Genomic DNA, 54,164 nt, shown 5'->3' on the forward strand with positions numbered 1-54,164 from the left:
CGGGCTTGCCGGAGAACCGCTGTCGCAGCTCCGGGTTCTGCGTCGCGACGCCCACCGGGCAGGTGTCGAGGTGGCAGACGCGCATCATGATGCAGCCCTCGACGATCAGCGGAGCCGTCGCGAAGCCGAACTCCTCGGCTCCGAGCAGCGCACCGATGACGACGTCGCGACCGGTCTTCATCTGGCCGTCGACCTGCACGACCACGCGGTCGCGCATGCCGTTGAGCATCAGCGTCTGCTGGGTCTCGGCCAGGCCGAGCTCCCAGGGCGTGCCCGCGTGCTTGAGCGAGTTCACCGGGCTCGCGCCGGTGCCGCCGTCGTGACCCGAGACGAGGATCACGTCGGCGAGGGCCTTCGCGGTGCCGGCGGCGACCGCTCCGATGCCCGACTGGCTGACCAGCTTCGCGTGGATGCGCGCCGACGGGTTCGCCCGCTTGAGGTCGAAGATCAGCTGCTTGAGGTCCTCGATCGAGTAGATGTCGTGGTGCGGCGGCGGCGAGATCAGGCCGACGCCGGCGGTCGCGTGCCGGGTGCGCGCGATCCACGGGTACACCTTCGTCGGCGGCAGCTGACCGCCCTCGCCGGGCTTGGCGCCCTGGGCGAGCTTGATCTGGATGTCGTCGGCGTGGGTGAGGTACATGCTCGTGACGCCGAAGCGGCCCGAGGCGACCTGCTTGATCGCGGAGCGGCGCTCCGGGTCGAGCAGCCGCTCGGTGTCCTCGCCGCCCTCGCCGGTGTTCGACTTGGCGCCGAGGCGGTTCATCGCGATGGCGAGCGTCTCGTGCGCCTCCGGCGAGATGGAGCCGTAGCTCATCGCGCCCGTCGAGAAGCGCTTCACGATCGCCTCGACCGGCTCGACCTCGTCGATCGGGATCGGCGTGCGCCCCGCGGTGTCGAGCTTGAACATGCCGCGGAGGGTCATCAGCGAGCTCGCCTGGTCGTCGACCATCTTCGTGTACTCGCGGAAGACGTCGTAGCGGCGGTTGCGCGTCGAGTGCTGCAGGCGGAACACCGTGTCCGGGTTGAACAGGTGCGGGGCGCCGTCGCGGCGCCACTGGTACTCGCCGCCGACCGCCAGGCGCTCATGCGCGACGATCGCGCCGTCCTCGGGATAGGCGGCGCGGTGACGCGCGGCGTTCTCCTCGGCGACGACGTCGATGCCGATGCCGCCGAGCTTCGAGACGGTGCCGGTGAAGTACTGGTCGACGAACGCCTGGCTGAGGCCGACGGCCTCGAAGGTCTGCGCCCCGGCGTAGCTCGACACGGTGGAGATGCCCATCTTGGACATGATCTTCAGCACGCCCTTGCCGAGCGCCTTGATCACGTTCTTCACGGCCTTCTCCGGCGAGACGTCCGACAGCATGCCGCTGCGGACGAGGTCCTCGCAGGTCTCCATCGCCAGGTACGGGTTGACCGCGGAGGCGCCGTAGCCGATGAGCGTCGCCACGTGGTGCACCTCGCGGACGTCGCCCGCCTCGACCACGAGCCCCACTCGCATCCGGTTCTCGGTGCGGATGAGGTGGTGGTGCACGGCGGCGAGCATCAGCAGCGAGGGGATCGGCGCGAGGTCCTTGGTGGAGTCGCGGTCCGAGAGCACCAGGAACTGCGCTCCCGCTGCGATGGCCTCGTCGGCCTCGTCGCACATCTCGTCGATGCGGTCCTGCATCGCGCGGGGTCCCGCGTCGACGCGGTACAGGCCGCGGATCGTCGTGGTGATGTGGCTCAGCGGGCGCGGCGCGATGTGCTGGATCTTCGCGAGCTCGTCGTTGTCGATGACCGGGAAGTCGAGGACGACCTGGCGCGCGTGCTCGGCACCGGCGGTCAGCAGGTTGCGCTCGGGGCCGAGGCCCAGGCGGAGCGAGGTCACGACCTCCTCGCGGATCGAGTCCAGCGGCGGGTTCGTCACCTGCGCGAAGGCCTGCGTGAAGTAGTCGAAGAGCAGGCGGGGGCGCTTGGACAGGACGGCCACGGGGGTGTCCGAGCCCATCGCTCCGAGCGGCTCCGCACCGGCACGCGCCATCGGCAGCAGGAGGAGGCGGACCTCCTCCTCGGTGTAGCCGAAGGTGCGCTGGCGGCGGTTGACCGAGGCGGGCGTGTGCACGATGTGCTCGCGCTCGGGGAGGTCCTTGAGGTTGATGCGGCCCTTCTCGAGCCACTCCTCGAACGGACCGGAGGCGGCGAGCTGCCCCTTGATCTCCTCGTCCTCGACGATGCGGCCCTGCTCGGTGTCGACCAGGAACATGCGGCCGGGCTGCAGGCGTCCCTTGCGGACCACCTTCGCGGGGTCGATGTCGAGCACGCCGATCTCGCTGGCGAGCACCACGAGCCCGTCGTCGGTCACGACGTAGCGGCCGGGGCGGAGCCCGTTGCGGTCGAGAGTGGCCCCGACGAGCTCGCCGTCGGTGAAGACGATCGCGGCCGGGCCGTCCCACGGCTCCATGAGCATCGAGTGGTACTCGTAGAACGCGCGGCGCTTCGGGTCGAGCGCGCCGTCCTGGTTCTCCCAGGCCTCCGGCACCATCATCATGACCGCGTGCGGGAGCGACCGGCCGGCCAGGTTGAGCAGCTCGACGGTCTCGTCGAACGAGGCGGAGTCGCTGCGGCCGGGCGAGACGATCGGGAACAGCGGGGCCAGGTCGCCCAGCTCGCGGCTCTTCAGCTGCGACTGGCGTGCGCGCATCCAGTTGCGGTTGCCCTGCACCGTGTTGATCTCGCCGTTGTGCGCGATCATCCGGAACGGCTGAGCGAGCGGCCACGACGGGAAGGTGTTGGTGGAGTACCGGGAGTGCACCAGCGCGAGCTTCGACGCGAAGCGCTCGTCGGACAGGTCCGGGTAGAACGGCTCCAGCTGGAGCGTCGTCACCATGCCCTTGTAGACGAGCGTGCGGCTCGAGAGCGACATGAAGTAGACCTCGAGCTCGCGCTCGACGCGCTTGCGCAGGCGGAAGGTCAGGCGGTCGAGGCGCACGGAGGAGAGGGGCGTGCCGCTCTCGTCGGTCAGCTCGCTCCGGATGAACAGCTGCTCGATCGCCGGCATGGCGGCCCGGGCGAGCGTGCCGATCTCGTCGGGCTGCACGGGCACGGACCGCCAGCCGACCACGGCGAGGTTCTCCTCGCGGGCGATGTCGGCGATCGTCGACTTGACCCGCTCGCGCTCGAACACGTCCACCGGAAGGAAGGCGTTGCCCACCGCGTACTGGCCCAGCGGCGGGAGCTCGAAGGGAGCGACCGCGCGGAGGAACTCGTCCGGGATCTGCGTGATGATCCCCGCGCCGTCGCCCGTTCCCGCGTCGGAGCCGACGGCGCCGCGGTGCTCGAGGTTGCGCAGCGCGTTCAGCGCGGCGTCGATGATGTCGTGGCCGGCGGTGCCGCGCATGGTGGCGACCATCGCGAGACCGCACGCGTCCTTCTCGGCGGCCGGGTCGTACATCCCCTGCGCCGGCGGCATGCCCAGGAAGGGCACGGCGCGGGCCGGGGTCGAGGGCTGGGCGGAGGCCATGGGAACCGTCCTCACGGGGGTGATGGCTGATCGGGACGTCGCTGGCCCGCGGTGGTGGAGGAGGAGCGGCTCCCCGATCGGGAGGGCCGCAGGGTTCTGCCGTGGCGCGAGCGTCGCGCGCCGCCGGCGGTGCCTGCACGACGACCCGCCCGCGGCAGCGCTCGTGGCTGCGCCGCGATGGGGCGGTCGTGGAGGTGTCGGGCACCCGGGAGGCGGTCGCGGAGGCTCCGCGACCTCCGTCAGGTGCGGGAGACCGTCGGCTTCTCGGCGTCGGTGCCGGAAGCAGGGGTGGTGGTGTCGTCGGAGTCGGACTCGACGTCCTCGAATTCTACCGCAGCCGGGGCGGGCGTCCACTCGCGACCCGGCCGGTAGGCCGAGGGCTCGGCGCCCGGGTGCTCGCGCTTCTGGATCACCACGAGGACCAGGCCGATGACCACGGCGATGAGCGCGGCCCAGACGTTGGTGCGGATGCCCCAGAAGAACTCGCTCGGGTCGATCCGGATGGACTCGAACCAGACGCGGCCGATCCCGTACCAGATCAGGTAGGCGGCGAAGACGGTGCCCCACTGCAGCTTGAGACGGCGCTCGAGCAGGAGGATGACCGCGATGCCGACGACGTTCCAGAGGATCTCGTAGAGGAAGGTCGGGTGGAAGAGCGTGCCCGCCGGGAGGCCGACGGGGAAGGCCGGGTTGGTGGTCTCGATCTCGAGGCCCCAGGGCAGGGTCGTGGGCAGGCCGAAGAGCTCGTGGTTGAACCAGTTGCCCAGACGCCCGAGCGCCTGCGCGGCGAGCATGCCGGGGGCGAGGGCGTCGGCGAAGGTCCAGAACCGCACTCCTGTCCAGCGGCAGCCGATGAACGCGCCGACCGCGCCTCCGATCAGCCCGCCGAAGATGGCGTTGCCGCCGTTCCAGATGCGGACGACCTCCCACGGGTCGGCGCCGTCGTAGAAGTAGTCGCCGGGGTGGGTGAGCACGTGGTAGGCGCGGGCGCCGACGATGCCGAGCGGCACGGCCCAGATGATGATGTCGAGCACGACCCACGGCTCCGCGCCGCGGCGCTTGAGCCGCTGGTTCGTCATGATCGTCGCCACGATGATCCCCGCGAGGATGCAGAGCGCGTAGGTGTGGATCGCGAGCGTGAAGGTGCCGATCGTGAGGTCGTACTGACTCCACGCGTCGGGGGGGCTCGGAATGCTCAGCGGTACGGACACCGGTACTCGACCTTTCGAAGGAGGGGGTCCCCCGGGCACGGCTCGGCCGCGCCCCGGAGGGCATCCCGATTGTAGCGGGAGGGTGTCAGCGCGCGGAGCGCAGGCGGGTGCCCTCGGCGAGGCCGCGGGAGGTCTCGGCGACCGCGTCGACCCCGCCGGACGCCAGCGCCCGCACCAGGGCGGATCCGACGATGGCGCCGTCCGCGTAGGCGAGGATCTCGGCGACCTGCTCGCCGGTCGAGATGCCCAGGCCGACGCACGCGCTCTCGGAGCCGGCGGCGCGGAGGCGGTGGACCAGGGTGCGGGCCGCGGAGTCGACGTCGGTGCGCGCGCCGGTGATGCCCATCGTCGAGACCGCGTAGACGAATCCACGGCTCGAGTCGACGGCCTGGCGCAGGCGCGTGTCCGTCGAGGACGGCGCCGCGAGGAACACGCGGTCGAGTCCGAGCCGCTCGGAGACGGCGAGCCACTCGGCGCCCTCGTCCGGGATCAGGTCGGGCGTGATGAGGCCGGACCCGCCGGCCTCGGCCAGATCAGTGGCGAAGCGCTCGACCCCGTACTGCAGGACGGGGTTGTAGTAGGTCATCACCAGGACCGGCACGTCGACGCGCGCCCGGATCTCGCGGACGGCCTCGAAGCCGTGGCGGAGGCGGAAGCCGCCCGCGATGGCGGCCTGGGTCGCCTCCTGGATGACGGGTCCGTCCATCACCGGATCGGAGTAGGGCAGACCGAGCTCGATCGCGTCGACGCCGTTCTCGGCCATGGCCACGGCGGCGTCGATGCTGGTCGGCAGGTCGGGGAACCCGACGGGGAGGTAGCCGATCAGGGCGCCCGCCGCCTCCTCGTTCCGGCGCCGGACGGTCTCGGCGACGCTCGGTCCGCGGCCGCTCACGACTGCACCGCGCCCTGGTCCATGAGGCCGAAGTAGTGCGCAGCGGTCGTCATGTCCTTGTCGCCGCGGCCCGAGAGGTTGACCAGGATGGTGGCCTCGGGGCCGAGCTCGCGCCCGAGCTCCAGCGTGCCGGCCAGCGCGTGCGCGGACTCGATCGCGGGGATGATCCCCTCGGTACGGCTGAGCAGCATGAGCGCGTCCATCGCGGCCGAGTCGGTGACCGCGCGGTAGTCGGCGCGGCCGATGCTCGAGAGCCACGCGTGCTCCGGTCCGATGCCCGGGTAGTCGAGGCCGGCCGAGATCGAGTGCGACTCGACGGTCTGGCCGTCCTCGTCCTGGAGGAGGAAGCTGCGGGCGCCGTGCAGGACGCCGGGGCGGCCCTTGCTGATGGTCGCCGCGTGGCGGGGGGTCTCGATCCCGTCGCCGCCGGCCTCGAAGCCGACGAGGCGGACGTCGGGGTCGTCGAGGAAGGCGTGGAAGATCCCCATCGCGTTGGAGCCGCCGCCGACGCAGGCGGTGACCGCGGTGGGCAGCGAGCCGGTGAGCTCGAGGACCTGCTCGCGCGCCTCCTCGCCGATGATCTTCTGGAAGTCGCGGACGAGAGCCGGGAACGGGTGCGGGCCCGCGACGGTGCCGAAGATGTAGTTCGTGGTGCCCACGTTCGTCACCCAGTCGCGCATCGCGTCGTTGATCGCGTCCTTGAGGGTGCGCGAGCCGGTCGTCACGGGGATCACCTCGGCGCCGAGCAGGCGCATGCGGGCGACGTTGAGGGCCTGGCGCTCGGTGTCGACCTCGCCCATGTAGACCACGCAGTCGAGGCCGAACAGGGCGGCGGCCGTGGCGGTCGCGACGCCGTGCTGGCCCGCTCCCGTCTCGGCGATGACGCGGGTCTTGCCGATCCGCTTGGTGAGCAGCGCCTGGCCCAGCACGTTGTTGATCTTGTGCGAGCCGGTGTGGTTGAGGTCCTCGCGCTTGAGGATGATCCGCGCACCGCCGGCGTGCTCGGCGAACCGCGGCACCTCGGTGATGATCGACGGACGGCCGGTGTAGCTGCGGTGCAGCTCCATCAGCTCGGCCGCGAACGCGGGGTCGACCTTCGTGCGCTCGTACTCGGCGCTCAGCTCGTCGAGGGCCTCGACGAGGGACTCGGGGACGTAGCGTCCGCCGAACTCGCCGAAGTAGGGGCCGAGTTCATCCCGGAGTGCCATGTGGGTACCGCCTATCGGAGTGGTCAGTGCGCCAGGAAGCCGGCGAGGGTGGAGACGGGGTCGCCGCCGGTGACGAGAGCCTCGCCCACGAGGACGACGTCGGCTCCGCAGCCGCGGTAGTGCGCGACGTCGTCGGCGGTGAGGACGGCCGACTCGGCCACCTTCACCGCGTCGTCGGGGAAGCGCTCGGAGAGGCGGCCGAAGAGGTCGCGGTCGAGCTGGAAGGTGGAGAGGTCGCGGGCGTTCACGCCGATGAGCCGCGCGCCGAGGTCGGCAGCCCGCTCGAGCTCGTCGGCCGAGTGCGTCTCGACGAGCGGGGTCATCCCCAGCTCGAGGACGAGGGCGTGCAGCTCGGCGAGCAGGGGCTGCTCGAGCGCGGCGACGATGAGGAGGACCAGGTCGGCTCCGGCCGCGCGGGCCTCGAGGACCTGGTACGGCTCGGCGACGAAGTCCTTGCGCAGGACGGGGATCGACACGCGCTCGCGGACCGCCTCGAGGTCCGCGAGGGACCCCTTGAAGCGGCGCTCCTCGGTGAGGACGCTGATCGCGCTCGCTCCCCCGAGCTCGTACTGTCCGGCCAGCTCGGCGGGGACGGGGATGTCGGCGAGGGCTCCGCGCGACGGGCTGGCGCGCTTCACCTCGGCGATGATCCTGACGCGCTCGGCGGGGGCCAGAGCGGCCAGGGCGTCGAGGGCGGGCGCCTGGGCGAGCGCGCGGCGCTCGACGGCTTCGAGCGGGGCGCTCTCGCGGCGCCGGGCCGCGTCGGCCAGGGCGCCGGCGGTGAGGTCGGCGAGCACCTAGGCGCGCGCCTTCGGGTTCGCCTTCGCGCCGTTGACGCCGTAGCCCGCCTTGGCCATGCCCATGCCCACGAGCAGACCCACCACGACCAGGCCGGCCGAGAGCCAGACCACCAGGGGCACGTCGAACCAGAACGCGATCGTGCCGATCGTGAATCCGACCAGCATGATGACGACGGCCGTCCACGCTGCGGGCGAGTGGCCGTGGTTGTCGTCGTCGTGCTCGGTGCTCATGGGTCTCCTCCTGGGGGTGCATCGGGACCAGAGCAGTCTAGCGTGAGGCGCCTGAGCGCCCGGCCCCGGACTCGCCTGCGCAGCCGCCTGCAGGAGGCGGGGATGCCGGACCGCCGGACACGACCCCGGCCGGTGTCAGCGGCCCGAGGTGGGGTCGTCGCCGCGCGAGAGCTCGTCCCACGAGACGACCGGGTCGATGTCGCCGTCGTCCGTCTGCACGGTCGACGCGCCGTGGCCGTAGCCGTCGGCGGGCTCGAAGCGGGACGCGCGCTTCCGCGCCGCTCCCGGCCAGCGGCGCGAGGTCGCGAGGACGCCGATCCCGAGCAACGCGGTGAGCACGCCGCAGACCAGGGCGACGACGGGCCAGGCCGTCGCGGAGGACGAGGCCACGAGCGCGGCGACGGACTGCTCCCCCGCGATGGCGGTCGCCTCCGTGACCAGCGAGGCGCCGGCGCGCACGGGGTCGCCCAGTGCCGTCGCGGCCGCGAGCACCACCGAGGCGCCGAGGACGGCCTGGAGCACACCGAGCACGATCCGGAAGACGGGGCCGGCGATGGCGAGGGCCGCGGCGAGAGCGAGGCCCGCGAGCGCCAGGGCGGAGAGCGCGGGCGCGGCGACGGTCCCGGCCACGTCGATCCGCTGGCCCTCCCCCTCCATCGCGGCCAGGGTCAGCGTGGACCAGGTCTGGGTGGAGGCGGTCAGCTCGAGCGCGGCGAGCAGCACGACCCCGAGGATCGCCGTGTACTTCAGCCGCCGTCCGCTCATGCTCACTCCGCCGGGACGAGGCCGGTGAACGGCACGAGGGGGTCGACGTCGAAGCAGGCGTGCTCGCCCGTGTGGCAGGCTGCGCCGATCTGCTCGACCTGGACCAGCAGGGTGTCGGCGTCGCAGTCGAGGGCGGCACCCCGCACGTACTGCGCGTGCCCGGACGTGTCGCCCTTGCGCCAGTACTCCTGGCGCGAGCGCGACCAGAAGGTGACGCGGCCCTCGGTGAGGGTGCGCCGGAGAGCCTCGCGGTCCATCCAGCCCATCATGAGCACCTCGCGGGTGTCGTGCTGCTGGATGATCGCGGGCAGGAGCCCGGTCGGATCGAAGGCGGCGCGGTCCAGGACGGCGTCGAGCTCTGCGGGGGTCATCGGATCTCGATCCCGGAGGCGGCGAGCGCGCGCTTGACGTCGCCGATCGTCAGCTCGCGGTTGTGGAAGACGGAGGCGGCGAGCACGGCGTCGGCTCCCGCGTCGACGGCCGGAGCGAAGTGCTCGACGGCGCCGGCGCCTCCGGAGGCGATGACCGGCACGGAGCTCAGCTCGCGCATCGCGGCGATCAGCTCGAGGTCGAAGCCCTGCTTGGTGCCGTCGGCGTCGATGGAGTTGACCAGCAGCTCCCCGGCGCCGCGCTCGACGGCCTCGGCCGCCCAGGCCAGGGCGTCGAGCTCGGTCTCGCGGCGTCCGCCGTGAGTGGTGACGACGAAGCCGGACGCCGTGGCGTCGCTCCGCTTGACGTCGAGCGAGAGCACGAGCACCTGCGCGCCGAAGACGTCGGCGATCTCGCCGAGGAGCTCGGGCCGGGCGATCGCGGCGGAGTTGACGCCCACCTTGTCGGCGCCGTGCGCGAGCAGTCGCGAGACGTCCTCGGCGCTGCGCACGCCTCCGCCGACCGTGAGCGGGATGAAGACCTGCTCGGCGGTCGCCCGCACCACGTCGTAGGTGGTCGAGCGGTCGTCGACCGTGGCGGTGACGTCGAGGAAGGTCAGCTCGTCGGCGCCCTGCTCGAAGTAGAGGCGGGCGAGCTCGACGGGGTCGCCCGCATCGCGCAGGTTCTGGAAGTTGACGCCCTTCACGACGCGGCCGGCGGCGACGTCGAGGCAGGGGATGACGCGGACGGCGAGACTCATCGGCTCCCCCTCTACAGGCGCGCGGCGTGGATGGAGGTGACCAGGATCGCGCGGGCGCCCAGGTCGTACAGGCGGTCCATCACCTGGTTCATGTCCGAGCGCGGCACCATCACGCGGACGGCCACCCACTCGGCGTCGTGCAGCGGCGAGACCGTCGGGGACTCGAAGCCCGGGGCGATCGCCGTGGCGCTCTCCAGGAGCGCGACGGGGCAGTCGTAGTCGAGCAGCACGTACTCGCGGGCGACCAGCACGCCCTGCAGGCGGCGCAGCAGCACCGGGATGCCCTCGGGCTCCCCTGCGGCGGAGACCAGGACTGCGGTCGAGTCCAGGATGACCGGGCCGAAGATCTCGAGGCCGGCCTTGCGGAGCGTGGTGCCGGTCTCGACGACATCGGCGATGACGTCGGCGACGCCGAGCTGGATCGCGGACTCGACCGCGCCGTCGAGGCGGATCAGCGTCACCTCGACGCCGTGCTCCCGGAGGAAGCGGCCCACGAGGCCCGGGTAGCTGGTCGCCACGCGGAGGCCGTCGATCTGCGCGAGCTCGTCGTAGCGGCCGGCGGGCCCGGCGAAGCGGAAGGTGGAGTTCGCGAAGCCGAGGCTCGCGATCTCGCGCGCCTCGGAGCCGGAGTCGATCAGGAGGTCGCGGCCGGTGACCCCGACGTCGAGAGCGCCGGAGCCGACGTAGGTGGCGATGTCGCGCGGGCGCAGGTAGAAGAACTCCACCCCGTTGCGCTCGTCGACGACGTGCAGCTCCTTCGGGTCGCGGCGGCCGGTGTAGCCGGCCTCCGCGAGCATCTGACCGGCGGTCTCCGAGAGGGAGCCCTTGTTGGGGACGGCGACGCGCAGGAGCGCCGGGGCGGGGGTGGTGGTCACGGGACGTCCTTCATGACTCGACGGCTGTTCAGGGGGCGGCACTGCTCCTCGGGGAGCGTGCGGGCGCGACGGCGCGGAGCGGAGGCGCACCCCGGCGAGCGGGGCGGGGCTCACAGATGCCGGTAGACGTCGGCCGTCGTCAGTCCCTTGGCGAGCATGAGCACCTGGAGGTGGTAGAGCAGCTGCGAGATCTCCTCGGCGGTGCGCTCGTCGCCCTCGTACTCGGCGGCCATCCACACCTCGGCGGCCTCCTCGACGATCTTCTTGCCGATGAAGTGCACGCCGGCGTCGAGCTCGCGGACGGTACCCGAACCCTCGGGACGGGCGGCGGCCTTCTCGCCCAGCTCAGCGAAGAGGTCGTCGAAAGTTTTCACCGGGGAAGTCTATACGGCGGCGGGGCGCGGGCCGCCTCAGTGCCGGTGCAGGTGAGCGGTCGCCGTCTCGCGCAGCGACGCGATCGCGGCCTCCGGGTCGTCCGCGCCGAAGACCGCGGAGCCCGCGACGAAGGTGTCGGCTCCCGCCTCCGCTGCGATCTCGATCGTGCCGGGTGCGATCCCGCCGTCGACCTGGAGCCAGACGTCGAGCCCGGTGCGGTCCACCACGTTCCGGAGCGTGCGCAGCTTGGGCATCGTCTCCTCCATGAAGGACTGGCCCCCGAAGCCGGGCTCGACCGTCATCACGAGGACCTGGTCGAACTCGGGCAGGAGGTCGAGGTAGTCGTCCACCATCGTGCCCGGCTTGAGCGCGATCCCCGCCCGCGAGCCGATCTCGCGCAGGCGCCGCGCGAGGGCCACGGCGTCGCGCGCGGCCTCGGCGTGGAAGGTCACGGAGTAGGCGCCGGTCTCGGCGTAGTCGGGGGCCCACCGGTCGGGGTCGTCGATCATCAGGTGCAGGTCGAGCGGCCGGGGCGAGACGTCCTGGAGGCGCTGGACCATGGTCAGCCCGAAAGTGAGGTTCGGCACGAAGTGGTTGTCCATCACGTCGACGTGCACGAGGTCGGCTCCGGCGATGCGCTGCAGCTCGGCCTCGAAGTTCACGAAGTCGGCGGAGAGGATGCTGGGGTTGATCCGTGCGGGCATGCCTCCAGCCTAGATCGGAGCGTCCTCCGCGTCCGCCCGGCCGAGCGCGTTCCCGCTCCGGAGGGTTCAGGCGTCTCCGGACGCCGCCTCGAGGGGCCGGCGGCGGAGGAGCTGCACGAACATGGCGTCGGTGCCGTGCCGGTGCGGCCAGAGCTGCACGTGGAGGGGGCCGTCCGGCAGCGGGAGCGGGTCCGCCGTCACCGCGCGCAGCACGGCCGGCGTGTCGACGAGCTCGAGCTCGTGCCGCTCCTGCGCGAGGGCGAGCACGCGCCGGGTCTCGCCGAGGTGCGGCGAGCAGGTCACGTAGGCCAGCAGACCGTCGGGAGCGAGAGCCCTCACCGCGGAGTCGAGCAGCTCGCCCTGGAGTGCGGCCAGCGGCTCCACGTCGGCCGCGGACTTGCGCCAGCGCGCCTCCGGCCGCCGCCGCAGCGCACCGAGACCGGTGCACGGCGCGTCGAGGAGGATGCGGTCGAACGATCCCGGCTGCTCGTCGCCCAGGTCGCGCCCGTCGCCGGTGCGCACCTCGACCGACGGGTCGACGGCGGCCAGCGCCTGCCGCACCAGGCCCGCGCGGCCCGGGACCACCTCGTTGGCGAGCAGCGCCGCCCCTCCTGCGCGCGCCTCCGCCGCGAGCAGCGCCGCCTTGCCGCCGGGTCCCGCGCACAGGTCGAGCCAGCGCTCGCCCGGGCGGACCGGCCGTGCCCGGGAGAGCGCCAGAGCGGCGAGCTGGGAGCCCTCGTCCTGCACGCGCACGCGGCCCTCGTGCACCGCGGGGAACGCCTCCGGGTCGCCGCCGGTGCTGGTCATGCCGACCGGCGAGAACCGGTCGGGTTCGGCGTCGGCGATCTCGCCGGGAGACGCCAGGCCCGGCAGAGCCACCAGGTTCACGCGCGGAGCCGCGTTGTCGGCGGCGAGCAGCGCGTCGAGCTCGTCGGCCGCCCCCTCCGCCGCCAGCGCCCGTCGCAGGGCGCGCACGATCCACACGGGGTGGGAGCTCAGCGCGGCGATCCGGTCGTCCCCGGAGACCGCGGCCGCGGAGACCCGCTCGCGCCACTCGCCGGCGCTCGAGCGCGAGACCGCGCGCAGCACGGCGTTGGCGAAGGCCACTGCTCCCCGCGAGGAGCCGGCCGCGACGAGCGCGACGCTCTCGTTCACCGCGGCGTGCGGGGCCACGCGGGTCGCGAGCAGCTGGTGCACGCCCAGGCGCAGCGCGTCGAGCACGGGCGCATCGATGCTCTCGACGGACCGGCCGGCCGCGAGGGCGATCACGCGGTCGTAGTAGCCGGACATCCGCAGAGTGCCGTAGCAGAGCTCGGTGGCCAGTCCCGCGTCGGCGGGCGAGAGGCCGGCGGCGCTGATCCGCGCGGGCAGGACCAGGTTGGCGTAGGCGTCCGACCCGCTCACCGCGAGCAGGACGTCGTAGGCGACCCGGCGGGCGGGAGCGGCCTCGCGACGGGCGCTCATGCGAGCACCGTGCTCTCGCGCAGGCCGCGGGCCCAGGCGGCGCCGGCCATCGGGGTCCTGCCGGCGGGCTGGACGGTGACCAGCTCGACCGCTCCGTCCGCGGTGCCGACGAGGGCGCGCCCCGAGTCGAGGCGGACGACGCCGGGAGCGAGGTCCCCCTCGGCCGCGCGGACCGCGAGCACCTTGAGGCGCGCGTCCCCCACCGCGGTCGAGGCTCCGGGCTCGGGAGTCGTTCCGCGCACGAGCGCGAGGACCCGCGCGGTCGGGAGGCTCCAGTCGATCCGGCCGTCGGCGGCGTCGAGCTTGGGAGCGGGGGTCGCCTCTCCGGTCTGCGGAGTCGCGACGGCCGTGCCCTCCTCCAGCGCGTCGACCACGCCGAGGGTGAGGCCGGCGCCGCTCCCGGCCAGCTCCGTCAGCAGCTCGCCCGCGGTGCGCTCCCCCGCGTCGACGGCGAGCTCGGCGTACACGTCACCGGCGTCGAGCTCGGCGACCAGCTGGAAGACGCTCGCGCCGATCCGCGTGTCGCCCGCCATCAGCGCCCGCTGGACGGGAGCCGCCCCGCGCCAGCGCGGCAGCAGGGAGAAGTGCAGGTTGATCCAGCCCAGGCGCGGCACCGCCAGCAGGCGCTGCCGGACGAGGCCGCCGTAGGCCACGATCACGCCGAGGTCGGGGGCGAGGCCCGCGATCCGGTCGGTCACGTCCTCGTCGAGGCGGTTCGCCCGGATCACCGGGATCCCCAGCTCCTCGGCCGCGACGGCGACCGGCGAGGGGGTGAGCACGCGCTTGCGGCCCACCGGGGCGTCCTCCCGGGTGACCACGGCGACGACCTCGTGCGCGGAGGCGGCGAGGTCGCGGAGGGTCGGAACGGCGGCGGCGGGCGTGCCGGCGAAGACGAGGCGCACGGGGGTCTCCTGGGGAGTCAGAGGATGTCGGGGTCGTCGAGACGGACCCGGAGCCGGGGGGCCGGCCGGAAGCGGCCGGGCGTGGTCGGCGGGCGACGACGGCGCGTGGCGTTGCGGATCACGGCGGAGCGGAGGCGCGCGGCCACATCCGCACCGCGAGCGTAGTCGAACCGGACGATCGCCCGGACGGAGCCGTCCTCGAGCCCGACAGGACCGAGGACCTCGTGCCGGTCGTCCTCGTCGAGCGCGTCGAGCGCCTCCTCCACCGCGTGCGCGTCGCCGCTCACCGTGGCCAGGCGCACCGCGGGCGGGAAGCGCAGAGCGCGCCGCTCCTGGAGCTCGGCCCGGAGGTACTCGGCCTGCCGCCAGGTCGCCAGGGCGGTCGCGAGCCGGCCACCGACCCCGACCAGGAGGACCGGCGCGCCCGGGCGGGCCAGCGCCGCGGCGTTCGACCAGGTGCGGAGCGCGTCGTCGGCGACCCGCAGGCTCTCGCGGGCCAGCATCCGCTCGCCGTCCAGCAGCAGGACGGCGTGGTAGCCGCCGTCGGCCCGCGGCTCCGCCCCGCGCGTGGCCACGACGAGCGCGGGCTCGTCGGGGAGGGTGAGCACGGGGCGCTGCCCGTCGGCGACGATCACCTTGGCACCCGGGAAGGCGCGTCCGAGCTCCTCCGCGGTGCGGCCCGCGCCGAGGGAGACGAGGCGCAGAGCCGTCGCCTCGCAGACGGAGCAGGTCCAGTCGGCCGCGATCAGGCCGCACCAGCCGCAGCTCGGCCGCCCGCCCTCGGAGTGCACGCCGAGCGGACCCTGGCAGCGGTTGCAGCGTGCGACGGTCCGGCAGCGGGCGCAGGCGACCACCGGCGCGTAGCCGGGGCGCGCGACCTGGACGAGCACGGGACCGGAGTCGAGGGCCTTCCGCGCCTCCCGCCAGGCGGAGGAGGGGATGCGCGCTGCCGCGTCGTGCTCGTCGGCCGCCCACTGCTGGGCGGTCGGCACGACGTGCGGGCGGCGGCTCGGCCGCGGCTCCACCTCGGTCGCGAAGCCGATCTCGACGAGCCGCTCGACCTCGACCGTGCGCGTGTTGCCGAGCAGGACGAGGCCGGCGCCGCTCTGCTCCTGCCGCACCAGGGCGACGTCGCGGGCGTGCGCGTAGGGCGCGAGCGGCTCGGCGAAGAGCGGATCGCCGTCGTCCCAGAGCGCGATCAGGCCGAGGGCGGAGGAGGGCGCGTAGAGGACGGAGCGGTTGCCGACGACGACCCGCGGCCCGGGATCGAGGCAGCGGACGAAGGCGGAGTAGCGCTCGGCGCCCTTCTGCCGCGCATCGAGGCGCACCACCGCCTCCGCGGGGACGAGGGCGGCGAGAGCGAGCTCCAGCTGCTCCTGGTCGCGGTAGTCGGGGACGGCCAGGATCGCGTCGCGGCCCGCGGCGAGCGTGTCCCGGGCGAGCTCGGCGAGCGTGACGGCCCAGCCGCCGACCCACGCGCCCGAGTCGAGCCTCACCGGAGCCGGCACGGCGCCGACCGCCAGCCGGGCCCCCTCGGCGAGTCCCGCGAAGGAGGCGTCGGGGTAGCCCGTCACGCCGCCCGCCTCGACCGCGGGCGCCGCAGGAGCGGGACCCGCGGCGAGTCGCGCCTTCTCGACGCGGACGTGGCGGCGCGGCACGGCCAGGCGCAGCACGTCGCTCGCGCCCCCGGAGGCGCGGTCGGCCACCCGGCGGGCGAGGGCCCAGACCTCCGGGGTCAGCACGACGAGCGGCGAGACCAGCTCCTCGATGCCGCTGAGCGCTCCGGCGTGCTCGGTCCCCTCCCCCGTCTCGACGACGAACGCGTCGGCGATCCGGCCTCCGGTCCGCAACGGCACCCGCACGCGCACGCCGGGGACCACCCCGCCGCGCAGCGCCTCCGGCACCGCGTAGTCCAGGAGCCGGTCGAGCTGCGGGAGGGGCGAGTCCAGGAGCACGCGCGCGACGGCTCCGCTCGTCGCCATCGCCGCCGCGCCCGCTACGAGAGGCCCGCGGCGGAGCGCAGGTCGTCGACCCGGTCGAGGCGCTCCCAGGTGAAGTCGGGGAGCTCCCGGCCGAAGTGGCCGTAGGCCGCGGTCTGCGCGTAGATCGGGCGGAGCAGGTCGAGTGCGTGGATGATCGCGGCCGGGCGCAGGTCGAAGACCGAGCGGATCGCCTCGGTGATCGTCTCGTCGGAGACGGTGCCGGTGCCGAAGGTCTCGACGTAGAGGCCGACCGGGGCCGCCTTGCCGATGGCGTAGGCGACCTGCACCTCCAGCCGCGAGGCGAGCCCCGCGGCGACCGCGTTCTTGGCGACCCACCGCATGGCGTAGGCGGCCGAGCGGTCCACCTTCGACGGGTCCTTGCCCGAGAACGCGCCGCCGCCGTGGCGGGACGCTCCGCCGTAGGTGTCGACGATGATCTTGCGGCCGGTGAGCCCGGCGTCGCCCTGAGGGCCGCCGATCTCGAAGCGGCCCGTCGGGTTGATCAGCAGGCGCACGGCGGAGGAGTCGAGGTCGACCGTCTCGAGGACGGGGCGGATGACGTGCGCCGCGATGTCCGCGTGGATCGTCTCGGTGCTGACGTGCTCGGCGTGCTGGGTGGACAGGACGACGGTGTCGATGGTGGACGGCGTCGTGCCGTCGTAGCCGATGGTGACCTGGGTCTTGCCGTCGGGTCGGAGGTAGTCGAGCTCGCCCGACTTGCGGACGGCGGCCAGGCGCTCGGCGAGGCGGTGCGAGAGCCAGCTCGGCAGCGGCATGTACTCGGGGGTCTCGTCGGTCGCGAAGCCGAACATCAGGCCCTGGTCGCCCGCGCCCTGGCGGTCGAAGGCGTCCTCGCCCGCCTCGGAGGAGCGGACCTCGAGCGCCGTGTCGACGCCCGCCGCGATCTCGGGCGACTGCTGGCCGATCGAGACCGAGACGCCGCAGGAGCGGCCGTCGAAGCCCTTCTCCGAGGAGTCGTAGCCGATCTCGACGATCGTGTCGCGCACGATCTTGGGGATCTCGACGTAGCCGCTCGTGGAGACCTCGCCCGCGACGTGCACGAGCCCCGTCGTGACCAGCGTCTCGACGGCGACCCGGCTGTGCGGGTCCTCGCGGAGCAGGGCGTCGAGGATGCGGTCCGAGATCTGGTCGCAGATCTTGTCCGGGTGGCCCTCGGTGACGGACTCGGAGGTGAACAGGCGGAGGGGACCGGAGGTCATGCTTCTCTTCTCGTCCCGGCTCGTGCGGACCGGGGTCGTTCGTACCGGGAGTGGCCTGGCGGGCGCGATGCCGGGCGGCAGGCGATCGGCGCCTGGGCGGGCGGACCGGCGGGGCTAGCGCACGACCGCGTCGAGGACGCGATCGGCCACCTCCGCCTTGCTGCCCGAGGCCTCGCCAACTATATCGCCGGCCCGATCGAGGACCACGACGGCGTTGCTGTCGCTCTGGAAACCCTCGGCCCAGCCCACCCTGTTGAGGACGAGCAGGTCGCAGCCCTTCCGGGCGATCTTGGCGCGGCCGAGCGCGAGCATCGCGTCCCGGTCCGGCTCGGTCTCCGCGGCGAAGCCGACGACGATCTGCCCCTCCCGCCGGGAGGCGGAGATCTCGGCGAGGACGTCCGGGTTCTTGACGAGCTCGAGGACGAGACGGTCGCCCTGCTGCTCCTTCTTGATCTTCGCGTCGGCGACCGCGGCGGGCCGGTAGTCGGCGACGGCCGCGGCCATGATCACGACGTCCGCGCCGGTGGCCGCGGCGAGAGCGGCCTCGCGCAGCTCGAGCGCGGTGCCCACCGGGAGGACCGTGACGCCCTCCGGCGCCGGCACGTCGAGGTTCGCGGCGAGGAGGGTGACCTCCGCGCCCCGGGCCGCAGCGGCCAGCGCGAGCGCGACGCCCTGCCTGCCGCTGGAGCGGTTGCCGACGAAGCGCACCGGGTCGAGGGGCTCGCGGGTGCCGCCGGCGGTCACGAGGACGCGCACGCCCGCGAGGTCGCGGCGGGCGGAGGCGGAGCGGGCGTGGACGGCGAGGGCCTCCGCCACGATCGTCTCGGGCTCCTCCATGCGGCCGGGGCCCGAGTCGGCGCCGGTGAGGCGGCCGACCGCGGGGCCGACGACGTGCACGCCGCGGGAGCGGAGCACCGCCGTGTTCGCGACGGTGGCGGCGTTCGCCCACATCTCGGTGTGCATCGCGGGGGCGACCACGAGCGGGGCGGTGCTCGCGAGCACCGTGTTGCCGAGCAGGTCGTCGGCGAGGCCGGCGGCGAGCTTGGCGAGCGTGTGCGCCGTCGCGGGCGCGATCACGATGAGGTCGGCGGCCTGGCCGATGGCTACGTGCCGGACCTCGGCGACGCCCTCGTAGAGCTCGGTGTGCACCGGGTTCCGCGAGATGGCCTCGAGGGTGGGCTTCCCCACGAAGCGCAGCGCGGCCTCGGTCGCGACGACGTGCACGTCGTGCTCCGCGAGGACCAGCGCGCGGACGACTCCGACGGCCTTGTACGCGGCGATGCCGCCGGTGATGCCGACGACGACGTTGAGCCGTCGGCCGGCCTCGAGAGAGGAGCCCACCCGGAGGGGACTACTCGGCGAGGGGCTTGGCGACGAGCTTGTCCTCGTTGATCTCGTGCAGTGCGACCGAGAGGGGCTTGTCGTCGATGGTGGAGTCGACCAGCGGGCCGACGTTGTCGAACAGGCTGCCCTCGTGGAGGTCGGCGTAGTAGTCGTTGATCTGGCGGGCGCGCTTGGAGGCGAAGATCACCAGCGCGTACTTGGAGTCGACCTTCGAGAGGAGCTCGTCGATGGGCGGGTCGATGATGCCGAGGTTGTTGGCCATGGGTGTCTCCTTGCAGGCGCATCAGCGCCGATCTGCGGCTCCGGAGCAACACGGCGCGCGGGCTCCGAGGGGCGTGTGCCCGGTGGGACCCGGGGCGTCGGCCCGGAGGTGGTCGGTGGCCCGGTGTCAGCGGCCCGGGTCAGCGGGCGCGCCGTCGGCACGAGGCGACATCAATTCTACGACCTCGCGGGCCGCTTCGGGCACGGTGCTGTTGACGACGGCGAAATCGAACTCGTCCTGCGCGGCCAGCTCCACCTTCGCGGTGGCCAGGCGGCGCTCCTGCTCCTCCGCGCTCTCGGTGCCGCGGCCGACCAGTCGGCGGACCAGCTCGTCCCAGGTCGGCGGCAGGAGGAAGACCAGCCGCGCGTCCGGCATCCGCTCGCGCACCTGGCGGGCACCCTGGATGTCGATCTCGAGCATCACCTGGCGGCCCTGCTCCAGTGCGGCGTCGATGGGGCCGCGGGGCGTGCCGTAGCGGTGCGCGTTGTGGACGACGGCGTACTCGAGGAACTCCCCCGCCGCGACCATCCGGTCGAACTCGGCGTCGTCGACGAAGTAGTAGCTGACGCCGTCCACCTCGCCCGGACGCGGGGCCCGGGTGGTGGCCGAGACCGAGAGCAGGACGTCCGGGTAGTTCTCGCGGATGTAGGTCGACACGGTGCCCTTGCCGACCGCGGTCGGACCGGCGAGGACGAGCAGGCGGTTGCGGCCGGGGCGGCGCTGCCGGGACTCCCGCTCCTCGAGGAACGACGCCAGGCCCTCGACCTGGCGCCGACCGAGCCCACCGAGGCGCTTCGACTCGGCGATCCGCAGCTGGTCCATCACCCGGGGCGTCTTCACCACGCCGAGCGCCGGCACCGCGCGGAGCAGCTCGCTGACGCGCATCCGCCCCTCGACTCCGAGCGGCTCGGCCTGGGCCGCCGCGAGCACGGCGGTCGCGGGGCGGCGTCCGGCGGCGACGGCCTTCTTGACGGCGGCGCGGGCACGGCGCGCCGCGATCGCGGCCTCGGAGGCGGCGCGCCGGTCGACCTCGGGCGGCGAGGGACGGCGCACGGCCTCCGGGCGCGAGGCGGCGCCGGGATCGGGGCTGACGGTTTCAGCGGACAAGGGTCTCCTGGATGTCGGTCGCGCGGCGGGTGATCTCGGCCGCGATCCCCGAGGGGCCGGCGCCGAGCACGCTGCGCGACTCGCTGACGATGGTGGCGGCGCTCAGCGCGCCGAACAGCCGCTGCGCGTCCGCGCCGGCCGCGCCCTGGTGGCCGAAGCCGGGCGCGAGCACCGGGAGTGCGGGGTGCAGCGGCTCGTCGATGCCGATGCCGAAGTCGCCCAGGGCGACCGTGGCGCCGAGCACCACGCCGACCGAGCCGATCGACGCGCGAGCGTGAGCGTCGTTCCAGGATGACACGTCCGCCACGACCGCGCGTGCCACGGTGGATCCCGCCCGGCCGCCGTCCTGCACGAGGGCGCGCTGCACGGGGCGGGCCTCGGGGTTCGAGGTGGCTGCGAGGACGAACACGCCCTTGCCCGCCTCCTCGGCGAGGGTCAGCATCCCCTCGAGGGAGCCGAGCCCCTGGTAGGCCGCCGCGGTCATGGCGTCCGCCTCGAGCGGCGAGCCCGGCCGGAGCCACGCCTCGGCGTAGGCGGTGACGCTCGTGCCGATGTCGCCGCGCTTGACGTCGGCGATCACCAGCAGTCCGGCCTCTCGGGCGTCGGCGAGCACGCGCTCGAGCGCGGCGTAGCCCGCCGAGCCGTGCCGCTCGAAGAAGGCGATCTGCGGCTTGACGACGCCTACACGGCCGGCCGCCGCCTCGACGACCGTGCGGCCGAAGCTCTCGAGCCCGGCCGCGTCGTCGGCGAGGCCCCACGCGTCGAGGAGGTACGCGTGCGGGTCGATCCCGACGCAGAGACGGCCGTGCGCGGCGAACGCCGCCTCGAGGCGCGAGCCGAAGGAGGCGGTGCCCGCCGCGCCGCCGCTCACGCGGTGCGCTCCGCGCGGCGCAGGGCGTAGTCCTGCAGGCTCGTCACCTCGAAGGGCTCGTTCGCCGCGTCGAGCGAGGCGACCGCGGCCGCGAGCTGGGCGATCGTGGTGAACAGCGGCTTGTCCGCGGCGACCGCGGCGGCGCGGATCTCGTAGCCGTCGGCGCGGGTCGCTCCTCCGCTGGGCGTGTTGATCACCACGTCGACCTCGTCGCGGGCGATCAGCTCGACGATGGAGGGCGCGTCGCCCTCGGCGGTCTCGCTGTACTTGCGGACCACGCGGGCCTGGATCCCGTTCCGGTTCAGCACCTCGGCCGTGCCCTCGGTCGCGAGGATGTCGAAGCCGAGCTGGCGCAGGCGCAGCGCGGGCAGGACGATCGAGCGCTTGTCGCGGTCGGCGACCGAGATGAAGACGGTCCCGCTCGCCGGCATGCCGCCGTAGGCGGCGTCCTGGCTCTTCGCGAAGGCGCGGGGGAAGTCGCGGTCGATCCCCATGACCTCGCCGGTGGAGCGCATCTCGGGCCCGAGCAGCGAGTCGACGATCTGGCCCTCCTTGGTGCGGAAGCGCTTGAACGGCAGGACCGCCTCCTTCACCGCGATGGGAGAGTCCATCGGGACGTCGGAGCCGTCGCGCTCGGGCAGCAGGCCCTCGGCCTTCAGCGCGGCGATGGTCTCGCCCACCATCAGGCGCGACGCGGCCTTCGCGAGCGGGATGCCCAGCGCCTTCGACACGAACGGCACGGTGCGCGAGGCCCGGGGGTTCGCCTCGAGCACGTAGAGCACGCCCTGGCCGATCGCGAACTGGACGTTCAGCAGTCCTCGGACTCCGACGCCCTGCGCGATCGCGAGGGTCGCCTCCCGCACCTGGTCGATCTGGCGGCGGCCGAGCGTCACCGGCGGGAGCGTGCACGCCGAGTCGCCGGAGTGGATGCCGGCCTCCTCGATGTGCTCCATCACGCCGCCGATGTAGAGCTGCTCGCCGTCGAAGAGCGCATCGACGTCGATCTCGATCGCGTCGTCGAGGAAGCGGTCCACCAGCAGCGGGTGCGCCTCGTCGATGATCCCCTCGCCGGCCATCCGCTCGAAGTAGTCCTCGAGCTGGGGCGTGCCGTAGACGATCTCCATGCCGCGCCCGCCGAGGACGAACGACGGACGGACGAGGACCGGGTAGCCGATCTCCACCGCGACCTCGCGGGCGCCGTCGAGGTCGGTCGCGGTGCCGTTGCGCGGGGCGAGAAGTCCCGCCTCGTCGAGGATCCGCGAGAACGCGCCGCGCTCCTCCGCTAGGTCGATGTTCGCGGGGGTGGTGCCGAGGATGGGCACGCCGGCCGCCTCGAGGCCCGCGGCGAGCCCGAGCGCCGTCTGGCCGCCCAGCTGCACGACGACGCCGACGAGCTCGCCGGACTGCGACTCCGCGTGGATGACCTCGAGCACGTCCTCGAGAGTCAGCGGCTCGAAGTAGAGGCGGTCCGAGGTGTCGTAGTCGGTCGAGACCGTCTCGGGGTTGCAGTTGATCATGATCGTCTCGAAGCCCGCGTCCGAGAGCGCGAACGAGGCGTGCACGCAGGAGTAGTCGAACTCGACCCCCTGGCCGATGCGGTTGGGGCCGGAGCCCAGGATGACGACCTTGCGGCGGTCGGCGGCGACGACCTCCGTCTCCTCGTCGTACGAGGAGTAGTGGTACGGCGTGAGCGCCGGGAACTCGCCCGCGCAGGTGTCGACGGTCTTGTAGACCGGGCGCACGTCGAGCGCGTAGCGGGTGCGGCGGACCTCCGCCTCGTCGAGCCCGCGGAGCTCGGCGATCTGCGCGTCCGAGAAGCCGTGGTCCTTCGCGAGGCGGAGGAGTCCGGCATCGAGGCCGTCGTGCTCGCGCACCAGGTCGGCGATCTCGTTGATCAGCACGATCTGGTCGAGGAACCAGGGGTCGATCTTCGTGGACTCGAACGCCTGCTCGACCGTGGCTCCCAGGCGCAGCGCCTGCTGCACGGTGACGATGCGGCCGTCGGTCGGGGTCCTCGCGATCTCGAGGAGCTCCTCGACCGAGCGCTCCTGCGCCCCCCAGTGGAACGACGAGCCGCGCTTCTCGAGCGAGCGGAGCGCCTTCTGCAGCGCCTGCGCGTAGTTGCGGCCGATCGCCATCGCCTCGCCCACCGACTTCATGGTCGTGGTCAGCGTCTTGTCGGCGGCCGGGAACTTCTCGAACGCGAACCGCGGGACCTTCACGACCACGTAGTCCAGCGTCGGCTCGAAGCTCGCCGGCGTCACCTTGGTGATGTCGTTCGGGATCTCGTCCAGGCGGTAGCCGATGGCGAGCTTCGCGGCGATCTTGGCGATCGGGAAGCCGGTCGCCTTGGAGGCGAGGGCGGAGGAGCGGGAGACGCGCGGGTTCATCTCGATGACGATGATCCGGCCGTCCGCCGGGTCGATCGCGAACTGGATGTTGCAGCCGCCCGTGTCCACGCCCACGTCGCGGATGATCCGGATGCCGATGTCGCGCAGCTTCTGGTACTCGCGGTCGGTGAGGGTCAGCGCCGGTGCGACGGTGATCGAGTCGCCCGTGTGCACGCCGACGGGGTCGACGTTCTCGATCGAGCAGACGACGACCGTGTTGTCGGCCGTGTCGCGCATGAGCTCGAGCTCGTACTCCTTCCAGCCGAGGATCGACTCCTCCAGGAGAACCTCGGTGGTGGGGCTCTGGTGCAGGCCGTCGCCGACCATCCGCACCAGCTCCTCGCGGGTGTAGGCGAAGCCGGAGCCCAAGCCGCCCATGGTGAACGACGGGCGGATGACGAGGGGGTAGCCCAGGTCCTCGGCGTACTCGATCGCCTCGTCGACGGTGTGCGCGATGTAGGACTTCGCGACGTCGGCGCCCGCGTCCAGCACCAGCTGCTTGAAGATCTGGCGGTCCTCGCCGCGGTTGATCGCCTCGAAGCTCGCGCCGATGAGCTCGACGCCGTACTTCCCGAGGATCCCGAGGTCGTGCAGCTGGATGGCCGCGTTCAGGGCCGTCTGCCCGCCGAGGGTCGGCAGGATGGCGTCCGGCTTCTCCTTGGCGATGATCGCCTCGATCGCCTTGGGCGTGATCGGCTCCACGTAGGTGGCGTCGGCGAAGTCGGGATCGGTCATGATCGTCGCCGGGTTGGAGTTGACGAGGATCACGCGCACCCCCTCGGCGCGCAGCACGCGGCAGGCCTGGGTGCCGGAGTAGTCGAACTCGACGGCCTGTCCGATGACGATCGGGCCGGAGCCGATGACCAGGACGCTCTGGATGTCTTCCCTGCGCGGCATTACTTCTGCTCTCCGATGCTGCTGGTCGTGGGGATGTCGGTGGGCTCCGAGGCCCCGCGCCCGGCCGTGCGCTGCACGACCATCTCGCGGAAGCGGTCGAAGAGGTGGTTGGAGTCGTGCGGGCCGGCCGCCGCCTCCGGGTGGTACTGCACCGAGAAGGCGGGGATGTCGAGGCAGCGCAGGCCCTCCACGACCGAGTCGTTGAGGGAGTAGTGGCTGACCTCGACGCGGCCGAAGCCCTCGGGCGAGTCCAGCTCGCCCTCGATCGGCGCGTCCACGGCGAACCCGTGGTTCTGCGAGGTGATCTCCACGCGGCCGGTGAGCTTGTCGAGCACGGGCTGGTTGATCCCGCGGTGGCCGAACGGGAGCTTGTAGGTGCCGAATCCGAGAGCGCGCCCCAGCAGCTGGTTGCCGAAGCAGATGCCGAAGAACGGCAGGTCGGCGCGAAGCGTGGTGCGCAGCAGCTCGACGTGGCGGTCCGAGGCCTCGGGGTCGCCGGGGCCGTTGGAGAAGAAGAGCGCGGACGGGTCGAGCGCGAGCACCTGCTCGGCGGTCACCGACTCGGGCAGCACGTGCACGTCGAAGCCGCGCTCCGCGAGGTAGTCGACCGTCGACGTCTTCACCCCCAGGTCGATGACCGCGACCGAGCCGACGCGCTCGCCGCGGGCGGGCACCGTGTACTGCTCGTCGGTCGAGACCGAGGAGGAGAGGTTGAGCCCCTGCATCTGCCGGCCGCCGAGGACCAGCGCGAGCTGCTCCTCCTCGGGGAGGGCGAGGTCCTCGCCGGAGAACACGCCGGCGCGCATCGAGCCGGCCGAGCGGATGTGGCGGGTGATCGCCCGGGTGTCGACGCCGGAGATCCCGACGATGCCGTCGGTCTCCAGGTCGTCGCCGAGGGAGCGCTGCGCGCGGAAGTTGGAGACGACGCGGGAGGGGTCGCGGACGACGTAGCCGGCGACCCAGATGCGGCGCGACTCCATGTCCTCGTCGTTGGTCCCGGTGTTGCCGATGTGGGGCGCGGTCTGCACGACGATCTGGCCGGCGTAGCTCGGGTCGGTCAGCGTCTCCTGGTACCCGGTCATGCCGGTGGCGAAGACGATCTCGCCCAGGGTGCGGCCTCGGGCGCCGTAGGCCTGTCCCCGGAATCGTCGTCCGTCCTCGAGGACGAGGACGGCGGTGGGTTCGGTGCTGAGGCGTGTCGTTGGCACGGACTAGGAGCCCTTCTGGGTCGTGTCGGGGCCGCCGTCGGCGGCTCCGGGGTGGGAGGGGGAGGAACGGAGGCCGGCGAGGCGCTGCAGCTCGGCGACCAGGTGCGCCCGGAGGGCGGGCTCGGCCACGCGGAGGTAGCTGTCGACGGTCTCGTCGCCGCGGGGCGACCAGGAGATCACGAGCAGGCCGCCCTCCTCGACGACGCGGTCGATCACGTAGCTGCCCTGGCCCGCTCCGCGCAGGAGGGAGGCCGGGATCACCGTCTCGCGCTCGCCGACGGGGGCGATCACGACGCCGCGCTCGTGGAGGCGCAGCACCGCGTTGCCGCGGAAGCCGAGCCCCGGCAGCACGACGCGCTCGAGCGGCTGCTCGAAGCGGGTCGTGGCCACGTACGGGAGGTCGACGCGCTCGACCTCGGCGCCCAGCGAGGACGCGGGCACGGGCTCCGGCGCGAGGGCGGCCGAGCGGCGGCGCCGCGCGCGCCAGGAGAGCAGCATGCCGACGAAGACGAGGACGACGACCGCGGCGATGACGATCGTGATCGCGGCCCTATCCACGGGAGGCCTTCGCGGAGGCGGCGACGACCGCCGCGTCGACGAGCTCGCCGTCCAGCACGGTCGGGAAGCCCCGGTGGAGGGTGGCGACGACGCGGCCCGGCAGCTCGCGACCGAGGTACGGGGAGTTGCCGCTGCGGCCGCGCAGGTCCTCGACGGAGAAGCGGCGTCGCGCCTCCGGGTCGTAGAGCACGACGTTCGCGGCGGACCCGACGGCGAGGCCGCGGTCGTAGCCGTCGAGCCGGCCGATGCGGGCGGGGGCGGAGGAGAGCACGCGCGCGACGTCGGACCAGCTCATCCGCCCGTCCTCGACGACGGCGGCGTGCACCACGCTCAGCGCGCTCTCGAGGCCGACCATGCCGAACGCCGCGGCGTCCCACTCGCAGTCCTTCGCCTCGACCGGGTGCGGCGCGTGGTCGGTGGCGACGATGTCGATGGTGCCGTCGGCGAGGGCCTCGCGGAGGGCGAGCACGTCCTCGTCGCGGCGCAGCGGTGGGTTCACCTTGAAGCGGGCGTCGTAGCTCGGCCCGTCCTGGCCGGCGACGGCCTGCTCGGTGAGGAGCAGGTGGTGGGGGGTGACCTCGGCGGTCACGTCGATCCCCCGGGCCTTCGCCCAGCGGATGACGTCGACCGAGCCCGCGGTCGAGACGTGGCAGACGTGCAGGCGGGAGCCCACGTGCTCGGCGAGGAGCACGTCGCGGGCGATGATCGCCTCCTCGGCCACGGCGGGCCAGCCCTGCAGGCCGAGGGCGCTGGAGACGGCGCCCTCGTTCATCTGCGCGCCGACGGTGAGCCGCGGCTCCTGCGCGTGCTGGGCGACGACTCCGTCGAACGCCTTGACGTACTCGAGAGCGCGGCGCATCAGCAGCGCGTCCGAGACGCACTTCCCGTCGTCCGAGAAGACCCGCACGGCCGCGCGGCTGCGGGCCATCGCGCCGAGCTCGGCGAGCGACTCCCCCGCCAGACCCACGGTCACCGCGCCGATCGGGCGGACCGTCGCGTAGCCGGCGTCCTCGCCCAGGCTCTGCACCTGCTCGACCACGCCCGCGGTGTCCTGCACCGGCGAGGTGTTCGCCATCGCGAAAACGGCGGTGAAGCCTCCGGCGGCCGCAGCTCGCGTGCCGGTGAGGATCGTCTCGCTCTGCTCGAACCCCGGCTCGCGCAGGTGGGTGTGCAGGTCGACCAGGCCGGGCAGCGCCAGCAGGCCGTCGGCGTCGATCACGCGGGCCCCGCGCGAGTCGAGGTCGGCGCCGATCTCGACGATCACGCCCCCGTCGATCAGCAGGTCGGCGGTCGACTCGTCGGCGAGCGTCGCTCCCGAGATCAGGATCCGCTCCGGCGCCGTGCTCTGAAGCGGCTGGGCAGTGCTCATCAGTGGACCTCCCGTTCGCCGGACAGCAGCAGGTAGAGCGCGGCCATCCGGACGGACACTCCGTTCGTGACCTGTTCGAGCACCGTGGAGCGGCTCGAATCGGCGGCCGCCGAGGAGATCTCGACGCCCCTGTTCATGGGTCCGGGGTGCATGACGATGGTATCGGGACCCAGCCGGGCGAGCCGCTCGTCGTCGAGGCCCCAGATCCGCGCGTACTCCCGGCCGTTGGGGAAGAACCCGCTCGACATCCGCTCGAGCTGGATGCGCAGGAGCATCACGACGTCGGGGAGCCCGGTGTCGATCGCCTCGTCCAGATCGAAGCGGATGGTCGCGGGCCAGTCGCGCGTGTCGACCGGCACGAGGGTCGGCGGTGCGACCAGGGTCACCTCGGCGCCCAGCGCCGTCAGCAGCCAGACGTTCGAGCGCGCCACCCGCGAGTGCAGGACGTCGCCGACGATGGTGACCGCGACGCCGTCGAGGCTCTTGCCGCGGGACGCGGAGGCGCCGTGCAGGCGCCGGCGGATGGTGAACGCGTCCAGGAGCGCCTGGGTCGGGTGCTCGTGGGTCCCGTCGCCGGCGTTGAGGATCGACGCGTCGATCCAGCCGCTCGCCGCCAGAACCGCAGGGGCTCCGGAGGCGCTGTGGCGGATGACCACGCCGTCGGCGCCCATCGCGGCGAGCGTCTGCGCGGTGTCCTTCAGGCTCTCGCCCTTGGAGACGCTGGAGCCCTTCGCGCTGAAGTTGATGACGTCGGCCGAGAGCCGCTTCGCCGCCGCCTCGAACGAGATCCGCGTGCGCGTGGAGTCCTCGAAGAAGAGGTTGACCACGGTCTTCCCGCGCAGGGTCGGCAGCTTCTTGACCTCGCGGTTCTGCACGTCCGCCATGTCCTCGGCGATGTCGAGGAGGGCGATCGCGCTCGCGCGGTCGAGGTCGCGGGTCGAGAGCAGGTGCTTCACGGAGCCGTCTCCTCGCCGGTGGCCTGCGACTCGATCGCGACCAGGTCCTCGCCGTCCGTCTCGACGAGCCGGACGTTGATCCGCTCGCTCAGGCTGCTCGGCAGGTTCTTGCCGACGAAGTCCGCCCGGATCGGGAGCTCGCGGTGCCCTCGATCGACCAGCGCGGCCAGCCGCACGGCCCGCGGACGGCCGATGTCGCTGAGGGCGTCCAGGGCGGCGCGGATGGTGCGGCCCGAGAAGAGGACGTCATCGACGAGGACCACGGTCCGGCCGTCGATGCTCGCGGGGACGGCGGTGCGCGCGGGGGTGCGGACCGGGTGCCGGGAGAGGTCGTCGCGGTACATCGTCACGTCGAGGGAGCCGGCGAAGACGGGGGGCCCGTCCGGCTCGATCCGCGCGATCGTCTCGGCGATGCGCCTCGCGAGGGCGACGCCGCGCGTCGGGATGCCGAGGACGACCAGCGACTCGGGGCCGCGGTTCGACTCGAGGATCTCGTGGGCGATGCGCGTGAGCGCTCGCGTGATGTCAGCGCCGTTGAGCACGATTCGTGCCGTCACACCGACCTCCTTCCCCGCCTCACAGGACGGCCGTTAAAGGAAAAGCCGTGTCGAGTATAGGGGCCGTCGCGCGGCCCGCCGGACGGGCAGCCCGGGAACGACTTCGGCCCGCCCGATCACGGGGATCCGGCGGGCCGAGCAGGTCTCCGGGGCGGGTCAGGCCGTCGTGCGGGACTCCGCGACGGAGGCGAGGAGCCCGTTGATGAAGCCCGCCGAGTCGTCGGTCGACAGCGACGTGGCGGCCTCGACGGCCTCCGAGATGGCGACGCCGTCGGGCACCGCGTCGTTGTGCAGGATCTCCCACACCCCGATCCGGAGGATCGCGCGGTCGACCAAGGGCATGCGCGAGAGGGTCCAGCCCTGGGCGAGCCGGGCGATCAGCTCGTCGATCTCGTCGGCGTGGTCGATGACCCCGTCGACGATCTCGCGGGCGTAGAGCCACGAGGCCTCACGGGCCGGCTCGTTCGCCGCCCGCTCGGCCTCGGCGCGCAGCGACTGGGCGAAGCTGATCTGCCGGACGTCGGCGTTGTAGAGGATGTCGAGGGCGCGCTTGCGCGCCTTCGTGCGAGCACTCACGGGAGGCCCGGCTCAGCTGACGCGGCCGAGGTAGTCGCCCGTGCGGGTGTCGACCTTGACCTTCGTGCCCTGCTCGAGGAACAGCGGGACCTGGATCTGGTAGCCGGTCTCGACCGTCGCGGGCTTGGTGCCGCCGGTCGAGCGGTCACCCTGGAGGCCCGGCTCCGTGTAGGTGATCTCGAGGACGACCGAGGCGGGGAGGTCGATGTAGAGCGGGTCGCCGTCGTGCAGGGCGAGGGTCACGTTCTGGTTCTCGAGCATGAAGTTCGCCGCGTCGCCGACGACCGCCTCGGGGACGGTGATCTGGTCGTAGTCGCTGGTGTCCATGAACACGAAGTCCGCGCCGTCGCGGTAGAGGTACTGGAAGTCGCGGCGGTCGACGTTGGCCGTGTCGATCTTGGCGCCCGCGTTGAAGGTCTTGTCGACGACCTTGCCCGTGAGGACGTTCTTCATCTTGGTGCGGACGAAGGCGCCGCCCTTGCCCGGCTTGACGTGCTGGAAGTCGATGACGTTCCAGAGCTGGCCGTCGATGCTGAGGACGGTGCCGTTCTTGATGTCGGTGGTAGAGGCCATGCGAAGGGGGATCCGTTTCGGTGGAAGTCTGCGCCGGCGAGCCCGGTACGCGGGCGCGGCGATATCGGCCGGTCCGGCTGACCCGTCGAGTGTAGTCGACGCGGCCCCGTCGGCAGAGGAGTCTGGACGCCGCGTGCGAATCGCCCCACCGGTCCGCCGGAGCGCGAGACGGTGGAGGACCGACCCCGAGGAGGAGCGCAGGGACGCCGTTCCCGTCGACACTGTCGTGCCGCCCTGGTACTCGATCGCGTTCACCGCCGTGCCGATCGTCATCGCCGTCGTGATCGTGCTCGTCGTGGTGCTGATCGTCGTGAACGTGCGCCGGGCGCGCTCGCTCGGAGTGGACCCGCTGACCCTGCGGACCGACGTCGCGGCCCGCTTCGCGCGCGAGGGTCCCGGCTCCGCCCGCCCGCTGGCGGACCGGCTCGCCGAGCTGGAGGCGCTGCGAGCGGCGGGCACGATCACCGAGGCCGAGTACGCACAGGCGCGGAGGGCCGCCCTGGGTGGAGGCTGACGGCGCCGCCCGGGCTCAGCCGAGACGGACCTACGATCCGATCTCCTGGTAGGCCGCGAACAGCAGCGACGTCTCCGGCCCCTGCAGGATGCTCGGGCGGGCGATGTCGTCGAGGACCACGAAGCGGAGCATCCCCGCGCGGGTCTTCTTGTCGCGCTGCATCGCGGCGAGGAGCGTCTCCCACCGTCCGAGCGGGTAGCTCGTCGGCAGGGTCAGCGACTCGAGGACCCTGCGCTGGCGGTCCACGACCGCGTCGCTGAGCGAGCCGGTCAGGCGCGAGAGCTCGGCCGCGAACATCATCCCGACGGAGACGGCCGCGCCGTGGCGCCACTGGTAGCGCTCGGCGTGCTCGACCGCGTGCCCGAGGGTGTGCCCGTAGTTCAGGATCTCGCGCAGGCCCTTCTCGGTGAAGTCCTCGCCGACGACCCGCGCCTTGATCCCGATCGACAGCTCGACCAGGCTGCGGAACTCCTCCGACGTCGGGTCGGTGGCCAGGTCGATGTCGGACTCGATGATGTCGAGGATGCGCGGCTCGGCGATCATCCCGTACTTCACGATCTCGCCGAATCCGGCGAGGATCTCGTTGCGCGGGAGGCTGGTCAGCACGTCGAGGTCGGCGACGACCGCCCGCGGCGCGTGGAAGGCGCCGACGAGGTTCTTGCCCTCGGCCGTGTTGATGCCGGTCTTCCCGCCGACGGCCGCGTCGACCATCCCGAGCACGGTGGTCGGCACCTGCACCAGGTCGACCCCGCGGAGCCAGGTGGCGGCGACGAAGCCGGCCAGGTCGGTGATCGCACCGCCGCCGAAGCCGACGACCACATCCGTGCGGGTGAAGTCCGACTGCCCCATCACCTGCCAGCAGAAGGCCGCCACCTCCACGCGCTTCGCGGCCTCGGCGTCCGGGACCTCGGCGAGCAGCACCTCGTAGCGCTCGAGCAGGCTCTCGCGGATCTCGGCGGCGAGGACCGCGAGGGTCGGCGGGTGCACGATGAGCACCTTCGCGGCCCGGGGGCCGATCGCGTCGGCGAGGCCGTCGAGGAGTCCGCGCCCGACGTGGATGTCGTAGCCGTTCTCTCCGGCGACGGGGATGGCGGTGGTGCCGTCGTTCATGACTGTCTTCCGCTCGGGCGGCTCGCGGCCGCCGGGTCCGATGGTGCAGGGGTGGCGGAGGGGCGCTGCGCGCGCACCCACTCCGCGATCTCGGCGGCGATCAGGGTGATCGGCCGCCGGGAGGTGTCGACCACGGTGTCCGCGAGGGTCTCGTAGACCGGGCGCCGCTCGTCGAAGATGCGGACCCAGTCGCCGACCCCGCCGCGCACCAGCGGGCGGGAGCCGGAGCCGAGCCGGTCGCGGACGGCCTCGGCCGTGGTGGTGAGGAGCACGACGGGGACGTCCGCGAGGTCGGCGCGCGTCGCGGGATCGAGCACCGCTCCCCCGCCGAGGCTCAGCACCACGTCGCGGCGGACGGCGCGCTCGACGACGCGGCGCTCCTCGCGGCGGAAGGCCGGCTCGCCGTGGGCGTCGAAGTAGGGGGCGATCGGGCCGTGGGTGCGCACGAACTCCGCGTCGGAGTCGACGAAGCCGGCGCTCAGCGCCTTCGCGACCCGCTTGCCGATCGTCGTCTTGCCGGCCCCCATCGGGCCGATCAGGACGAGGCGGGCGCGGGCCGCGCCGGTATCGTGACCCGCCATCAGCGGGCCGCCGAGGACGCGGCCATCAGGCGAGCCCGAGAGCCGGGTCGCTCGCGGCGGCCGTGCGGAGCTCGTCGGGGATGGCGGCGAGGTAGCCCTGCAGGTTGCGGCGGGTCTCGGTGACGCTGTCGCCGCCGAACTTCTCGAGCACGGCGTTCGCGAGCACCAGGGCGACCATCGCCTCCGCGACGACACCGGACGCCGGCACCGCGCAGACGTCGGAGCGCTGGTGGTGGGCGCCGGCCGCCTCGCCGGTGGCGACGTCGACGGTGCGCAGCGCGTGCGGCACGGTCGCGATCGGCTTCATGCCGGCGCGGACCCGCAGCACGGTCCCCGTGCTCATCCCGCCCTCGGTGCCGCCGGCCCGGTCGCTGGACCGGGAGATGCCGGCGTCGGACTGGAAGAGCTCGTCGTGTGCCTCCGAGCCGCGGCGGGTGGTGGTGAGGAAGCCGTCGCCGACCTCGACGCCCTTGATCGCCTGGATCCCCATCAGGGCCGCCGCGAGCTGGGAGTCGAGACGACGGTCCCAGTGCACGTAGGAGCCGAGTCCGGGCGGGAGATCATACGCGAGGACCTCGACCACGCCGCCGAGGGTGTCGCCGTCGTCGTGGGCGCGGTCCACCTCGGCGACCATGAGGGCGCTGGTCGCGGCGTCGTGGCAGCGCAGCGGATCCGCGTCCAGGGCGGCGACGTCGGCCGGGCCGGGCAGCGGCGAGCCCTCGGGCACGCGGACCGGCCCGATGGCGAGGGTGTGGCTGACGAGAGAGACGCCGAGCTCGCCGAGGAAGCGGCGGGCGACGGCGCCGAGGGCGACGCGGGCCGCGGTCTCGCGGGCGGAGGCGCGCTCGAGCACGTTGCGGGACTCGGGGAAGCCGTACTTCTGCATCCCGACGAGGTCGGCGTGGCCCGGGCGGGGCCGGGTGAGAGCGGCGCCGCGGCCCTTGGGCAGGCTCTCGGGGTCGCGGGGCTCCGCCGACATGACGTCGACCCAGCGCGGCCACTCCGTGTTGCCGATGCGCAGGGCGATGGGGCTGCCCATCGTCGCTCCGTGCCGGACGCCGGAGGAGATCGTCAGCTCGTCCTGCTCGAAGTTCATCCGGGCTCCGCGGCCGTAGCCGAGCTTCCGGCGCGCCAGATCGGCGCGGATGTCGTCGAGGGAGACGGGGACGCCCGCCGGCAGTCCTTCGAGGACGGCGACGAGTTCGGGACCGTGGGATTCCCCGGCCGTGAGCCAACGGAGCATCCTCCGATTCTGGCACACGAGGTCAGTGCGCCGGACCCGTCGAGACTGCTCGGCGCATCGCCGCGAGCACCTCGTCCTCGCGATCGAGAGGCAGGGCCGGGTCGCCGCCGACGAAGATCCGCACCTGCACGAGTGCCTGGTGGAGCAGCATCCCGAGCCCGGAGACGACCGGGGAGCCGCCCTGCTCCCAGCGCTGGGCGAGAGCGCTCGGCCACGGGGAGTACGCCACGTCGAACAGGGTCGAGCCCGCGACCGCCGCGTCGGGCACGTCGAGGCCGTCCGCCGCTCCGCCGGGGAGCGTCGAGATCACCAGCGGCGCTCCGGTGGACCAGTCGGCGAAGGAGCGGACAGAGATCAGGACGCCGAGCGACTCCGCGAGCGGAGCGAGCTCGACGGCCCTCGACGCCGTCCGCAGGACGAGGTCGACCCGCGCCGCGCCCAGCTCGGCGGCGGCGGCCAGGGCGGAGGCGGCGGTCGCTCCCCCGCCGAGCACCTGGACGCGCTCCGCCGAGACGACGCCCGCCTCGGCGAGGGCGCGCACGATGCCCGCGACGTCGGTGTTGAACCCGCGGAGGCGGGGTGCCGGGCCGGAGCGGTCGACCAGCACGGTGTTGACCGCGCCGGTGGCCCGAGCGACCGCGTCCTCCTCCGCCAGCAGCGGGCGCACCGCGTGCTTGAGCGGCATGGTCAGCGACAGGCCGTGCCAGGGCTCACCGGACACGACGTCGGAGAGGGTCGCCTCCGTTGTCTCGACGGCGCGGTAGCTCCAGTCGAGTCCGAGCACCCGGTACGCGGCCGCGTGCAGCGCGGGCGACTTCGAGTGCGCGATCGGCGCGCCGAGGACCGCGAGGCGGTACCCGGCGGCCGTCACTGGTACTCCGGGTGGTCCCGCATCCAGGCCTGCCACTGGTCGACGGCCGCGTTGTGCTCGGCGTCGGTGGTGGAGTAGACCGTCTCGCCCGTCTCGAGATTCACCGTGACGAAGTACATCCAGGTGCCGTCCGCGGGGTGCATGACCGCGTCGATCGCCACGTCGCCCGGGTTCGAGATCGGCGCGGGCGGCAGGCCGTCGCGCTGGTAGGTGTTGTAGACGTTGCCGGCGTCGTTCCGCTCGGCGTCCGTGGTCGAGACGCGGTCGGTCGCGCCGGTGCCGTACGCCACGGTCGCGTCCGACTGCAGGCGCCACCCCTGGTCGAGGCGGTTCTGGAACACGCGCGCGACCTTCGGGAAGTCCTCGGCGACGCGGGCCTCGCGCTGCACGAGGGACGCGAACACCACGACGCGGTAGCGGTCGTCGACCGGCACGCCGGCCTGGTCGAGCGACTGGTACATCCGGTCGACCAGGGTCTTCAGGATGTCGTGCGCCGGCGTCGACGGGTCGATGTCGTAGGTCGCGGGGAACAGGAACCCCTCGAGGCTCGTCGCCCCGGCCGGGAGCCCGAACGAGCCCCAGTCGGCGGCGGCCGCCTCGAGGTCCGTCAGCGCGACCCCGGTGCCGTCCGCGATGAGCGGCAGCGCCTCCTTGAGCGCCGTCCCCTCGGGGATGACGAAGGTGTTCGCGAGGCGCGTCGACTCGGAGTCGAGCAGCGCCGACAGTGCGGCCTTGGCGCTCATCTCGGCCTTGAGCGAGTACGCGCCGGGCTGGAAGACGGGCTCCGGGCTCTGGGCGAGGAGCAGGTCGTAGAAGGGGTCGTACGACTTGATGACCCCGTCCGAGACGAGGTTGTTGGCGATGTCGCTGCCGCCGTCGCCCTGGTGGATCGTGAACAGCACCTCGCTCGAGCCGGTGCCGGTGAAGTCGGTCGGCTCGGGCTCGGCGAACAGGCCGCGCACGGGCTCGAGGAAGATCGTCACCGCAATGGCGACGAGCGCGGCGAAGACGCCGAAGGCCAGAAGCCCGCCGATGAGTCCGCGGCGGCTGCGGCGCTTCTTCGCGCCACCCGTAGAGCGAGCCGCGCGGCGACGCTTCGGGCGCGCGTCCGGGTCGAACGCGGCCGCGTCGTCGCGGCCGCGGGGCTCGGGCACGTCGGGCCCGGTGAAGAGGCGGCCCAGCGGATCGTGCGCCTCAGTCGGCGCGGGCTGCTGCTCCGGAGTCGGGTCGGGCGGAGTCGGCTGCGCCTGCTCGGCGGCGCGGGCGTCGCGGCGGCTCGGGGGGACGTCGGTCACGAGGAGGTCCTTCGTTCGGTTCGAGCAGGACTCCGGCCGGGGTGCCGGCCGAGCGCTCGGAATCGATGGCGTGCTGCAGGATCACCACGGCGGCGACCTGGTCGATCACGGCTCGGGAGCCGCGGGTGGTGCGTCCGGAGCGGTGAAGGGCGCTCTGAGCGGTGACCGTCGACAGCCGCTCGTCGACGAGCCGCACCGCGGCGGTGGGCACCGCCTCGGCGAGCAGTCGAGCGAATCCGCGCGCGTCCTCCGTCGAGGCCGTCTCGGCCCCCGACAGCGACAACGGCAGTCCGACGATGATCGCCTGGGCATCGTACTCGGCGGCGAGGTGCGCGATCCGGGAGACGTCCGAGGATCCGCCGTCAGTGCCCGCCCGCGCGACCGTCTCGACGGGCACCGCGAGCAGGCCGTCGGCGTCGCAGCGGGCGACCCCGATGCGGGCACGGCCCACATCGATGCCGAGCCGGACGCCGAACCGGCCCATTCAGCTGGTCGCTTCCTGCACCACGGCCTCGAGCGCCGCGCCGATGGCGGAGACGTCGGAGCCGCCGCCCTGGGCGAGGTCGTCCTTGCCGCCTCCGCCGCCACCGAGGATCCCGGCGGCGCGCCTGGCGAGCGCACCCGCGCGGCGGCCCTGGTCGCGGGCGGCCTGGTTGGTGGCGACGATCACCGCGGGCTTGCCCAAGACGTCGGCGGCGAGCGCGACGACGGCCGGCTCCTGGCCGAGCCGCTCGCGGACGGAGGTCACGAGGGAGCGCAGCTCGTCGGTCGATCCGGCGGAGCCGATGCTCTCGGCGACGACGGTCGTGCCGCCCACGGTGCGGCGGGTCGCGGCGAGGGCGGGCACCCGGTCGGCGAGGGCCTTGGCCTCGAACGCGGCGATCCGCTTCTCAGCGGCCTTGAGGCTCGCGACGAGCTCGCCGATACGCTCGGGGAGCTGCTCGCGCGGGGTCTTCAGCGAGGACGAGATCGTGCTGACGAGGGCGCGCTCGGCGGCGAGCTCCTGGAAGGCCTCGCGGCCCACGAGCGACTCGACGCGGCGGTTGGTCGATCCGACCGAGGACTCGCTGACCAGGCTGATCACGCCGACCTCGGACGAGCGCCCGACGTGGGTGCCCGCGCAGAGCTCGCGCGACCAGGGCCCGCCGATGTCGACCACGCGGACGACGTCGCCGTACTTCTCGCCGAAGAGGGCCATCGCGCCGAGCGCCTTCGCCTCGTCGATCGGGAGCTCGCGCGTGACGACCTCGAGGTTGTCACGGATCGCCGTGTTGGCGATCTCCTCGATCTCGCTGCGGGTCTCGAGCGAGAGGGCCTGGTTCCACGAGAAGTCCAGGCGCAGATAGCCCGCCTTGTTGTAGGAGCCGGACTGGTGCGCCTGCGGACCGAGCACCTGGCGCAGCGCGGCGTGGATGAGGTGCGTGCCCGAGTGCGCCTGCGTGGCGCCCCGGCGCCAGTCGCGGTCGACGACGGAGGTGGCGGCGTCGCCCACTCCGACCTCGCCGCTGGCGACCTGGACCTTGTGGCTGATGAGCCCCTTGACGGGCTTCTGCACGTCGAGGACCTCGAGATCGAAGCCGGAGCCGACGATGCGGCCGGCGTCGGCCTCCTGGCCGCCCGACTCCGCGTAGAGGCTGGTCGCCTCGAGGATCACCTCGGCGATGTCGCCCGCGACCGCCTTCGTGACGGAGTGCCCGCCGACGATGAGGCCGAGGATGCGCGTCTCGGTGTCGAGCACGTCGTAGCCGGTGAACAGCGTCTCGCCGTGGGCGCGGAAGTCGGCGTAGACCGAGAGATCGGCCAGCGCCGACTTCTTCGACTTCGCGTCGGCCTTCGCACGCGTGCGCTGCGCGGTCATGAGGGAGTCGAACGCCTCGCGGTCGACCGTCAGACCCGATTCTTCGGCGATCTCGAGGGTGAGGTCGATCGGGAACCCGAAGGTGTCGTGCAGGAGGAACGCGGTGTCGCCCGGCAGGGTCGGCGACTCGGCCTTCTTCGTCTTCAGGACCGCGAGGTCGAGGATCTCGGTGCCGGCCGCGAGGGTGCGCAGGAACGCCTCCTCCTCGCCGTAGGCGCTGGTCGAGAGGCGCTCGAACTCCGTGGACACCTCGGGGTAGGCCGACGCCATCGCGTCGCGCGAGGCGGCGAAGAGCTCGGGGAACGTCGCGGTGTCCACTCCGAGCAGGCGCATGGCGCGCACCGTGCGGCGCATCAGGCGGCGGAGGATGTAGCCGCGCCCCTCGTTCGACGGCGTCACGCCGTCCGACAGCAGCATCAGCGAGGAGCGCACGTGGTCGGCGATGACGCGCATGCGGACGTCGTCCTCGTGGACGGCTCCGTAGCGGCGGCCCGAGAGCTCGGCGGCGCGATCGAGGACCGGACGGACCTGGTCGATCTCGTACATGTTCTCGACGCCCTGCTTGAGGAAGGCGACGCGCTCGAGGCCCATGCCGGTGTCGATGTTCTTGCGCGGCAGCTCGCCGAGGATGTCGAAGTCGACCTTGCTCGTGCCCTCGCCGCGGAGGTACTGCATGAAGACGAGGTTCCAGATCTCCACGTAGCGGTCGTCGTCCGTCGCCGGGCCGCCGTCGATCCCGTAGGCGGGGCCGCGGTCGAAGAAGATCTCGGAGCAGGGGCCGGCAGGGCCGGGCTGGCCGGTCGACCAGTAGTTGGTGTCCTTGTCCAGGCGCTGGATGCGCTCGTCCGGCAGTCCCGCGATCGTCTTCCAGAGCGCGATCGCCTCGTCGTCGTCCTTGTAGACGGTGACCCAGAGGTCCTTCTCGTCGAAGCCCAGTCCCCCGTCGCTCTCGGCGCCGGTGAGCAGCTCCCAGGCGTAGCCGATCGCCCCCTCCTTGAAGTAGTCGCCGAAGGAGAAGTTGCCGTTCATCTGGAAGAAGGTGCCGTGACGAGGCGTCTTGCCGACCTCCTCGATGTCGTTGGTGCGGATGCACTTCTGCACGCTGGTGGCACGCGGGTAGGGCGCGGGGACCACTCCGGTGAGGTAGGGCACGAACGGCACCATGCCGGCGACGGTGAAGAGGAGGCTCGGGTCCTCGCTCACGAGGGAGGCGGAGGGGACCACGGTGTGACCGCGGCTCCCGAAGAAGTCGAGCCAGCGGTTGCGGATGTCTGCGGTCTGCATGGGTTCCGTTACGGTTCGGTCGGTGACGACGCGGATGTCGGGCGGCGGGGCGTCAGCCCTCGCCGATGGCGGCCTTCAGTTCGGCCTCGCGCTGGTGGTAGCCCTCGGAGACGGCCTCGCCGAGCTCCTTCGCGGTGCGGTTGATGTCGGCGAAGAGCCGGGCGCCCGCCTCGGTGCGCGAGACCTTGTGGGCGACCGCGAATCCGAGGCCGATCCCGATGACGATCAGGAGGATGTTCTTCACGGGGTGTCCTTCCACAGCGGCGGGGCGGGCGCGACGGCGCGACGACCCGTTCGATTCTAGGGCGCAGGCGCGGCGCTACTTCGAGCGCGGGCGCTTCGTGCGCTTCGCGGCGGAGCGGCCGACCGCGGCTCCGGCCTTGTCGGCCGTCCGTCCGGCGACGAGCACGGCGCGGACTCCGGCGGTGAAGCCGGCGAGCTTGATGAGCGGACCGCCGACGGTCGCGGCCGTGAGAGCGACGAGCGCGTTGACGTTGCCGGTGACCTCGGCGACGTCCTTGGTGATCGTGTCCACCCGCGCGAGCTGGTGGTTGGCCTCGCGGAGGGTGGAGGCCGACTCGTCGAGGATCGGCGTCAGGCCGTCGCTGGCCTGCTTGATGGCCTCGCTCGTGCTGTCGAAGACGCGTCCGAGCTTCCAGAGCGGGACGGCGGTGATCGCCACCAGGATCGCGAACACCCCCGCGGCGATGAGCCCTGCGATGTCTCCACCGGTCACGGTGACCTCCGTTCGATGCCGCCCAGCGCGGCACTCCAGCCTACCGACGGGCCGCGACGCGGGCTGACGCGGGGACCGGCGCTCGGCTCGGGCGCGACGGCCGGATCGGACGCAGCGCGGGACTCTCGGAGCGCGGCGGGCACTCCGGATCGGGACCCCGGGAACGGGAAAGGCCCCGGTGCGGACACCGGGGCCTTTCTCTGCGGGGCTGGACTCAGCGGGCCGCGTAGTACTCGACGACGAGCTGCACTTCGCAGGTCACGGGGACCTCGGCGCGCTTCGGGCGGCGCAGGAGAGTCGCCTGCAGCTTGTCGATCTCGACCTCGAGGTAGCCCGGGGTCTTGGGGAGGACGTCGACGTGCCCACCGGCGGCGGCGACCTGGAAGGGCTCGGTGCCCTCGGAGCGGGTCTTGACGTGGATGACCTGGCCCGGCTTCACGCGGAAGGAGGGGCGGTCGACCGTCTTGCCGTCCACCATGATGTGGCGGTGGGTGACGAACTGGCGGGCCTGCGCGGTGGTGCGGGCGAAGCCCGAGCGCAGGACGAGGGCGTCGAGGCGCATCTCGAGGAGCTCGACCAGGTTCTCACCGGTCAGGCCCTGGGTGCGGCGCGCCTCCTGGAAGGCGATGCGGAGCTGCTTCTCGCGGATGCCGTACTGGGCGCGCAGACGCTGCTTCTCACGCAGGCGGACCGCGTAGTCGGAGTCGGCCTTGCGCTTCGAGCGGCCGTGCTCACCGGGAGCGTAGGGACGCTTCTCGAGGTAGCGGGCGGCCTTCGGGGTCAGGGGGATGCCGAGGGCGCGCGAGAGGCGCGTCTTCGAGCGGGTACGGGACGTGGTCGACACAGTGGTCCTTCCAAGGTCTGAGAGGTTCGGTCGCAGCTCTCGACCGCCGTCTCCGGGAGGAGGGCGGACGCCGCGGTCGTGTCCTCCGCGGGTGCGGGGGAAGGGTGACCGCAGTGGCGGGCTGCGCGATTCAGAGGGATGCGCTGCTCCGCTCGGCTACAGAGCGGTGGGCAACCTCGCAAGACTATCAGGCCACGGCCTCCCGTGCGGGTCGCGCGAGCTCGTGGTCGGCGCGGTCAGCCCCGGTCGCCGCGGATGATGCGCAGGAGCTTCGCCAGGCGTGCGGAGACGTCGCGCTCGTTGCCGTGCTCGGTGGGCCGGTAGTACCGCGCGCCCTGGAGCGGGTCCGGGAGGTACTGCTGCTCGAGGACGCCGAGGTCGGCGTCGTGCGGGTACCGGTAGCCCTTCCCGTGGCCGAGCTTCTTGGCGCCGGGGTAGTGCGCGTCGCGCAGGTGCGCCGGCACGCGGCCCGCGCGGCCCGCGCGCACGTCCGCGATGGCCGCGTCGATGGCGGAGTAGGACGCGTTCGACTTCGGGGCGGTCGCCAGGTGCACGACCGCCTGGGCGAGCGGGATGCGCCCCTCCGGCATGCCGATGAACTGCACGGCGTCGGCCGCGGCGATCGCGACGACGAGCGCCTGCGGGTCGGCCATGCCGATGTCCTCGGACGCGGAGACGATGATGCGGCGGGCGATGAACCGCGGATCCTCCCCCGCCTCGATCATCCGGGCCAGGTAGTGCAGCGCCGCGTCGACGTCCGAGCCCCGGATGGACTTGATGAAGGCGCTGATGACGTCGTAGTGCTCGTCGCCGTTGCGGTCGTAGCGCAGCAGGGCGCGGTCGACGGCGCGCGCGACGACCTCGGTCGTGATCACGGGGAGCGCGGGCTCCTCGACGGCGGCCTCGACGGGAGCGCCCTCGTCGTCCTCGTCCTCCTCGTCCGGGTCCTCCGCGGCGGCGGCGCGGGCGGCCCGGTCGGCCTCGCGGGCCTCCGAGCGGGCGGAGGTGGCGGCGGCCTCGAGCGCGGTCAGCGCCCGCCGGGCGTCTCCGGAGGCGAGCCGCACGATGCTCGCGCGGGCCTCCTCCTCCAGCGTCACGGAGCCGCGGAGACCCCGCTCGTCGTGCAGGGCGCGGTCGACCAGGACGCCCAGATCGTCGTCGCTGAGCGGCTCGAGGGTCAGCAGGAGCGAGCGCGAGAGCAGCGGCGCGATCACCGAGAACGAGGGGTTCTCGGTCGTGGCCGCGATGAGGATGACCCACCCGTTCTCGACCCCGGGCAGCAGCGCGTCCTGCTGGGCCTTGGTGAAGCGGTGGATCTCGTCGAGGAAGAGCACGGTGGACGTGCCGTAGAGGTCGCGGGTGGAGAGCGCCTCCTCCATCACCTGCCGCACGTCCTTCACGCCCGCCGTGACGGCGGAGAGCTCGACGAAGCGGCGGCCGCTGGAGTGGGCCACCGCCTGCGCGAGCGTGGTCTTGCCCGTGCCGGGAGGGCCCCAGAGGATCACGGACACCGCTCCCCGCTCCCCCGTCGTGTCGGCGGCGAGGGCGACCAGGGGCGAGCCGGGCGTCAGGAGGTGGCGCTGGCCGGCGACCTCCTCGAGGCTGCGCGGCCGCATCCGCACGGCGAGCGGAGTCGCCCCGGAGCGGAGTCCGGCCTGCTGCATGGTCATGCCCCCAGCGTAACGACGGCCTCCGACAGAGCCCCGGCCCGACTGCCCGGCGCGACGGAGCGGCGTTTGTCGCGCCTCCGGCGGTTCTCGTAGGCTCGACGCGGCCTGCGTGCGCGGGCCGCCGCGCCGAAGCCGCGCGGACGAGGACGTCGGAGGAACACGTGGCCCAAGGCAAGTCGAACGACCGCGAGGCGCGCACCCGGCTCCGGGCCTACCAGGCCCGTCAGAGCCTCCACCGCTCGAGGCAGAAGCGGCGCGTGCGCGACAACGTGATCGCGGCGATCGCCGCCGTCGTCGTGATCGGGCTCGCTGTCGTCGCCCAGATCCTCTACTTCTCCGGCGGCCCCGGCACCCCGGTCGCCGAGCCGACCTCCTCCTCCTCCGCGACCCCGACGCCCGAGGCGACGGGGTCGAACACCGGCGACGTCCCCTCCTCCGACATCGCCGAGGGCCGCGACTGGACGGGCACGCTCACGATCGGGGAGGACCCGCTGGGCATCACGCTCGCCGGCGCCGCCGCCCCGCAGGCGGTGTCCTCCTTCATCTCGCTGACGCGGTCCGGCTTCTACGACGGCGTCTCCTGCCACCGCCTCACCACGGAGGGCCTCTACGTCCTCCAGTGCGGCGACCCGGACGGCGACGGCACCGGCGGACCGGGCTACAGCTACGGTCCCGTCGAGAACGCGCCCGAGGACGGCGTCTACCCGGCCGGGACCATCGCGATGGCCCGCCAGGGCGGCAACGGCTACAGCCAGGGCAGCCAGTTCTTCGTCGTCTACCAGGACACGACCCTGCCCGCCGACGCGGCCGGCGGGTACACCGTGCTCGGGCAGGTCACCTCGGGACTCGACGCCCTCGTCAGCGACGTCGTGTCGAAGGGCACGGCCGACGGATCGGGTGACGGCGCCCCCGCCGAGCCCGTGACCATCACCTCCGTCTCCGTCCAGTAGCCGCACCCGCGGCGTCGTCACGGTCCGCCCGCGCGGGGAGTGCAATAGGCTTGTCGTCACTGCCCGTTCGCGGCCGAGCGCGGTCTTCGGCCCTCCGGCCGTCGAGCCCCACCGGCCGACGACGCGATGGGCACCGAGAAGCACGACATCGAACAGCAAGGTGAGGCTCCGAGCGATGAGTGACCAGCAGCCGTGGGGACGGGTCGGCGACGACGGGACGGTCTACGTCCGCGTCGGCGACGGGGAGCGAGAGGTCGGCCAGTACCCCGATGCGACTCCCGAGGAGGCGCTCGCCTACTACGAGCGCAAGTACACGGAGCTCGCCGGGCAGGTCTCCCTGCTCGAGCAGCGCGCCAAGCGGGGCGCACCCGCGGGAGACGTCGCCCGCACGGTGCAGTCGCTGTCCGCGGCCATCGCGCAGGCGAACGCGGTCGGCGACCTCGAGTCGCTGCAGACCCGGGTCGACGCGCTGAGCGGCTCCGTCGAGGATCTGACCGAGCAGCAGGCGGCCGAGTCGAAGGCCGCGCTGTCCGAGGCCCTCGCCTACCGCGAGGCCATCGTCGCCGAGGCCGAGGCCCTGGCGGCGGTCGACCCGGCGAAGACGCAGTGGAAGCAGGCCAGCGCCGCGATCGACGACCTCTTCGCCCGCTGGCAGAACCACCAGCAGCAGGGCCCGCGCCTGCCCAAGAACGACGCGAACGAGCTGTGGCGCCGGTTCCGCGGTGCGCGCACCACGATCGAGCAGAACCGCAAGGCGTTCTTCGCCGACCTCGACTCCGCGCACCGCGAGGCCAAGCAGGCCAAGCAGGCGCTCATCGACCAGGCCGAGGCGCTGGTGCCCCAGGGCGCCGACGCCATCCCGGACTACCGCGCGCTCCTCGAGCGCTGGCGGGTCGCCGGCCGTGCCGGCAAGCGGTTCGACGACGCGCTCTGGGCGCGCTTCAAGGCCGCCGGCGACGCGATCTACGGCGCCAAGGCCGAGATCGTCGCGCAGGAGAGCGTCGAGTACACCGAGAACCTCGACCTCAAGCTCGCCCTCCTCGAGGAGGCGGAGCCGCTCCTGCAGGAGCAGGACCGCGAGAAGGCCAAGCGGGTGCTGCTCTCGATCCAGGAGCGCTGGGACGCCGTCGGCCGCGTGCCGCGCGAGCAGGTGCGCACCGTCGAGGACCGCCTCCGCAAGGTCGAGGCGCATGTCCGCAAGCTCGACGAGGAGCACTGGAACCGCAGCAACCCGGAGCGCAAGGCCCGCTCCGAGGGTCTCGCCTCGCAGCTGACCGCCGCGATCCAGAAGCTGCAGGACGAGCTCGACGAGGCGAAGGCGCGCGGCGACCGCGACGCGATCGCCCAGGCCCAGGAGGCGCTCGACGCCCGCAAGGTCTGGCTCGACGCGATCGGCTAGACCCGCTCCGGCGGATCCCTCCACAGATCCGCTCGCAACCCTCCGGAGGGGAGGCGCATCGGCCAGCATGGCCGGATGCGCCTCCCCTCCGTGCTCCTCCCCGGGCACCTTCCTCTCGCGGAGCTGTGCGCCGCCCGCCTCGACGGCGAGCTGGTCGCGCTCGACGAGGGCTTCCTCGTCGCGGATCTGCCCCTGGGGGCGCCAGAGCGGGCCGCCTCCCTGCGCTCGCTGCTCCCCCGCGGCGCCGTCGCCGATCGTCTCTCCGCCGCGTGGGTGCACGGAGCGACGCACGGCCCACCGCCGGTGCACAGCGCCTCGATCGACCGGCGGAAGCGCCGGCAGGCGCCGTCGAACCCCCGCCTGCGCTGCCACGAGGTCCTGCTCGACGAGGACGACGTCGTCCTCCTCGGCGGCGCGCCGGTCACGTCGCCTGCTCGCACGCTGATCGACCTCGCCCGGACGGAGGACGCGGGCGCGATCCTCCGGGCGCTCTCTCGGAGCACCCGGACCGGCCTCGACGCCGTCCTCGCGAGGCTGGAGGAGGGCAGCGCCGTCGCCGGACGGAGGATCGTCGGAAGACGGCTGCGGGCGGCGCTCGGCGAGGCGCCGCCCGTGGATCAGCCCGCGTTCACCCGGTAGACGTCGTAGACGGCGTCGATCCGGCGCACGGCGTTCAGCACGCGGTCCAGGTGGGTGGTGTCGCCCATCTCGAAGACGAACCGGCTGATCGCCAGCCGGTCGCTCGAGGTCGAGACCGTCGCCGAGAGGATGTTGACGTGGTGCTCCGAGAGCACGCGCGTCACGTCGCTCAGCAGGCCCGAGCGGTCCAGCGCCTCGACCTGGATCTGCACGAGGAAGATGCTCTTGGAGGACGGCGCCCACTCGACGTCGACGATCCGCTCCGGTTCCTTCAGCAGCTCCTGCACGTTGTGGCAGTTCGCCTGGTGCACGGAGACGCCGGCTCCCCGCGTCACGAATCCGACGATCTGATCGCCCGGAACCGGAGTGCAGCACTTCGCGAGCTTCACGAGGATGTCCGGCGCGCCCTTCACGAGGACGCCCGACTCGCTGCTCCGGCTCCGCGGCCGGGGCGAGCGCGGGAGGGTGACCTCGTTCTCGTCCGACTCCGGATCGCCCTGGATGGAGGAGACGACCTTCTCGAGCACCGACTGGGTCGAGACGTGGCCCTCGCCGACGGCCGCGTAGAGCGCCTCGACGTCGTTGTAGCGCAGCTGGCTGGCCACCTCGGTGAAGGTGTCCTGGCTCATCAGCTTCTGCAGCGGCAGGTTCTGCTTCCGCATCGCCCGGGCGATGGAGTCCTTGCCCTGCTCGATCGCCTCGTCGCGCCGCTCCTTGGTGAACCACTGCCGGATCTTGTTGCGGGCCCGCGGGCTCTGCACGAAGTGGAGCCAGTCCTGGCTCGGTCCCGAGTCGGGGTTCTTCGAGGTGAAGACCTCGACCACGTCGCCCGTCGTCAAAGCCGACTCCAGCGGCACCAGGCGCCCGTTGACCTTGGCGCCCATCGTCCGGTGCCCGACCTCGGTGTGCACCGCGTAGGCGAAGTCGACGGGGGTCGCGCCGGTCGGCAGGCCGATCACGCGTCCCTTCGGGGTGAAGACGTAGACCTCCTTGGCGCCGATCTCGAAGCGGAGGGAGTCGAGGAACTCGTTCGGGTCGGTGGTCTCCGACTGCCAGTCCGAGAGGTGCGCGAGCCAGGCGAGGTCGGTGTCGTTCGATCCGGAGGTGGGCACCTTGCCGGTGGCCATCTGCTCCTTGTACTTCCAGTGCGCCGCGATGCCGAACTCCGCGTGCTGGTGCATCTCGTTGGTGCGGATCTGGATCTCGACCGCGCGGCCCTTCGGCCCGACGACCGTCGTGTGCAGCGACTGGTAGAGGTTGAACTTCGGAGTGGCGATGTAGTCCTTGAACCGGCCCGGCATCGGCGTCCAGCGGGCGTGGATCGAGCCGAGCACGGCGTAGCAGTCGCGCACCGAGTTCACGAGGACGCGGATGCCGACCAGGTCGTAGATCTCGTCGAACTCGCGACCGCGGACGACCATCTTCTGGTAGATCGAGTAGTACTGCTTCGGCCGGCCGACGACGCGACCGCGGATCCGCCCGGCCCGCAGGTCCTCGCTGATCAGGTCGATGACGTTCTGCACGAACTCCTCGCGCTGCGGCGTCCGCCGCTTCACCAGGCTCTCGATCTCGTTGTAGATCTTGGGGTAGAGCACCGCGAAGGACAGGTCCTCGAGCTCCCACTTGATCGCCTGGATGCCGAGGCGGTGCGCCAGCGGCGCGTAGATCTCGAGGGTCTCGGTGGCCTTGCGGGCCGCGGACTCGGCGGGGACGAAGCCCCAGGTCCGCGCGTTGTGGAGGCGGTCGGCGAGCTTGATGATCAGGACGCGGATGTCCTTCGACATCGCCACGATCATCTTGCGCACGGTCTCGGCCTGCGCGCTGTCGCCGTACTTGACCTTGTCGAGCTTGGTGACGCCGTCGACGAGCATCGCGACCTCGTCGCCGAAGTCGGCGCGGAGCTCGTCGAGCTGGTAGTCGGTGTCCTCGACGGTGTCGTGCAGCAGCGCGGCGGCGATCGTCTTCGAGCCGATGCCGAGGTCGGCGAGGATCTGCGCGACGGCCAGCGGATGCGTGATGTAGGGCTCGCCGCTGCGGCGCTTCTGATTCGCGTGCGCCCGCTCCGCGACCGAGTACGCGCGCTCGATCAGCGCGATGTCGCTCTTGGGATGGTGCATCCGGACGGTGCGGACGAGGGTGTCGACAGCACCGGAGGGCTGCGCGCGCGAGAAGATCCGCGGGACCAGTCTGCGCAGGGCAGCGGTCGAGGACGTCGTCGTCGTTTCCGTCACGCGAGGATCTCCATCGCCCCATTATCGCCCGTGCGGACGGTGCCGATGACCGTTCCGCCCGGGGCGGACGGCGCCGGCGTCAGCCGATGCGTCCGGGGCGCCCCTCGCCGTCGACCACGTCGCCGCCCGCCGCGGCCCAGGCGGTCATGCCGGCGTCGACGTTGGCGACCTCGTATCCGGCGCCCTCGAGGGCCTGCGTCACCATCGCGGAGCGGACTCCGGAGTGGCAGACCACCAGGATCGCCGTGTCGGCGGGGAGCTCGTCCTGCCGGGCGCCGATCTCCCCCATCGGGATGTGGTGGGCGGCCGGAGCGTGCCCCGCCGCCCACTCGTGCGGCTCCCGGACGTCGAGCAGCCAGACCTCGTCGCGCGCGACGAGTCCGACGGCGTCGCCCGCGGTGACCTGTGCGTAGTCGGCCACGGCTCAGCCCTGCACGGCCGGCGCGGCCGGAGCGGTCGCCTTCGCCCGGGCCGACTCCACGCGCTTGTCGTGCTTGGAGATCTCGGGCTCCCGGCTGCGCAGCTGGGCGTACAGCGGCGCCGCGACGAAGATCGTCGAGTACGTGCCGACGATGATGCCGATCAGCAGGGCGAGGGAGATGTCGCGGAGAGTGCCCGCGCCGAGGACGAACGCGCCGATCACGAGGATCGCGGCCACCGGGAGGGCGGCGACGATGGAGGTGTTGATGGAGCGCACGAGGGTCTGGTTCTCGGCCAGGTTCACCGTCTCGGAGAAGGTGCGGGTCGTGCTGCCGAGCGCCTCCACGGTGTTCTCGCGGATCTTGTCGAAGACCACGACCGTGTCGTAGAGCGAATAGCCGAGGATCGTCAGCAGTCCGATCACCGCCGCCGGCGACACCTCGGTGCCGGTGATGCCGTAGACGCCCGCCACGATCACGAGGTCGTGCAGGAGCGCGACGATCGCCGCGAGCGACATCTTCCAGGTGCGGAAGTACGCCCACATGGCCAGGGCCGCGAGGACCACGAAGATCACCAGGCCGCGCAGGGCCTGCTGGGTCACGTCGTTGCCCCACGCCGCTCCGATGAAGGAGGAGGCGACCTGGTCGGTGGGCACGTCGTAGGCCTCCGACAGGGCGTTCCGCACCGCGGTCGACTCGTCGGTCGAGAGCTGGCCGGTCTGCACGCGGATGGAGTCGTCGCCGACGATGGACACGCGCGGCACGGTCTCCGGAGCGACCGAGGTCACCGCGTCCGTCGCCGTCGCCTGCTCGAGGCTCGACGGCGAGGACACCGTGAACTGCGAGCCGCCGGTGAACTCGATGCCGAAGTTGAAGCCGCCGCGGGCGACCGTCCCGAGCAGCGTGATCAGGATCAGGGCGAGCGAGACGAGGTACCACGTGCGGCGCCGGCCGACGAAGTCGATCGATCGCGCACCGGTGTAGAGGTCGTTTCCGAACTGCGAGAAGCTGGCCATCACGCGTCCTTCCCGTTCGAGTCGTTGGAGTCGCGCAGGCCGGCCGCTTCGGCGGCCTTCCGCTCGGCGATGGTCTGGCGCTTGGCCGCCTCACGGGACGCGGAGGCGCGCTTGCCGGCGACCACCTGGTCCTGCGGACGGAAGGCGGCACGGCCGCGGTAGACGGCCCCGAGCGCCCGGGGATCCAGGCCCGACGCCTTGTGCCCCTCGGCGAAGAACGGTCTCGTGGCCATCAGCTGCAGGATCGGGTGGGTGAACAGCGCCACCACGATCAGGTCGATGATCGTCGTGATCCCGAGGGTGAGCGCGAAGCCGCGGACACTGCCGACGGCGAGGAGGAAGAGGACCACCGCGGCGAGCAGGTTCACCATGTCGGACGCGAAGATCGTGCGCAGCGCGCGCCGCCAGCCGGACTCGACGGCGGACTCGAGGCCGCGTCCGTCGCGCAGTTCGTCGCGGATGCGCTCGAAGTACACGATGAACGAGTCGGCCGTGATGCCGATCGCGACGATGAGGCCCGCGACTCCTGCGAGTGAGAGGCGCAGTCCCTCCCGCCAGGACAGCAGCGTGACGACGAGGTAGGTGACGATCGCCGCGACGAGCAGCGAGGCGATCGTGACGGCTCCGAGCACGCGGTACTGCGCGATGGAGTAGACGATGACGAGGATCAGGCCGATGAGGCCGGCGAGCAGGCCGCTGGCGAGCTGGGCGGAGCCGAGCGTCGCCGAGATGCTGTCCGAGCTCTGGACCTGGAAGCCGATCGGCAGCGCGCCGTACTTGAGCTGGTCGGCGAGCGTCTTCGACGACTCCTGGGTGAAGGAGCCCGAGATCTGCGCGTTGCCGTCCGTGATGGCGGCGTTCGTCGACGGGGCCGAGATGACCCGGCCGTCGAGGACGATCGCGAACTGGTTCTGCGCACCCTGCAGCGCCACGAGGCGCGAGGTCGTGGCGCCGAAGGCCTGCGTGCCCTGGTCGTCGAACGAGAGGTTGACGGCCCAGGTGCCGGTGCTGGCACCGGAGGAGGTCGTCATCAGGCCGTTCGAGGCGTCCGAGATGTCCTCGCCGGTGATCTCCACCGGGCCGAGGACGTACTTCACCGTCCCGCTGTCGTCGCAGGTGATGAGCGGCTGGTCGGCCGGGGCGAGGTTAGGGTCCTGGCCGTTGAGGAACGCGCAGTCGAACGAGGTGTACTGGGCCTCGAGCGCCGGCGTGAGGTAGGCGAGGTCGCTCGCGTTCGTCGGCGAGGCGGTCGGCTCCGTCGCGAGCGACGGATCGACGGGCGTCGGCGTGGGCGAGGACGTCGCGTCGCCGCCGACCGAGCTGTTGGTGGCCTGGCTCGCGACGAGGACCGGGCGGAAGTCGAGCTTCGCCGAGGCCTCGATGCGCTGGAGCGTCTCGTCGTCGGGCGTGCCCGGGATCGAGACGACGATGTTGCTCGAGCCCTGGGTCGTGATCTCGGCCTCGGAGACGCCGGACGCGTCGATGCGCTGGCGGATGATCGAGACGGCCTGGGTCAGCTGCTCCGACGAGACGGTGTCGCCGTCGTTCAGCTGCGGCTGCAGGACGATCTGCGTGCCGCCCTCGAGGTCGAGGGCGAGCTTCGGCGTCCAGGAGCCGCCGCCCCAGAGGACGGCCGCCGTGTTGAGTCCGACGAGAGCGAGGATCAGGACACCGAGCCAGCTCAGGGAGCGGCGGGCCTTCCGGACGGGGGTTGATGCGGCCACCCAGGGCTCAGCTTTCTCTTCGGTCGACGGTGATCGGCCCGGGGTCGCCCGGGCGTGGAGAAGGGCGGGCGGGCGCCGATGCGCCCGGCCCGCCCAGGAGACTACTGCGCGTCGGGGCGGCGGTCGCGCTCGACCGGGTCCACCAGCGGGTCGCGGTGCGCGGAGTCGCGCTCGCCGAACTCGGGCGAGCCGGTCGCGGTCAGCGGGTCGGCCTCGTCCTCGGTCTCGACGACGACGGCGTTCTCGCTCGGGTCGATGAGCCGGGCGATCGCCTGACGGTGGATGGTCAGCAGCGTGCCGGGGGTCGACTCGATGACGATCTTGTTCGCCTCGTCGTCGATCGACACGACGGTGCCGAAGAGGCCGGAGCCGGTCATCAGCTCCACCCCCGGCTGGAGGTTGTTCTTCATGCTCTCCGCGTCGCGCTGGCGCTTCTTGTTGTTGCGGAACATGAAGATGATCATCACGGCGAGCAGCAGGACGAGCAGGATGATCGTCGGATCCATGGGTGGGCCTTCCGGAGTGGATGGGCGATCCGCCGCGCGGCCTCAGGTCGAGGCGGAGCGGATCGAGCGGCCCGTCGGGCCTAGAGAATCATAGATCATCGGGGAACAGGGGCGGCTGAGCCGCCGTCCCCCGGGGGTCGATGCCGAAGTGGCGGTAGGCGGCGGGGGTCGCCACGCGGCCCCGCGGCGTCCGCGTCAGCAATCCGATCCGCACGAGGAACGGCTCGACGACGGCCTCGACCGTCTCCGCCTCCTCCCCCACCGACACGGCGAGGGTGTTCAGGCCGACCGGCCCGCCGTCGAAGCGGGTCAGCACGATCTCCATCACCGCGCGGTCGAGCCGGTCGAGTCCGAGTGCGTCGACGTCGTAGAGCTCCAGCGCCGCGCGGACGGCGGTCACGTCGGCCCGTCCGCCGTGGACCAGGGCGAAGTCCCGCACCCGCCGGAGCAGGCGGTTCGCGATGCGCGGGGTGCCTCGGCAGCGGCCGGCGATCTCGGCGATCGCGTCCGCGTCGATGTCGAGCTCGAGCAGCCGTGCCGCGCGGGCGAGCACCTGCCGCAGCTCGTCCTCCGCGTAGAACTCGAGGTGCGCGGTGAAGCCGAAGCGGTCGCGGAGCGGATTGGGCAGCAGGCCGGAGCGGGTCGTGGCGCCGACGAGCGTGAACGGGGCGAGATCCAGCGGGACGGACGTCGCTCCCGCCCCCTTGCCGACCATGATGTCGATCCGGAAGTCCTCCATCGCGAGGTAGAGCATCTCCTCCGCGGAGCGCGCCATGCGGTGGATCTCGTCGATGAAGAGGATCTCGCCGGGCAGCAGCGAGGAGAGGACGGCGGCGAGGTCGCCCGCGTGCTGGATCGCGGGGCCGCTGGAGAGCCGCAGGGGCGAGGAGCTCTCCTCCGCCACGATCATCGCGAGGGTCGTCTTGCCGAGCCCGGGCGGGCCCGCGAGCAGGATGTGGTCCGGGGTCCGGCCCTGCATGGCCGCGGCCTTGAGCAGCAGCTCGAGCTGGCCGCGCACCTTGCGCTGGCCGACGAACTCGCTGAGGTTCCTGGGCCGCAGGGCGCCCTCGAAGGCGACCTCGGCCTCCGACGCGACCTCGGCGCCCAGCACCTCGTCGCTCACGAGCGGGCCGCCGGACCGAGACGGGCGAGGGCGAGCCGGAGCAGCGCCTGCACGTTCGCGGCGTCGGAGGCCTGCGCGTCGAGCAGGATCTCGTCGACCACGTCGGCCGCGGTGCGCTCGGGCCAGCCCAGGCCGACGAGCGCCGCGAGCACGTTCTGCGCGGCGGTGGCGGCGGGACCGGAGCCGCGGGCGGCGCGCGGACGGACGGTCACCTTGCCGGCGAGCGACAGGATGATCAGCTTGGCCGTCTTCGGGCCGATGCCGCTGACCTTCCGGAACACCCCGTCGTCCTCGTCGGCGACCGCCTGCGCGATCCGGTCCGGCTCGACCGCGCCGAGCACGCCGAGGGCGGACTTCGGGCCGACGCCGGTCACGCCGATCAGCAGCTCGAAGATCTCGAGCTGCTCCTCGTCGGGGAAGCCGTAGAGGGTGAGCGAGTCCTCGCGGACGACGAGCACGGTGCTGACCGTGGTCTCGTCGCCGACGCGCATCTCGAGCGCGTGCTGCGGGGTCACGTTCACCGCGTAGCCGACGCCGTGGACGTCGAGGACGGCGAGACTCCCGCGGGCGGAGAGGACGGTGCCGCGGAGGGAGGAGATCACCGCGTCAGTCTAGATCCTCGAACAGGCGTTCGACTCGCGGCCTCGGCAGCGCGCCACGCCCGCTGCGCTGCTGTGCCGCCCGCCGCTCCGTCGGCACCGGCTCCCGCCGACCCGGAGGAGGGCGCGAGAGGGGCCCGCCAGGCGTGGCAGACGGCCAGGGCGAGAGCGTCGGCCGCGTCGGCCGGCCGCGGCGGGGCGTCGAGCCGGAGGACGCGCTGGATCATCGCGGTGACCTGGCGCTTGTCCGCGGCTCCGTAGCCGGTGACGGCGGCCTTCACCTCGCTCGGCGTGTGCATCCCGACCGGGAGCCCGCGACGGGCCGCCGCGACGAGGGCGACGCCGCTGATCTGCGCGATGCCCATCACGGTGCTGACGTTGTTCTGAGCGAAGACCCGCTCGATCGCGACGGCGTCGGGGCGGTGCTCGTCGAGCAGCGCCTCGAGCCCGTCGCCCAGGGCCAGCAGGCGGCGCTCCAGCGCGTCGTCGGGCGGTGTCCGGAGGACCGTCACGTGCACGAGGGTCGCGCGGCGGTCGCGCGAGACGTCGACGATGCCGACGCCGCAGCGGGTGAGCCCGGGGTCGATCCCGAGGACGCGCATCAGGCCGCCCTCCGGGATCGGGCCGGGCTCACCGCGTCACTCCTCGTTCTCGAGCTCGGCGCGCACCTCGGCCGTGATGTCGAGGTTGGTGTAGACGTTCTGCACGTCGTCCGAGTCCTCGAGCGCGTCGATCAGGCGGAAGACCTTGCGGGCCGTCTCGGCGTCGGCCTCGACCTGGAGGGAGGCGACGAACTCGATGTCGGCGGAGTCGTAGTCGATGCCCGCCTCCTGCAGGGCCGAGCGGGCCGGGACGAGCTCGCTCGGCTCGACGCGGACCTCGAAGCTCTCGCCGTGGTCGAGCACGTCGTCGACGCCGAAGTCGAGGACCGCGCCGAGCACGTCGTCCTCGGTGACGCTCTCTCCGTGGGGCACGGAGATGACGCCCTTGCGTGCGAAGTTGTAGGCGACGCTGCCCGGGTCGGCCATGGTGCCGCCGTTGCGGGTCATCGCGGTGCGGACGTCCGCCGCGGCGCGGTTCTTGTTGTCGGTGAGGCACTCGACGAGCAGGGCGATGCCGTTGGGGCCGTAGGCCTCGTACATGATCGTCGTGTAGTCGATGACCTCGCCGGTGAGGCCGGCGCCGCGCTTGATCGCGCGGTCGATGTTGTCGTTCGGCACCGAGGTCTTCTTCGCCTTCTGCACGGCGTCGACGAGCGTCGGGTTGCCGGAGAGGTCGGCGCCGCCGATCTTGGCGGCCACCTCGATGTTCTTGATCAGCTTGGCGAAGGACTTCGCGCGGCGCGAGTCCTTGATCGCCTTCTGGTGCTTGGTCGTGGCCCACTTGGAATGCCCGGACACGGTGCTCCCTCGGAAATCTCGTTGCGTGCGGCCCCCGAGGGCGCCGCTGATGGCAGGGGCCAGTCTATTCGAGAGCCGGTCCGCGCCCGTCTCGGCCCGAGCACCGAGCCTTCCGCGCCCGTCTCGCCGGCGACGAGCCGCCCTCCCCACGCGCCCCCGCACCGCCGAACGCACGATCCGCTGGGACGCGCCGCCACCCCCCGGCAGGCGGCCCGGGCGATCCGCAG

General features: G+C 72.6%; 51 protein-coding genes and 1 pseudogene (1 of these 52 running past the window's edge). 4 read left to right on the forward strand and 48 right to left on the reverse strand.

Annotation, left to right across the window (positions count from 1 at the left end; translation table 11 throughout):
* The 28 genes from gltB to efp all read right to left on the reverse strand — a co-directional run.
* On the reverse strand, positions 1-3,499 hold the 5' portion of the coding sequence (gltB, locus tag C5C39_RS08535) for a glutamate synthase large subunit (protein WP_104232656.1). Its footprint begins 1,097 nt before the window's first position; 3,499 of the gene's 4,596 nt are visible here — the first part of the coding sequence; it begins with the start codon at positions 3,497-3,499; the stop codon falls past the left edge of the window.
* A 239-nt stretch (positions 3,500-3,738) separates the two neighbouring features.
* A complete protein-coding gene (lgt, locus tag C5C39_RS08540; RefSeq protein ID WP_258059820.1) occupies positions 3,739-4,710 on the reverse strand; it encodes a prolipoprotein diacylglyceryl transferase in 972 nt (323 codons plus the stop codon).
* Between the two features lie 85 nt (positions 4,711-4,795).
* On the reverse strand, positions 4,796-5,602 hold the full coding sequence (trpA, locus tag C5C39_RS08545; RefSeq protein WP_104353132.1) for a tryptophan synthase subunit alpha: 807 nt from the start codon (positions 5,600-5,602) through the stop codon (positions 4,796-4,798).
* Positions 5,599-6,810, reverse strand: a complete 1,212-nt coding sequence (gene trpB, locus C5C39_RS08550) for a tryptophan synthase subunit beta (RefSeq protein WP_104295337.1) — start codon at positions 6,808-6,810, stop codon at positions 5,599-5,601. Before trpB ends, trpA begins: the two co-directional genes overlap by 4 nt.
* Positions 6,811-6,833: 23 nt before the next feature.
* Positions 6,834-7,607 (reverse strand): indole-3-glycerol phosphate synthase TrpC, encoded by a 774-nt coding sequence (gene trpC, locus C5C39_RS08555; RefSeq protein WP_104353133.1) that lies wholly within the window; start codon positions 7,605-7,607, stop codon positions 6,834-6,836.
* Complete coding sequence (locus tag C5C39_RS08560; protein ID WP_104221860.1) at positions 7,608-7,841, reverse strand: DUF6704 family protein; 234 nt, start codon at positions 7,839-7,841, stop codon at positions 7,608-7,610. It abuts the gene before it with no gap.
* 135 nt (positions 7,842-7,976) lie between these two features.
* Complete coding sequence (locus tag C5C39_RS08565) at positions 7,977-8,606, reverse strand: Trp biosynthesis-associated membrane protein (RefSeq protein WP_104353134.1); 630 nt, start codon at positions 8,604-8,606, stop codon at positions 7,977-7,979.
* A gap of 2 nt (positions 8,607-8,608) precedes the next feature.
* A complete protein-coding gene (hisI, locus tag C5C39_RS08570) occupies positions 8,609-8,977 on the reverse strand; it encodes a phosphoribosyl-AMP cyclohydrolase (protein ID WP_104353135.1) in 369 nt (122 codons plus the stop codon).
* Positions 8,974-9,735 carry an imidazole glycerol phosphate synthase subunit HisF gene (gene hisF, locus C5C39_RS08575; protein WP_104221853.1) on the reverse strand — a complete coding sequence of 254 codons (762 nt, stop codon included), beginning with the start codon at positions 9,733-9,735 and terminating at the stop codon, positions 8,974-8,976. The genes hisI and hisF overlap by 4 nt, the downstream gene beginning before the upstream one ends.
* 11 nt (positions 9,736-9,746) lie before the next feature.
* Positions 9,747-10,610 carry an ATP phosphoribosyltransferase gene (gene hisG / locus C5C39_RS08580; protein WP_104221851.1) on the reverse strand — a complete coding sequence of 288 codons (864 nt, stop codon included), beginning with the start codon at positions 10,608-10,610 and terminating at the stop codon, positions 9,747-9,749.
* Positions 10,611-10,720: 110 nt separating this feature from the next.
* Positions 10,721-10,984 carry a phosphoribosyl-ATP diphosphatase gene (locus C5C39_RS08585; RefSeq protein WP_055791842.1) on the reverse strand — a complete coding sequence of 88 codons (264 nt, stop codon included), beginning with the start codon at positions 10,982-10,984 and terminating at the stop codon, positions 10,721-10,723.
* 36 nt (positions 10,985-11,020) lie between these two features.
* Entirely contained in the window at positions 11,021-11,689 is a 669-nt protein-coding gene (rpe, locus tag C5C39_RS08590) for a ribulose-phosphate 3-epimerase (protein ID WP_104232661.1), read from the reverse strand.
* Between the two features lie 66 nt (positions 11,690-11,755).
* Positions 11,756-13,153 carry an RsmB/NOP family class I SAM-dependent RNA methyltransferase gene (locus C5C39_RS08595; RefSeq protein ID WP_104255377.1) on the reverse strand — a complete coding sequence of 466 codons (1,398 nt, stop codon included), beginning with the start codon at positions 13,151-13,153 and terminating at the stop codon, positions 11,756-11,758.
* Positions 13,150-14,055, reverse strand: a complete 906-nt coding sequence (locus tag C5C39_RS08600) for a methionyl-tRNA formyltransferase (protein ID WP_104353136.1) — start codon at positions 14,053-14,055, stop codon at positions 13,150-13,152. Before C5C39_RS08600 ends, C5C39_RS08595 begins: the two co-directional genes overlap by 4 nt.
* A gap of 17 nt (positions 14,056-14,072) precedes the next feature.
* Positions 14,073-16,037, reverse strand: a complete 1,965-nt coding sequence (locus C5C39_RS08605) for a hypothetical protein (protein ID WP_104353137.1) — start codon at positions 16,035-16,037, stop codon at positions 14,073-14,075.
* Positions 16,038-16,051: 14 nt separating this feature from the next.
* The gene (gene metK, locus C5C39_RS08610; RefSeq protein WP_104221839.1) at positions 16,052-17,257 is read right to left on the reverse strand and encodes a methionine adenosyltransferase; all 1,206 of its coding nucleotides are present in this window, start codon (positions 17,255-17,257) and stop codon (positions 16,052-16,054) included.
* 114 nt (positions 17,258-17,371) lie between these two features.
* Positions 17,372-18,598 carry a bifunctional phosphopantothenoylcysteine decarboxylase/phosphopantothenate--cysteine ligase CoaBC gene (gene coaBC, locus C5C39_RS08615; RefSeq protein WP_104292131.1) on the reverse strand — a complete coding sequence of 409 codons (1,227 nt, stop codon included), beginning with the start codon at positions 18,596-18,598 and terminating at the stop codon, positions 17,372-17,374.
* Between the two features lie 10 nt (positions 18,599-18,608).
* Positions 18,609-18,863, reverse strand: coding sequence for a DNA-directed RNA polymerase subunit omega (gene rpoZ, locus C5C39_RS08620; protein WP_104221835.1), 255 nt, complete (start codon positions 18,861-18,863; stop codon positions 18,609-18,611).
* A gap of 126 nt (positions 18,864-18,989) precedes the next feature.
* Complete coding sequence (gene gmk, locus C5C39_RS08625; protein WP_104348685.1) at positions 18,990-19,916, reverse strand: guanylate kinase; 927 nt, start codon at positions 19,914-19,916, stop codon at positions 18,990-18,992.
* A gap of 43 nt (positions 19,917-19,959) precedes the next feature.
* On the reverse strand, positions 19,960-20,841 hold the full coding sequence (pyrF, locus tag C5C39_RS08630) for an orotidine-5'-phosphate decarboxylase (RefSeq protein ID WP_104353138.1): 882 nt from the start codon (positions 20,839-20,841) through the stop codon (positions 19,960-19,962).
* On the reverse strand, positions 20,838-24,128 hold the full coding sequence (gene carB, locus C5C39_RS08635; protein ID WP_104353139.1) for a carbamoyl-phosphate synthase large subunit: 3,291 nt from the start codon (positions 24,126-24,128) through the stop codon (positions 20,838-20,840). Before carB ends, pyrF begins: the two co-directional genes overlap by 4 nt.
* A complete protein-coding gene (carA, locus tag C5C39_RS08640; RefSeq protein ID WP_104250389.1) occupies positions 24,128-25,336 on the reverse strand; it encodes a glutamine-hydrolyzing carbamoyl-phosphate synthase small subunit in 1,209 nt (402 codons plus the stop codon). Before carA ends, carB begins: the two co-directional genes overlap by 1 nt.
* Before the next feature lie 3 nt (positions 25,337-25,339).
* Positions 25,340-25,894: a hypothetical protein gene (locus C5C39_RS08645; RefSeq protein WP_104225322.1), complete on the reverse strand. Its 555-nt coding sequence runs from the start codon at positions 25,892-25,894 to the stop codon at positions 25,340-25,342.
* The gene (locus C5C39_RS08650) at positions 25,887-27,263 is read right to left on the reverse strand and encodes a dihydroorotase (RefSeq protein ID WP_104353140.1); all 1,377 of its coding nucleotides are present in this window, start codon (positions 27,261-27,263) and stop codon (positions 25,887-25,889) included. Before C5C39_RS08650 ends, C5C39_RS08645 begins: the two co-directional genes overlap by 8 nt.
* Positions 27,263-28,219 carry an aspartate carbamoyltransferase catalytic subunit gene (locus C5C39_RS08655; RefSeq protein ID WP_104224749.1) on the reverse strand — a complete coding sequence of 319 codons (957 nt, stop codon included), beginning with the start codon at positions 28,217-28,219 and terminating at the stop codon, positions 27,263-27,265. Before C5C39_RS08655 ends, C5C39_RS08650 begins: the two co-directional genes overlap by 1 nt.
* Entirely contained in the window at positions 28,216-28,776 is a 561-nt protein-coding gene (pyrR, locus tag C5C39_RS08660; protein ID WP_104224750.1) for a bifunctional pyr operon transcriptional regulator/uracil phosphoribosyltransferase PyrR, read from the reverse strand. Before pyrR ends, C5C39_RS08655 begins: the two co-directional genes overlap by 4 nt.
* Before the next feature lie 156 nt (positions 28,777-28,932).
* Positions 28,933-29,352 carry a transcription antitermination factor NusB gene (gene nusB, locus C5C39_RS08665; protein WP_104224751.1) on the reverse strand — a complete coding sequence of 140 codons (420 nt, stop codon included), beginning with the start codon at positions 29,350-29,352 and terminating at the stop codon, positions 28,933-28,935.
* Between the two features lie 12 nt (positions 29,353-29,364).
* Positions 29,365-29,925: an elongation factor P gene (efp, locus tag C5C39_RS08670; RefSeq protein ID WP_068210208.1), complete on the reverse strand. Its 561-nt coding sequence runs from the start codon at positions 29,923-29,925 to the stop codon at positions 29,365-29,367.
* Positions 29,926-30,151: 226 nt separating this feature from the next.
* Here efp and C5C39_RS08675 point away from each other — a divergent pair, with 226 nt between their 5' ends.
* Positions 30,152-30,439, forward strand: coding sequence for an SHOCT domain-containing protein (locus C5C39_RS08675; protein ID WP_104353141.1), 288 nt, complete (start codon positions 30,152-30,154; stop codon positions 30,437-30,439).
* Between the two features lie 30 nt (positions 30,440-30,469).
* On the opposite strand, the gene aroB is transcribed toward C5C39_RS08675, so the two are convergent.
* From aroB to C5C39_RS08730, 11 genes and pseudogenes are all read right to left on the reverse strand, one after another.
* A complete protein-coding gene (aroB, locus tag C5C39_RS08680) occupies positions 30,470-31,549 on the reverse strand; it encodes a 3-dehydroquinate synthase (protein WP_104224752.1) in 1,080 nt (359 codons plus the stop codon).
* On the reverse strand, positions 31,546-32,130 hold the full coding sequence (locus tag C5C39_RS08685) for a shikimate kinase (protein ID WP_104353142.1): 585 nt from the start codon (positions 32,128-32,130) through the stop codon (positions 31,546-31,548). Before C5C39_RS08685 ends, aroB begins: the two co-directional genes overlap by 4 nt.
* 25 nt (positions 32,131-32,155) lie before the next feature.
* Positions 32,156-33,373: a chorismate synthase gene (gene aroC, locus C5C39_RS08690; RefSeq protein WP_104224754.1), complete on the reverse strand. Its 1,218-nt coding sequence runs from the start codon at positions 33,371-33,373 to the stop codon at positions 32,156-32,158.
* A 22-nt stretch (positions 33,374-33,395) separates the two neighbouring features.
* A complete protein-coding gene (locus tag C5C39_RS08695) occupies positions 33,396-34,244 on the reverse strand; it encodes a shikimate dehydrogenase (protein ID WP_258075799.1) in 849 nt (282 codons plus the stop codon).
* On the reverse strand, positions 34,241-35,539 hold the full coding sequence (mltG, locus tag C5C39_RS08700; protein ID WP_181136353.1) for an endolytic transglycosylase MltG: 1,299 nt from the start codon (positions 35,537-35,539) through the stop codon (positions 34,241-34,243). Before mltG ends, C5C39_RS08695 begins: the two co-directional genes overlap by 4 nt.
* 10 nt (positions 35,540-35,549) lie before the next feature.
* Positions 35,550-36,023, reverse strand: a pseudogene (ruvX, locus tag C5C39_RS08705) (Holliday junction resolvase RuvX); the annotation flags it as partial.
* Entirely contained in the window at positions 36,024-38,681 is a 2,658-nt protein-coding gene (gene alaS / locus C5C39_RS08710) for an alanine--tRNA ligase (RefSeq protein ID WP_104353145.1), read from the reverse strand. It abuts the pseudogene before it with no gap.
* Positions 38,682-38,733: 52 nt separating this feature from the next.
* Entirely contained in the window at positions 38,734-38,925 is a 192-nt protein-coding gene (locus C5C39_RS08715) for a hypothetical protein (protein WP_104353146.1), read from the reverse strand.
* 75 nt (positions 38,926-39,000) lie between these two features.
* The gene (locus C5C39_RS08720) at positions 39,001-39,417 is read right to left on the reverse strand and encodes a DUF948 domain-containing protein (RefSeq protein ID WP_104224759.1); all 417 of its coding nucleotides are present in this window, start codon (positions 39,415-39,417) and stop codon (positions 39,001-39,003) included.
* A 214-nt stretch (positions 39,418-39,631) separates the two neighbouring features.
* Positions 39,632-40,261: a 30S ribosomal protein S4 gene (gene rpsD, locus C5C39_RS08725; protein ID WP_068210518.1), complete on the reverse strand. Its 630-nt coding sequence runs from the start codon at positions 40,259-40,261 to the stop codon at positions 39,632-39,634.
* A gap of 236 nt (positions 40,262-40,497) precedes the next feature.
* Positions 40,498-41,931 carry a replication-associated recombination protein A gene (locus tag C5C39_RS08730; protein WP_104353147.1) on the reverse strand — a complete coding sequence of 478 codons (1,434 nt, stop codon included), beginning with the start codon at positions 41,929-41,931 and terminating at the stop codon, positions 40,498-40,500.
* A 161-nt stretch (positions 41,932-42,092) separates the two neighbouring features.
* On the opposite strand from C5C39_RS08730, the gene C5C39_RS08735 reads away from it, so the two are divergent.
* The 3 genes from C5C39_RS08735 to C5C39_RS08745 all read left to right on the forward strand — a co-directional run bounded on the left by C5C39_RS08735 (position 42,093) and on the right by C5C39_RS08745 (position 44,919).
* Positions 42,093-42,881: a peptidylprolyl isomerase gene (locus C5C39_RS08735; protein ID WP_104353148.1), complete on the forward strand. Its 789-nt coding sequence runs from the start codon at positions 42,093-42,095 to the stop codon at positions 42,879-42,881.
* 175 nt (positions 42,882-43,056) lie between these two features.
* Positions 43,057-44,280, forward strand: coding sequence for a DUF349 domain-containing protein (locus C5C39_RS08740; protein ID WP_104224762.1), 1,224 nt, complete (start codon positions 43,057-43,059; stop codon positions 44,278-44,280).
* A 75-nt stretch (positions 44,281-44,355) separates the two neighbouring features.
* The gene (locus tag C5C39_RS08745; RefSeq protein ID WP_104353149.1) at positions 44,356-44,919 is read left to right on the forward strand and encodes a type IV toxin-antitoxin system AbiEi family antitoxin; all 564 of its coding nucleotides are present in this window, start codon (positions 44,356-44,358) and stop codon (positions 44,917-44,919) included.
* Here the strand turns inward: C5C39_RS08745 and C5C39_RS08750 are convergent.
* The 9 genes from C5C39_RS08750 to C5C39_RS08790 form a co-directional block, all read right to left on the reverse strand.
* Positions 44,898-47,150, reverse strand: a complete 2,253-nt coding sequence (locus C5C39_RS08750) for a bifunctional (p)ppGpp synthetase/guanosine-3',5'-bis(diphosphate) 3'-pyrophosphohydrolase (protein WP_104225334.1) — start codon at positions 47,148-47,150, stop codon at positions 44,898-44,900. The genes C5C39_RS08745 and C5C39_RS08750 overlap by 22 nt on opposite strands.
* Before the next feature lie 79 nt (positions 47,151-47,229).
* Positions 47,230-47,571: a rhodanese-like domain-containing protein gene (locus C5C39_RS08755; protein WP_104257329.1), complete on the reverse strand. Its 342-nt coding sequence runs from the start codon at positions 47,569-47,571 to the stop codon at positions 47,230-47,232.
* A gap of 3 nt (positions 47,572-47,574) precedes the next feature.
* A complete protein-coding gene (secF, locus tag C5C39_RS08760; RefSeq protein WP_104233316.1) occupies positions 47,575-48,585 on the reverse strand; it encodes a protein translocase subunit SecF in 1,011 nt (336 codons plus the stop codon).
* Complete coding sequence (gene secD, locus C5C39_RS08765; RefSeq protein WP_104255392.1) at positions 48,585-50,309, reverse strand: protein translocase subunit SecD; 1,725 nt, start codon at positions 50,307-50,309, stop codon at positions 48,585-48,587. Before secD ends, secF begins: the two co-directional genes overlap by 1 nt.
* A gap of 101 nt (positions 50,310-50,410) precedes the next feature.
* Positions 50,411-50,815 carry a preprotein translocase subunit YajC gene (yajC, locus tag C5C39_RS08770; RefSeq protein ID WP_104233318.1) on the reverse strand — a complete coding sequence of 135 codons (405 nt, stop codon included), beginning with the start codon at positions 50,813-50,815 and terminating at the stop codon, positions 50,411-50,413.
* Positions 50,816-50,903: 88 nt separating this feature from the next.
* The gene (gene ruvB, locus C5C39_RS08775) at positions 50,904-51,938 is read right to left on the reverse strand and encodes a Holliday junction branch migration DNA helicase RuvB (protein WP_104224769.1); all 1,035 of its coding nucleotides are present in this window, start codon (positions 51,936-51,938) and stop codon (positions 50,904-50,906) included.
* Positions 51,935-52,540, reverse strand: a complete 606-nt coding sequence (gene ruvA / locus C5C39_RS08780) for a Holliday junction branch migration protein RuvA (RefSeq protein ID WP_104225337.1) — start codon at positions 52,538-52,540, stop codon at positions 51,935-51,937. The genes ruvB and ruvA overlap by 4 nt, the downstream gene beginning before the upstream one ends.
* Entirely contained in the window at positions 52,537-53,139 is a 603-nt protein-coding gene (gene ruvC / locus C5C39_RS08785) for a crossover junction endodeoxyribonuclease RuvC (RefSeq protein WP_104353150.1), read from the reverse strand. The genes ruvA and ruvC overlap by 4 nt, the downstream gene beginning before the upstream one ends.
* Before the next feature lie 36 nt (positions 53,140-53,175).
* A complete protein-coding gene (locus C5C39_RS08790; RefSeq protein ID WP_104224772.1) occupies positions 53,176-53,937 on the reverse strand; it encodes a YebC/PmpR family DNA-binding transcriptional regulator in 762 nt (253 codons plus the stop codon).
* Positions 53,938-54,164 lie beyond the last annotated feature (227 nt).

The sequence above is a fragment of the Rathayibacter sp. AY1F3 genome (assembly GCF_002931975.1).
Classification (GTDB): Bacteria; Actinomycetota; Actinomycetes; order Actinomycetales; family Microbacteriaceae; genus Rathayibacter.

Bases quoted from the DNA above. Each gene is read 5' to 3' on its own strand.
- aroC (WP_104224754.1), bottom strand. From the start codon at position 33,373: ATGCTCCGTTGGCTCACGGCCGGGGAATCCCACGGTCCCGAACTCGTC.
- hisI (WP_104353135.1), bottom strand. From the start codon at position 8,977: ATGACCCCCGCAGAGCTCGACGCCGTCCTGGACCGCGCCGCCTTCGAT.
- efp (WP_068210208.1), bottom strand. From the start codon at position 29,925: ATGGCCTCTACCACCGACATCAAGAACGGCACCGTCCTCAGCATCGAC.
- C5C39_RS08560 (WP_104221860.1), bottom strand. From the start codon at position 7,841: ATGAGCACCGAGCACGACGACGACAACCACGGCCACTCGCCCGCAGCG.
- yajC (WP_104233318.1), bottom strand. From the start codon at position 50,815: ATGGATCCGACGATCATCCTGCTCGTCCTGCTGCTCGCCGTGATGATC.
- aroB (WP_104224752.1), bottom strand. From the start codon at position 31,549: ATGAACGACGGCACCACCGCCATCCCCGTCGCCGGAGAGAACGGCTAC.
- trpB (WP_104295337.1), bottom strand. From the start codon at position 6,810: ATGGCACTCCGGGATGAACTCGGCCCCTACTTCGGCGAGTTCGGCGGA.
- ruvC (WP_104353150.1), bottom strand. From the start codon at position 53,139: ATGCGCGTCCTCGGGATCGACCCCGGGCTCACCCGCTGCGGCGTCGGC.
- alaS (WP_104353145.1), bottom strand. From the start codon at position 38,681: ATGCAGACCGCAGACATCCGCAACCGCTGGCTCGACTTCTTCGGGAGC.
- C5C39_RS08745 (WP_104353149.1), top strand. From the start codon at position 44,356: ATGCGCCTCCCCTCCGTGCTCCTCCCCGGGCACCTTCCTCTCGCGGAG.
- metK (WP_104221839.1), bottom strand. From the start codon at position 17,257: ATGACCTCCGGTCCCCTCCGCCTGTTCACCTCCGAGTCCGTCACCGAG.
- carB (WP_104353139.1), bottom strand. From the start codon at position 24,128: ATGCCGCGCAGGGAAGACATCCAGAGCGTCCTGGTCATCGGCTCCGGC.
- rpoZ (WP_104221835.1), bottom strand. From the start codon at position 18,863: ATGGCCAACAACCTCGGCATCATCGACCCGCCCATCGACGAGCTCCTC.
- C5C39_RS08740 (WP_104224762.1), top strand. From the start codon at position 43,057: ATGAGTGACCAGCAGCCGTGGGGACGGGTCGGCGACGACGGGACGGTC.
- C5C39_RS08565 (WP_104353134.1), bottom strand. From the start codon at position 8,606: ATGAGCGGACGGCGGCTGAAGTACACGGCGATCCTCGGGGTCGTGCTG.
- secF (WP_104233316.1), bottom strand. From the start codon at position 48,585: ATGGCCAGCTTCTCGCAGTTCGGAAACGACCTCTACACCGGTGCGCGA.
- hisF (WP_104221853.1), bottom strand. From the start codon at position 9,735: ATGAGTCTCGCCGTCCGCGTCATCCCCTGCCTCGACGTCGCCGCCGGC.
- C5C39_RS08685 (WP_104353142.1), bottom strand. From the start codon at position 32,130: ATGGCGGGTCACGATACCGGCGCGGCCCGCGCCCGCCTCGTCCTGATC.
- C5C39_RS08595 (WP_104255377.1), bottom strand. From the start codon at position 13,153: ATGAGCGCCCGTCGCGAGGCCGCTCCCGCCCGCCGGGTCGCCTACGAC.
- C5C39_RS08605 (WP_104353137.1), bottom strand. From the start codon at position 16,037: ATGGCGACGAGCGGAGCCGTCGCGCGCGTGCTCCTGGACTCGCCCCTC.
- rpe (WP_104232661.1), bottom strand. From the start codon at position 11,689: ATGCCCGCACGGATCAACCCCAGCATCCTCTCCGCCGACTTCGTGAAC.
- C5C39_RS08730 (WP_104353147.1), bottom strand. From the start codon at position 41,931: ATGACCATGCAGCAGGCCGGACTCCGCTCCGGGGCGACTCCGCTCGCC.
- C5C39_RS08650 (WP_104353140.1), bottom strand. From the start codon at position 27,263: ATGAGCACTGCCCAGCCGCTTCAGAGCACGGCGCCGGAGCGGATCCTG.